This window comes from Aeromonas sp. R4-1 (assembly GCF_040908325.1).
In the GTDB taxonomy this organism is placed as follows: domain Bacteria; phylum Pseudomonadota; class Gammaproteobacteria; order Enterobacterales; family Aeromonadaceae; genus Aeromonas; species Aeromonas veronii.
Genome location: NZ_JBFODM010000039.1, coordinates 1 through 56,828 on the forward strand (window position 1 = coordinate 1; position 56,828 = coordinate 56,828).

A 56,828-nucleotide genomic window follows, 5' to 3' on the forward strand; every position below is an offset into this window, starting at 1 on the left:
TCTCGACTTGCCGCTGCGAGAGGACTTGCCGGGTCGCTTTTTTACGATGGAGACGCCGTAGTCATTCTTCAGTACATCGACGATGGCCTCAAAGAACTGGGCCTTCTGACTCATTAGCGCCAGCTGTTGCTCGAGTTCCTTGATGCGCTGTTCTGGCGTCTGGTTGTCGGGGTCAGGCATGGTGATGCTCCTGCCGGCACGTACAGAAGCCCCCTGGCTCCAATCTTGCCGACCATGTTTACGTAACCATACCAGAATGGTCGAATTGCCCTGAATGCCATATCGGGCTTGTGCTTGCTGGCAACTGAGCTCGCCTTTTTCAATCTGCTCGACCAGTGCCAGTTTAAAAGTCAGTGAGTAATCGCGCTGTGTCCGTTTCACACCTTGTCCCATCGGGTTCTCCATTTATTGGGGGGGAAAGGTGTAAACCATATTCAGGACGGGACAGAGTCGATAAAAAAGCCCGCCGGTGCGAACCGGCGGGCTTTTTGTTTTCTGGTGTTCGGGAAGATCAGACCCCGACGTGGAACGCCTGTTTGAGGTTGCGGATAAACTCCGCATCCCGGCAGAGGGTCTTGCCCGGGCTGTCGGAGATCTTGGCGACCGGGCCGCCATTGCACTCGATCAGCTTGAAGACGATGTTCATCGGGCTGACGCCGGGCAGATCGCAGGTGAGCTTGGTGCCGATGCCGAAGCTGGTATTGATGCGGCCACGGAAGTGGCGGAACAGCTGCACCGCCTTGTCGAGGTTGAGCCCGTCGGAGAAGACCAGGGTCTTTTCGGTGGGGTCGATGCCGAGGCGCTGATAGTGGCTGATCGCTTTCTCGCCCCACACCACGGGATCGCCGGAGTCGTGACGCAAGCCCTGATAGCTGCTGGCCAGCTCGAAGTCGAAGTCGCGCAGGAAGGCATCCATGGTGATGCAGTCGGTCAGGGCGATGCCGAGATGGTCGGTGAACTCGTCCAGCCAGCTGGTGAGGGCGGCGCGCTGGCTGTGCTCCAGCGGGAAGCCGAGCTGTTGGTGCGCCTGGAACCACTCATGGGCCTGGGTGCCGACCGCGGGCAGCTTGTACTTCTGGGCCAGCATGTAGTTGCTGGTGCCGCGAAATGCTGGCAGCCGCTCCTTGAGGCGACCCACTACCGCATCTTGTACCGCATGGGAGAAGCGGCGGCGGGTGCCGAAGTCGATGAGGTTGAACTCACTCATCTCGTCGCTGCTCAGCTCCTTCTCCAGCTTGTCGATCTTCTGATCGAGCCGCTCCAGCGCGTGGCTGACGCCGAACTGGGGGTAGCGGAAGCGGTTGCGCATCTCGCTGATGATGGCGAGCACCGGGATTTCCCACAGGATCACATCCTGCCAGGGGCCCTCGACCCGCACATTGATGCGGCCATCCTGCTCGAACACCTTGAGTAGCGAGGCGTCGAGCGGCTTGCGGCGCAGGTGGTCGAGGTAGTCAGGAGTGAAGAAGGGACGCTCGGCCAGAAAATCGAGCTCTGGCTTGGTCAGTCGCAGGGAACCGGCGAGGCGCAGTTGCTCCTCGATCTGCCCCATCATGGGCAGCAGATCCTCTTCATTGCGGCTGTGAAACTCGGCCACCACCTCGGCATCCGGATAGCGATGGAACACCGCCTGCTGCATATGCAGCTTGTAGGCGTCGGTGTCGAGCAGGCTGGTAAGAATCGGTGGCATATCAGGCTCCCCGCAGGCGAGCGAACGCCAGTTGCATAGTTAAATTGCAGGCGCCGCTATCGGACAGGCTGGTGAGGATTGCGGGCATATCAGGCGTCCAGCAGGCGTTGTACATCGATAAGGGTCTGGGCCAGTTCGGCGCCAGCCTCGATCATCTGGGTGTGGGCGCTGGCAACCGTCGCGGGGGCGATGCCACGGCAGGCATCGAGATGGACGATCACCCGGAAACCGGCGCGACGCAGTTGCAGCACGCTGGTTTTGACACAGTAGTCGGTGGCGAGGCCGCCGACCAGTACGGTATCGACCTTGCGGGCTTGCAGGAATTCGATGAGTCCGGTGCTGCGCCGTTCTGCCAGGTCGTGGAAGCAGGTGCCGTAGGGATGGAGATCCGGTTCGACCCCCTTCCAGACGAAGAAGTCATAGTCGATGGGGGCGGGCAGGCCGTCGAGCAGCTCAAAGCCCTTGCTGCCCGGTACGCAGTGCACCGGCCAGGTGAGGTCGGCGTTGGGTAGATCCAGCGGCAGCAGCATGCCGGCGGGGTCAGAGACGGCCCAGTCGGCATTGGCAGGGTGAGAGTCTTTGCTGCCGATCCGCAGCGTGGCGAGGGTGGCCTGAGCGTTGAGCGCAGCCACAATATCATCACCGCCCGCGACGGGCAGTTCGTTCGGGCAGAGGGGGGTAAAGCCCTTCTGCGCATCAATATCCAGGCTGGCGACGGTTCCCATGATTGGCTCCTGCACATACTATTCGTGTGATATTATCTACCAAACATTAATGGAAGGCGAGCAGGGCGATCGGCATGCTGAGAATGAGTCTGGATATGGTGGTGCTGCGGTTGCATGAGGAGCGGCTCGAGCTGCTGCTCGAGACCCGCGATCGCCCCCCCTTTGCCCACTGCTGGCAACTGCCTGCGCTGCGCATCGACGAGACCCGGGATCGGGATCTCGATGCCGCCCAGCGCCGTCTGCTGGCAGAGTGGGGGCTCGGTCACTGCTACAGCGAGCAGGTCTGCACCCTCGGCAATCTGGAGCGGGATCCCCGCGGCTGGTCCACGACCCTGGTCTATCTCTGTCTAGTGGAGCCGGAAGTGGAGGCGATCCACGGCTGCTGGCATCCGCTCGCCAACCTGCCGGGGCTGAGCCTCGCCTTCGACCATGTCCAGCTTATCGCCAAGGGGTTGGAGCGGTTGCGGATCAAGAGCCGCTACAGCACCCTGCCGCTGCAACTGCTGGGGCCCGAGTTCACCCTATCCGAGGTGCAGCGTGCCTTCGAAATCATCCTGCAAACACCCATGAATACGGCCGCCTTTCGCAAGCGGATCCATCGCGCCGACATTCTGGTGGATACCGGCCGCAAGCGCACCGGCAAACAGCGCCCCGCCATTCTCTATCGGCTGGAGAGCCCCTGCTGCGTGATGTTCGATCAGGTGATGCATGGAGCGGAAGCATGAGTGAGACCGGCGTGCACAAGGTGCTGGTGAGTGCCTGCTTGCTTGGTCAGCCGGTGCGTTACGACGGTCAGAGCAAGGGGATTGTCAGCGACTGGCTGAGTGCGCTGGGTGCCGAGGGGCGGGTGCTGGCCTTCTGCCCCGAAGTGGCGGGCGGTTTGCCAACTCCGCGCCCTCCTGCCGAGCGACAGGGCGAGCGCGTAGTGACGGCGAGCGGGATGGATGTGACTGCCGAGTTTGATCGCGGCGCCGAGCTGGCGTTGGAAATCTGTCAGACGCAGGGCATTCGCTTCGCCCTGCTGAAAGAGGGGAGCCCCTCATGTGGCAGCGGCCGTATCTATAACGGCCGCTTTGAAGGTGTTTCTGTGGCGGGCGAGGGCAAGACCACCGACCTGCTGCGCCGCCACGGGATTGCTGTCTTTTCCGAAGATCAGTTGGCCGAGTTGGCTTCTGCGCTCTCTTTGGATTCCTCCTCGGATTTGGCGGCAACCGGCAGCGGCGCCTGACCGCTCTGCCACCCCTCCAGCACCTCGTCCTTCTCCTGCCAGCGCTGGTTTAGCCACTCCTGAAAACCGCGCTTGAACTGCTTGTCGTTGAAGTAATCTCCTATCAGCTGTTCATTCACCGGTAGCTCCTCAATCCGCACCTGAATGCGTTTCACCCGTCCCATCAGGAAGTCCTTGAACGGGGTCTCGGCATTGTCCGGATAGCGGATGGTGACGTTGATCAGGCTGTCGAACTGCTCCCCCATGGCTGCCAGCGTAAAGGCCAGCCCCGCCGCCTTGGGCGGCATCAGATGGCGGTAGCGGGAGCGGGAAGCATCCCGTTTTTGCTCGGTGAAGCGGGTCCCTTCCACGAAGTTGATGACGGTAGTGGGGATGTGGCGAAACTTCTCGCAGGCGTTGCGGGTGGTCTCGATATCCTTGCCGCGCAGATGGGGATTTCGTAACAGAAATTCTCGCGAATAGCGGCGCATGAAGGGCATATCGAGCCCCCAGCAGGCGAGCCCCAACAGCGGTATGTAGATCAGCTCGTGTTTCATAAAGAACTTGGGCACCGGCAGCCGGTCGCGGAACAGGTGGCCGAGCACCACGATATCGGTCCAGCTCATGTGATTGCTGATGATGAGATACCAGGCATCCTTGCGCAGCTTGGTATTGTCCTCCACCTGCCAGTCAATACGGGTGGTGAGGCGGATCACCAGCGCATTGCAGGCCAGCCACAGTCTCATGAAGCGGTTGTTGAGCCGGCTGCAGGCGCGACCAAAGGCCGGGATCGGCAGCAGCAGTTTGGCCAGCGACACCAGCAGGATCAAGCTGGCGCACAAGGCGGTGAAAAGGATGGTCAGGCCCGCGCTGATGATCAGCACCAGCGGGCCGGGAAGCAGGGATAGCATGAATGTTTACTGCGCCTTGGTTGCCAGCAGTTGGCTCAGGGTCTGGTCCTTTTCGTGCCAGATCCCGTTCAGCCACTGTTGAAACTCTTGTTGGAACTCGGGGTCATTGAAGTAATCCCCCACCAATTTGCGGTCGATCGGCAAATAGCGGACCTGAACCTTGATTTGCCCGACCCGGCCGCACATGAAGTCCCAGTAGCTGGGGATGCCGTCCGGATAGGCGATGGTGACATCCACCAGTTGATGCAACTGATCACCCATGGCGGCCAGAGTAAAGGCGATGCCCCCCGCTTTCGGGAGCAGCAGATGACGATAGGGCGAGCCCTGCTTCTGATGCTTGCTGCCGGTGAAGCGGGTGCCTTCGACGAAGTTCATCACACTCACCGGAATGTGGCGGAACCTGGCGCAGGCCTTACGGGTCGTTTCAATGTCTTTTCCCTTCAGATGGGGATATTTTTCCAGAAATTTCCTGGAATATCGCCGCATGAAGGGGAAGTCGAGCGCCCACCATGCCAGACCGAGAAAAGGTACCCAAATCAGCTCTTTCTTGAGGAAAAACTTCAGGAAGGGGATTTTTTGGTTAAAAACCCGCTGCAGTACCAGTATGTCGACCCAGGATTGATGGTTGGCAATCACCATATACCACTCATTCCGGTGCCCTTTGTCCACTCCGACCACCTCGAAAGGGGTTTTGATGATGGTTTTCTGGATCAGATTGTTGAAACCGATCCAGCAGCTGGCACAGCCATCGAGCAGCCAGTTGCAGAGGGTGCGCCACCCCTTGAGGGGGAGCAGGAGCTTGAGCAGACCCAGCGAGAAGATGGGGACAAACCAGAAGAGGGTGTTGGAAAAATAGAGCAGGGTGGAGAGGCTGCCGCGCAGTCGCTCTGTCAGCTTGTTGGGCATGAGTCGGGTCCGTCTTGCTGTCGATAAAGGGCCATCAAGTGGTCAGATCTGTGGCCATAATATCAGCCGATTGCCCGTGAGACCATTCAGAGCCGTTACGGAGTCGGACTCACCCTTTCCCTTCTGTCAGCTGCTGCGCAATCGCGACAACAGCCGGTCCATGGCCCGGTAGCCGAGTGCCTCGATAAGATGCTCCTTGCCGATGGCGGGTTGCCCGGCCAGATCGGCGATGGTGCGTGACACCCGCAGGATGCGATGCCAGGCCCGGATGCTGAGCCCCAGCTTCTGGATGGCGTTCTCCAAAAAGTCGGCATCTTGCGGTGATAAGCGGCAAATATCCTCTATCTCACGGCTATCCAGCAGGTTGTTGAGCTTGCCGTTACGACTCAGCATGCGCTCTCGCGCCGCCAGCACCCGATCGCGGATCTGCTGGCTCGACTCCCCCCGCTCCGCCTTGCCGGTAAGGCTCCCCTTGGGCAGCAGCGGCACCTCAACTGTCAGGTCGAAGCGGTCGAGAAAGGGGCCGGAGAGCTTGCCGAGGTAGCGCAAGATCTGATCCGGGCTGGAGCGGGTCTGGCCGTCGCCATAGTGGCCGCAGGGGCTGGGATTCATGGCGCCCACCAGCTGGAAGCGAGCGGGAAAATCCACCTGGCGGGCGGCCCGGCTGATGGTGATGTGGCCCGTCTCCAGCGGCTCGCGCAGGGAGTCGAGCACCTTGCGCTCGAACTCGGGCAATTCATCCAGAAACAGAACCCCGTTGTGGGCCAACGATATTTCGCCGGGCCTTGGGTGGCTGCCGCCGCCCACCAGCGCTACTGCGGAGGCACTGTGGTGGGGCGTGCGATAGGGTCTGTGGTGCCAGTGACCGGCGCGCGGAGTGAGGCCGCCGATGGAGTGGATGGCGGCGGTCTGCTGCGCCTCCTGCTCGCTGAGCGGCGGCAGAATGCCGGGCAATCGGCTCGCCAGCATGCTCTTGCCGGTGCCGGGCGGGCCGATGAACAGCAGGTTGTGGCTGCCGGCGGCGGCGATCTCCAGCGCTCGCTTGGCCTGTGACTGGCCGATCACATCCTGCAGGTCCGGCACATTGGGCAGGCTCTCCGCGCTTTGGGGATCCGGCAGCGGCAGTTCGTACTGGCCTGCCAGCCAGGCGGTGACGGCCAGCAACTGGTGGGCGGTGCGCACTTCGGCATCCTGAATGAGGGAGGCTTCCGGGCCGTTCTCTCGCGGTACCAGCAGGGTGCGCCCCGCATCCCGGCAGGCGAGTACGGCAGGCAGCACCCCGAGCACGGGACGAATTTCGCCGGTCAGGGCCAACTCACCTAAAAATTCATGATCGAGCAGGTATTTTGCTGGTATCTGCTTGGAAGCGGCGAGAATGCCGATAGCGATAGCCAGATCGAAGCGGCCTCCCTCCTTGGGCAGATCGGCGGGGGCCAGATTGACCGTGATGTGTTTACTCGGGAACTCGAAATTGCCGTTGAGCAGGGCGCTGCGCACCCGATCTCGCGACTCTTTCACCGAGGTTTCCGGCAGGCCGACCATGTTGAAGGCGGGCAGGCCGTTGGAGAGGTGAACTTCCACCGTAACTTGCGGGGCCGCGATCCCGAGGCTGGCACGGCTATAAACCACAGCTAATGACATAAATCCCGTCCTTGAGTTGATATATGTTCTGACTAACTGCTTGTTGTTGGTTTTTTATTCCATAGTTCCGGCTGGGGAATAGCCAAAATCAGTGGGTTGTCACAGAAAAAAGGCTTGCCCAATAAAAATCACCGTGCTAGTTCTAATAGCCATTCGCGGTAGAAACCGCCCCAATTTCACAGGATTTCCGGTTGTAACTATGAACATGGCCTCCCGTTTCGTCAGCATTATTGTGATCCTAGTGGTGATTATTATCTCACCGCTCGGGGCTCGTTTAGCTGCACGGAACAAGGGATAGACCCACCACCGGACAGAACGAAACAAGCGACCCCCGAGCCTCACAGCTCGGGGGTTTTTTTTCGACCAAAGGACAGGATTTTCCACATGAACGGCGCGCAGTTTTTGGTACAGGCTCTCAAGAAACAGGGTGTGACCCAGGTGTTTGGTTACCCGGGCGGGGCCATCATGCCGGTCTACGATGCCCTGTATGACGGTGGTCTGGCCCATCAGCTCTGCCGCCATGAGCAGGGCGCAGCCATGGCGGCGGTCGGTTATGCCCGCGCCTCCGGTCAGGTGGGGGTCTGCATCGCTACTTCCGGCCCCGGCGCTACCAATCTGGTAACCGGTCTGGCGGAGGCGCTGCTCGATTCGGTGCCGCTGGTGGCCATCAGCGGTCAGGTGCCCTGTTCCGCCATCGGTACCGATGCATTTCAGGAGGTCGACGTGCTCGGCATGTCCCTTTCCTGTACCAAGCACTCCTTCATGGTGACCGATGCCGCCGATCTGGGGCGGGTGTTGGCAGAGGCTTTCGCTATCGCCACCGAAGGTCGACCCGGCCCTGTGCTGATCGATCTCCCCAAGGATGTGCAACTGGCCGCGGTGCCTGCCCAGAGCCCGCTGTTTGCGGTGGAAGAGCCAGAGGCGCTCAATCCCTCGGAGTTGGCCGCAGCCCGCACTCTGATCGCCGCAGCCGAGCGTCCGGTGCTTTACGTCGGTGGCGGAGTGGGCATGGCCAATGCCGAGCAGCAGTTGCGCGACTTTGCCGCCGCCACCGGCATACCTGCGGTCACCACCCTCAAGGGGATTGGCGTGCTCGACCCCGATAGCCCCGTCTACCTCGGCATGCTTGGCATGCACGGCACCAAGGCCGCCAACTACGCGGTGCAGCAGTGCGATCTGCTGCTGGTGGTGGGTGCCCGTTTCGATGATCGGGTGACAGGCAAGCTGGAGGAGTTTGCCCCCGAAGCCAAGGTGATCCATCTCGATGTGGACGCCGCAGAGTTTGGCAAGCGCCGCGCCGCCGAGGTGGGGATCACCACGGATCTCAAACAGGTGCTGCCGCGCCTCGCCATGACTCTCGACATCGCCCCCTGGCGTGAACACTGCGCCGCCATGGCTCGCGCATATGTGTTTCGCTACGACCACCCGGGTCAGGCCATCTACGCTCCAGCCCTGCTCAAGCAGCTCTCCGCCAGGTTGCCGGAGAGCAGCGTGGTCGCCTGCGACGTGGGTCAGCATCAGATGTGGGTGGCCCAGCACATGCGCTTCACCAGCCCGCGTAACCACCTCTCAAGCGCCGGTCTTGGCACCATGGGGTTCGGTCTGCCGGCCGCCATCGGCGCCAAGATGTCGCGCCCGGGGGATGAAGTGGTGCTGGTAAGCGGTGATGGCTCTTTCATGATGAACGTGCAGGAGCTCGGTACCATCCGCCGCGCTCAGCTCAAGGTGAAGATGGTGCTGCTGGATAACCAGCGCCTCGGCATGGTGCGCCAGTGGCAGGAGCTGTTCTTCGACGGCCGCTACAGCGAGACCATTCTCTCCGACAACCCCGATTTCGTCGCTCTGGCTGCCGCCTTCGGCATTCCGGGCGAGACCATCACATGCAAGGAGCAGATAGCCGGCGCCCTCGATCGCCTGCTGGCAAGCGAGAGTGCCTACCTGCTGCATGTGGCTATTTCAGAGGAAGAAAACGTCTGGCCCCTGGTTCCACCGGGAGTCGCCAACCACCAGATGATGGAGCAACGCCCATGAACCCGCACACCCTTGCCCAACCAGCATTTGCACAACACACCCTGCATATCCACGCCCAGCCCAGACCGGAAGTGATGGAGCGGGTGCTGCGGGTGGTGCGTCACCGCGGCTTCAATCTCTGTGCCTTGAATATGGAGCAGGATTGCCAACAGCTGCGGATCACGGTTACTGTCGAGTCGGTGCGTCCCATCCAGCAGTTGTGGAGCCAGCTGGTGAAGTTGGTGGACGTTTCCCGGGTCGATGCACTGGAACAGCAACCCCGGATCAGAGCTTAAGGAGCCAAGCCAATGTCACAGCCTTCCCAATCCGCCACTCACCCCCAATACATCTGGTTCAACGGCAAACTGGTGCCCTGGCAGGATGCCCAGGTACACGTGATGAGCCACGCCCTGCACTACGGCTCCTCGGTGTTCGAGGGGGTACGCGCCTACGATACCCCCAAAGGCACCTGCATCTTCCGTCTGCAGGAGCACACCCGCCGCCTGTTCGACTCCGCCAAGATCTACTGGATGGAGGTCCCCTACAGCGAGGCCGAAGTGAATGAAGCCTGCCGCACCGTGGTGCGCGAGAACGGCCTGAAGAGCGGCTACCTGCGCCCGCTGGCCTTTGTCGGCAACGTGGGGCTGGGGCTGCATCCGCCGCTGGATGCCAAGGCTGACCTGATGGTGGCGGCCCTGCCATGGGGCGCCTATCTGGGGGAAGAGGGGCTGAAAAACGGGGTGGATGTGTGCGTCACCTCCTGGAACCGGCTCGCTCCCAACACCATTCCCACCGGCGCCAAGGCGGGCGGCAACTATTTGTCATCCCAGCTGATCAGCCGTGAGGCCAAGCGCAACGGCTTCGCCGAGGGGCTGGCGCTGGATGTGAACGGCTACCTGAGCGAAGGGGCGGGGGAGAACCTGTTTCTGGTGAAGAACGGCGTGCTGTTTACCCCGCCCGCTACCGCCGCCATCCTGCCCGGCATCACCCGCGACACTATCATGACGCTGGCCCGTGATCTGGGTTACGAGGTGCGTGAGCAGGCGCTGCCCCGTGAGGCGCTCTATGTGGCAGACGAAATCTTCATGACCGGCACCGCCGCCGAAGTGACGCCGGTGCGCTCCGTCGATCGGATGAAGGTGGGTGCTGGCAGCCGTGGCCCGGTGACCGAGCAGCTGCAGAACGCCTTCTTCGGCCTGTTCAATGGCAAGACCGAGGACAAGTGGGGCTGGCTGACGCCCGTCAACGACTGATAAGAGAGGGGAGGCGCTGTGCCTCCCCGAGTCGCTTCCGGTGAGCGCTTCCCAGAGGAGTCTTCACCAGGATCGATTCCGATCCACTCGTATCATCACCGCATAACGCATCGAGCCCATATGGGCATTCAGGGAGTAGAGACATGCCGAAGTTGAGATCCGCCACCACCACCCACGGACGTAACATGGCCGGGGCCCGCGCCCTGTGGCGTGCCACCGGAATGACCGATCAGGATTTCGGCAAACCCATCATCGCCGTGGTCAACTCCTTCACCCAGTTCGTACCGGGCCACGTTCACCTCAAGGATCTGGGTCAGCTGGTGGCCCGCGAGATCGAAGCCGCCGGCGGCGTCGCCAAGGAGTTCAACACCATCGCCGTGGATGACGGCATCGCCATGGGCCACGGCGGCATGCTCTACTCCCTGCCGTCGCGGGAGCTGATCGCCGACTCGGTGGAGTACATGGTCAATGCCCACTGCGCCGACGCCATGGTCTGTATCTCCAACTGCGACAAGATCACCCCGGGGATGCTGATGGCCGCCCTGCGCATCAACATTCCGGTGATCTTCGTCTCCGGCGGCCCGATGGAAGCGGGCAAGACCAAGCTCTCCGACCAGATCATCAAGCTGGACCTGGTGGACGCCATGATCCAGGGGGCCGATCCCAAGGTATCGGACGCCCAGAGCGAGCAGGTGGAGCGCAGCGCCTGCCCCACCTGCGGCTCCTGTTCCGGCATGTTTACTGCCAACTCCATGAACTGTCTGACCGAGGCGCTGGGTCTCTCCCAGCCGGGCAATGGCTCCATGCTGGCAACCCACAGCGACCGCGAGCAGCTGTTCAAGCTGGCGGGTCAGCGCATCGTGACTTTGGCCAAGCGCTGGTATGAACAGGATGACGAGACCGCCCTGCCGCGCAATATCGCCACCAAGGCGGCGTTCGAGAACGCCATGGCGCTCGATATCGCCATGGGCGGCTCTACCAATACCGTGCTGCACCTGCTGGCGGCGGCGCAGGAGGCGGGTGTCGACTTCACCATGGCCGATATCGACCGCATGTCGCGCAAGGTGCCGCAACTGTGCAAGGTGGCACCCTCCACCCAGAAGTACCATATGGAAGATGTGCACCGCGCCGGCGGCGTGGTCGCCATTCTGGGCCAGCTGGAAAAAGCGGGTCTGGTGCATGGGGATACCCGTACCGTGCTGGGTTGCTCTCTCGTCGAGCAGCTCGATGAATATGACGTCAGCCGCCAGCCCAGTCAGGAGGTGGTGGACTTCTACCGAGCTGGTCCGGCCGGCATCCGCACCACCAAGGCGTTCAGTCAGGATTGTCGCTGGCCAGAGCTGGATCTGGACCGCGCCGAAGGCTGCATCCGCTCGCTGGACAACGCTTACAGCCAGGAGGGCGGCCTGGCGGTGCTCTCTGGCAACCTCGCGGTCAACGGTGCCATCGTCAAGACTGCCGGGGTAGATGAGGAGAACCTCACCTTCCGTGGTCCGGCCCGGGTGTTCGAGAGTCAGGAGAGCGCGGTGAACGGCATCCTCGATGGTACCGTGAAAGCAGGCGAGGTAGTGGTGATCCGCTACGAAGGGCCGAAAGGGGGGCCGGGCATGCAGGAGATGCTCTACCCCACCACCTATCTGAAATCCATGGGCCTCGGCAAGGCGTGCGCCCTGATCACCGATGGTCGCTTCTCCGGCGGAACTTCGGGTCTCTCCATCGGCCACGTCTCGCCGGAGGCCGCTTCCGGCGGCACCATAGGTCTGGTGGAGGATGGCGACATCATCAGCATCAATATCCCGGCCCGCAGCATGGTGCTGGAGGTGGCCGACAGCGTGCTGGCCGCCCGCCGTGTCGCCGTGGAAGCCCGTGGCTGGAAGCCGCTCGATCGTCAGCGCCAGGTCTCCTTTGCCCTGCGAGCCTACGCCATGTTCGCCACCAGCGCCGATAAAGGCGCGGTTCGCGATCGCTCGATGCTGGGGGAATAAATCATGGTCTCTGCGGCGGATTATCTACGCAAGGTGTTGCTCTCTCCCGTCTACGAGGCGGCGCGAGTGACCCCGTTGCAAACGTTGAAAAAACTTTCCGAGCGGCTCGGCAACCATGTCAGTTTGAAGCGGGAGGATCTGCAACCGGTCCACTCCTTCAAGCTGCGCGGTGCCTACCACAAGATCGCCACCCTGACCGAGGAGCAGAAGTCGCGCGGCGTTATCGCCGCCTCTGCTGGCAACCACGCGCAGGGGGTCGCCCTGTCGGCCGCCAAGCTCGGCATCAAGGCGATCATCGTGATGCCCAAGACCACGCCGGATATCAAGATCGATGCGGTACGCCGTCAGGGCGGCAACGTCATGCTGTTTGGCAATAGCTTCGACGAGGCCTATGGCGAGAGTCGCCGCCTCGCCACGCTTGAGGGCTACACCCTGATCCCGCCGTTTGACGACGTTGAGGTGATCGCCGGGCAGGGCACCATCGGCAAGGAGCTGCTGGAGCAGGATACCCACCTCACTCACGTCTTTGTGCCGGTGGGCGGTGGCGGGTTGGCCGCCGGGGTGGCGGTCTATATCAAGCAACTGCTGCCGGATGTGAAGGTGATCGGGGTGGAGGCGGAGGGGTCCGCCTGTCTCAAGGCTGCCATGGCTGCTGGCGAGCCGGTCAATCTGGAGCGGGTCTCGCTGTTTGCGGACGGGGTGGCGGTCAAGCGCATCGGCGAGGAGACCTTCCGCCTGTGCAACCAGTATCTTGATGAAGTGGTAACCGTCTCCAACGATCAGATCTGCGCCGCACTGAAAGACATCTTCGACGACTGCCGCGCCATTGCCGAGCCGTCGGGCGCCCTGTCGTTGGCAGGCCTCAAGGCCTACAGCGAGCGGGAGCAGGTCAGGGGTGGCCGGATGGCGGCCATTCTGTCCGGCGCCAACGTCAACTTCCACAGCCTGCGCTACGTGTCGGAGCGCTGCGAGATTGGCGAGAAGCGCGAGGGCATGCTGGCGGTGACCATCCCCGAGCGCAAGGGGGCCTTCCTCGACTTCTGCCGTCAGCTCGGGCCGCGTATGGTGACCGAGTTCAACTATCGCTATGCGGACGCGGAGCAAGCGTCGCTGTTTGTCTCGGTGCGCCTCACCGGCGGTGACGAGGAGCTGGGCCAGATCATCGATCAGCTCGGCGGCAACGGCTATCCGGTGGTCAACATGACCGAGAGCGAGCTGGCCAAGAATCATGTGCGCTACATGATTGGCGGCCGCCCGGCCCGGCCCCTCGGTGAACGGCTCTACAGCTTCAAGTTCCCGGAGCAGCCGGGTGCCCTGATGCGCTTCCTCGAGACCTTGGGCTGTCGCTGGAACATCAGCCTGTTCCACTACCGCAACCACGGTGCCGACTACGGCCGGGTGCTCTGCGCCTTCGAGCTGCCGGACGAGGACGTGGCCGCCTTCCACGACTACCTGCGCGAGATTGGCTACGGCTGGAAAGAGGTGAGCGACGACCCCGCCTACCGGCTGTTCCTAGCCAGTTGAGCAAGGGGGCTGCAACAACTCATCGGGAGGGAGGCGTTATGCCTCCCTTTTCTATTGCTGCGTGCGGATAGGTCCACTCCGTACGACGCAACGTCATGGTTTAACTGGCAAAACAGTATGAATAGGTACACAGGTGATTTTTACGCCGGATATTGCTGGCAAGCTCACACTCCTGATGGCTTGGTCATTTGAGGCTGCGTTCGGATGGGATACCCTGAATAGCGGAGAGGCCGCCTGACGGCTTCACACAGGGAAGAGTGCGCACTCAGGCGCCCATAACGACTTATTGCAGAGGCGAAAATATGAATAAATCCATGCTTGCCGTATTGGTCAGTGGTTTGCTGGCGGCCGGAGCCGTGCAGGCTGCCGCTCAGGACAATACCTGGTATGTCGGTGGCAAGGCCGGTTGGTCCAATTACTATGGCGTTGACCACAACCAGTATGCCGAGTCGATTGCCCAGACGTTGGGTAATACCAGCGAGAACACGGATGATCTGGGTCTGGGCCTGTTCGCCGGTTACCAGCTCAACCCCAACCTGGGTTTCGAGCTGGGTTATGACTGGCTTGGCAAATACGACACCACTTCGGGCACTGGCGCCAATACCCTCAAGACCGAAGCCAAGAGCCAGATGATTCAGGCCACCATGAAGATCAGCTTCCCGGCAACAAATGTGCTCGATCTTTATGGTCGACTGGGCGGCGCCTATGCCTGGACGGATAGCGAGATCAGCTTCGCCAATACCAGCGAGACCGGTAAAAAGCATGGCGCTGCCTTCGTTGGTGCGCTGGGTGCCGAATACGCCATCGATCGTGACTGGGCTGCCCGTCTGGAGTACCAGTACACCACGCCGCTGGGAGATGCCTCTCTCGATCGCTCCGGTATCGAGATGGATAACGGCCTGATCTCGTTCGGGATGCTCTATCGCTTCGGTCAGCAAGGTGGCGAGGTCGCTGCTCCGGCGCCCGCTCCGGCCGCCGAACCGGCACCTGTAGCCGTGGTGGAGCCCAAAACCTTCAGCCTGAGTTCCGATGTGCTGTTCGAGTTCAACAAGGCGACCCTGAAACCGGCTGCCAATCAGGCGCTCGATGCCCTGTTCAGCCAGATTGTGGCGGCCAATCCGAAAGATGGTGTCGCAACTGTCATCGGTTATACCGACCGCATCGGTTCCGACAACTACAACCTGGCGCTATCCGAGAAGCGGGCCCAGAGCGTGGCCAGCTATCTGGTATCCAAAGGCTTGTATGCCGACAAGGTACGAGTCGAGGGACGTGGCAAGGCCAATCCGGTCACTGGCAGCAGCTGTGCCAGCCGCTCCAAGCAGGAGCTGATCGCCTGTCTGGCACCGGATCGCCGGGTAGAAATCCATCTGGAAGGGGTCTCCCAGCCTGTCCAATAAGCAGAGCAACGGGATCGATAAATGTAAAAACGGGAGGCTTGGCCTCCCGTTTCTTATGGGGTGTTTACGATGTCGTGCCTCAGAGCCCGAACAGCGGGCGCAGGCGGATGCCGATCAGGCTGCCAGCGAGGGCCATCAGCATCCAGACCCAGCCGTGCAGGCTGCCAGATGCCGTGCCATCGAAGAAGCCGCCGAGGTTGCAGGCGGCGTACATAGCCCCCATCCCCATCAACAGGCCGCCGATGATGGAGGCCAGACTGTTGCCGATCCGCATCGGGGCGAAGTTGCCGCCACCGCTCAAACAGCGCGCCATCATGGCCCCCAGAATCCCGAGCCAGAACATGCCGACCATGGGGTTGATAAAGAGTGGCTGGGCCAGCTTGGGGTTGCCCTCGAACAGGCCAAACAGGGAGGCTCCGCGCAGCGCCATGTCATAGACGGCGCCGGTGATGGTCCAGGCCGAGCCGTGCAGAGCGACCACGGACGAGTTGAGCAGGGCGATGATGATGCCGCCGGTCAGCACGGTGAAGCGGCCATCGCGCCAGAACAGATTGCCGCCGCTGAAGAGGGGCTTGAGCTCGCCGGTGCGCTTGAGTTCGCTCTTGCGAAACAGCAGGAACATCGCAGCGACCAGCGCCAGGTTGAGCAGCATGCCGCTCCAGATATTGCCGGTCAGATCCCGGGCCAATACCACATGGCTGGAGAAGGTGGCCTCCAGTTCGGGGCGGAACTGGTTGCTGATAAGGGTGCCGATGCCGTAGCAGATCAGCACCAGCCAGAAGCGGGGTTGTCCCTCGCCGCAGCAGTAAAGAGTGCCGGTGGCGCAGACGCCTGCCAGCTGCATGCCGATGCCGAACAGGAAGGCACCGACGATGAAGGGAATGCCGATAGCCATCACGTTACCCACCATGGCATCGCCAAACAGGGCGTGGCTAAAGGAGAGGAAGGTGGTGAACAGCAGAATTTCGATGGCGATGGTGAGCAGGTGAACCCGCACGTAGTAGCTGTTGCGTTTGGTCAGCATTTCGCGCCAACCGAATACGATGCCGAAGCGACTGAAGGAGAGGGTGAAGCCGAAGCCGAATCCGATCAGGGCCATCAGAGCCCATTTCATACCAAAGGTGTTGCCAAGCCAGAGTAACGCTCCCCCCGCGATTACCACGATGGGGAGCGACCATTTTCGAGTCATGCCAGTTGATCCTTGCAGTTGGTTTTTAGAGGGGCGGATCCTATTCCCTCATGGAGTCTAATGCTACCCATTTAACCAGTGCAGAGAAAAAGGGGAGCGCTGACTCCCGTCAGCGCCGGGGATCAATGGCGGGTGGTGTCGAGATGGAAGTGGTGAGTCTGCCTGGTCAGGATGCGGGCGTGCTGGGCGACCATGGTCGCCTCTTCGGCGGCCTGACTGGCGCTCTGGTTGGCCTCGGCCGCCAACCGCGACATCTCGCCGACCTGATGGTGGATCCCCTGCACCAGCCGGGTCTCATCGCTCATCAACTGATCGACCTCAGCGATGCGCTGGTTGATCTCCTCGCAGCTCTGCGCGATCCGGGCGACGCTTTGGCGCGCTGTCATCGTGTGAGTGACCGCCTGTTCGACCCGGGACAGTTCGGTATCCATCTCGCTGGCGGCGCGCAGGCTGACATCCTGGATCTTGCCGATGATGGTGTTGATCTCGGTGGTGGCGCTGCCGGTGCGGGTCGCCAGCGAGCGCACTTCATCCGCCACCACGGCAAAACCGCGTCCCTGTTCACCTGCCCGCGCCGCTTCAATGGCGGCGTTCAGCGCCAGCAGATTGGTCTGCTCCGCAATATCGTGAATGGCGCCCGCCAGCCCGGCAATCTGCTGCGAGAGGCCGGCCAGATCCGAAATGGTATGGGAGACCTGCTTCACTCCCGTGACTTGCTCCCCGATCACCTGTTCCACGGTGTGGATGGCGAGTGTCGCCTCTTGTGCCCGCTCTGCTGACTGCAGGGTTTGCTCCCCCACCTGATGCAGCTGGCTACCCGCCTGTTCAATGGAGTGGGTGAGCTGTTCGATGGCCTGTTCGATATGGTGGGCCGCCCCGACCTGTGCCTGACTGTCATCGGTGTGCCGTTGTGCCATGGCGGTCAGGCTGGTGGCGCGATCATCCAGCGTACTGGCGCTGCGCTGCAGCGACTCCACCAGGGTTGCCAGCTGGTCACGCATGGCCCCGATCTGGCGGATCAGCTCGCCGATGGCGTCGAGGCCCGGCTCCGGCATGGGGCGGTTCAACTCCCCTTCGGCGATGGCGGCGGTGGCCTTGCCTGCGGCCAGCAGTCGCTGTTGGGTGGGGCGTCCCAGCCAGAAGATGAGCCCGGCCCCCAGCAGTGCAGCGCACAACAGCAGGCCGTAGCAGAGTCGGGTGGTGTTGGCGAGATGGGCCATTTGCTCGGCGGCATACTGGTTACCGCGGATGACGGTGGCGTCCACCCCTAGCCGGTGGGCGTTATAGAGGGTGTGCAGGCGCGCCGCGATCGCTCCCGCCTGCGCCAGGTCCCCCACCTTGATGGCGGGGACAAACTTGTCGTTGAGCAACTGCCAGAACAGCTCCCCCTGCACTTTTTGCTCCCCCAGCAGCAGCTCCCTGAGGGGCTCGTTCAGGCTGCTCTCTTGCCAGAAGCGGTTACGGCTCTCGAACTCTTGCTGCAGTCGGGCGAGGGTTTGCAGCAGGGCCTCCCGCTCCTCCGGTTTGGCATGGAGCAGTGTGTAGACCTGCAACTGGGATTCGATAAGGTAGAGAGGCGGCGGCAGAATATCGGCTACCACATCCTTCCCCTGTCCCATCTGATCGGCTGCGCTCCGGACCGAGTAAAGCCCAAAAAAGCTGATGGAGATCAGTGTGATAATGACCATGATCTCCAGAACCTGACCAAAAAGCAGGGATCTGTCGTGAATGTGCTTGAGCATGTTGCCTCCATTCGGCTCCGTTCATGGATAGCATAGCTCTCTGGCGGGATAGTGAGACTCGGGTGTGGTCTGTTGATGGCGAGTCGGCCTGGAGAAGGGGAAGTCGCAGTCTGAAAACCGCTGGTGCCATGAAAAAGAACCCCGGCGGATGAGCCGGGGTCGATGGTGGTGAGGCGGTGTCAGGTTCGGCTTGGCGCGGCTTTGCCGCTGCGCAGCCCATCCAGACTGAACAGTACCAGCGCACTCCAGATGCAGGCAAAGGTGAGCAGTTTGTCCATCGCCAGCGCTTCCCCATAGAGGGTGACCGCGAGGATGAACATCAGGCTGGGGCCTATGTACTGGAAGAAGCCTAGGGTGGAGAGCTTGAGCCTGGTCGCGGCGGCAGTGAAGCAGAGCAGGGGGGCCGTGGTGACGGCGCCTGCGGCGATCAGCAGCAGGTTGAGGTGCCAATCGTTCTGGGTGAGATGGCTGGTGGGGCTGTCGGCAAAGCCCCACAGATAGATGGCCGCTGGCGGCAGCATGATCATGGTTTCGATCAGCAGACCGGTGAGGGCATCGAGGGCCAGTTTTTTGCGCACCAGCCCATAGATAGCGAAACTCGACGCCAGCACCAGCGCAATCCAGGGCAAGGAGCCAAAGGCGATAAGCTGGATCGCCACCCCGGCAAAGGCCAGCGCCACCGCCCACCACTGCAGGCGGCGCAGCTTCTCGCTCAGAAACACCATTCCCAACAGTACGTTGAACAGCGGGTTGATGTAGTAGCCGAGGCTGGCATCCAGCATGTGACCGTTGTTGATGGCCCAGATGAACAGCAGCCAGTTGCCGCCGACGGTAACCGAGGTAAACGCTAGGGTGAGCAACACTTTTGGCTGGCGCAGCACCGCCTGCACCTTGTGCCACTGACGGCCTGCCAGGGTCAGTACCATCAGCAGCACGCAGGACCAGATCATCCGGTGGGTCAGGATCTCGGCGGCCGGAACGGCAGAGATGGTCTTGAAATAGATGGGGGCTATGCCCCAAAGGGTATAGGCGCACAGGGCGTAGATGACGCCCTGACGCTGGATCTGTTGCGGCATGCGGATGACCTTTACTGAAGCGTTGGATGCGGGAAAACATCGCAAAAAATCAGTGTAGCGATCCTTTTGCGGGGAAAGAAGCGAATAAACGAAGTTTGAGGGATAGGAGGAGTGTGGCTGGCCGGTCAGCCTTTACCGCGGCGGATCTTGTCGACGTCCATCAACAGCCACAACATCAGGGCGATGGCGGAGATCCAGGGGCCCCAGGTCACGTAGGCCTCGCCGTGCCCCAGCACGAAGAACAGCAGGGGCAAACCGATCACCAGAAAAAGTACGCTTCCCAGAAAAAATAGCATTTTTGTCTTTATATTTAACATGTTGGCTTTTTTATCATTATAAGGATTGAGCCCGGTGATGGAAGGCCAAAAATGCAAAAGGGGGATTTCTCCCCCTTTTTGATCCGATAGTGCTGCTTTGTCGTGTTAATCCAGCTGAATCCAGGTGCTTTTCAGCTCGGTGTACTTCTCCAGCGCATGAAGTGACTTGTCGCGACCGTTACCGGACTGTTTGAAGCCGCCAAATGGCATGGTCATGTCACCACCGTCCCAGTTGTTGACGAACACGGTACCGGCGCGCAGGGCGCGCGAGCCTTTCACCGCCTTGTTGAGATCCGCCGTCCAGATCGCCGCCGCCAGCCCATAGTCGGTGTCGTTGCCCAGCGCAATGGCCTCTTCCAGCGTATCGAAGCCGGTCACCGCCAGCACAGGGCCGAAGATCTCCTCGCGGAAGATGCGCATCTGCGGGGTCACGTCGTCGAAGATGGTGGGTTCGATATAGAAGCCGCCACTCTCCATATTGGTGCGGTTGCCGCCCAGCAGCAGCTTGGCCCCCTCCTGCTTGCCAATCTCGATATAGCGCAGCACCTGCTCCATCTGGATGTGATCCACCATGGCGCCGATGCGGGTCGCAGGGTCGAGCGGGTTGGCCGAGATCCACTCGCGGGCATGGGCCAGCAGTCGCTCCATAAATTGCGGCTTGATGCTGTTTTGCACCAGCAGGCGGGAGGCGGCGGTACACACCTCACCCTGGTTGTAGAAGATGGCGCCAGCGGCGCTCTTGGCCGCGGCGTCCAGATCCGGCGCATCCGCCAGTATTATGTTGGGGCTCTTGCCGCCGCACTCCATAAAGGCGCGCTTGAGGTTGGACTTGCCGGAGCACTCCACCAGATGTTTGCCGATCTTGGTGGAGCCGGTGAAGGTGATGCAGTCCACATCCATATGCATGGCCAGCGCCTCGCCCACGGTATGACCAAAGCCCGGCAGCACGTTGAACACGCCGTCCGGAATACCCGCCTCCTTGGCCAGACCGGCGATACGCAGGGCGGTCAGGGGCGATTTTTCGGAAGGCTTGAGAATGACCGAGTTGCCGGTAGCGAGCGCCGGGCCCAGCTTCCAGCAGGCCATCACCAGCGGGAAGTTCCATGGCACGATGGCGGCAACCACCCCGAGCGCTTCGCGGGTCACCAGCGCCAGTGCTGACTCCTCCACCGGGGCGACCTGATCGTAGATCTTGTCGATCGCTTCGGCGTTCCAGGCGATGCAGTTGGCGGCGGCGGGGGCGTCATAGCCCATAGCGTCGCCGATGGGTTTGCCCATATCCAGCGACTCCAGCAGCGCCAGCTCCACCTTGTTGAGGCGCATCAGCTCGGCGAAGCGCTGCATGATCTGTTTGCGCTGTTTCGGCGGCAGGCCGCTCCAACGCTTGTCGTTGAAGGCATCACGAGCGGCCTGTACCGCCAACTCGGCATCGGCGGCATCGCAGGCTGCCACCTTGGTCAGCAGCTTGCCGTTGGCCGGGTTGATGCAATCGAAGGTGGCGCCATTGACGGCATCCCGATAGCTGCCGTTGATAAAGGCTTGCGAGGGCAGGGTCAGATGGGAGGCCTTGTGTTGCCACTGGGCCAGGGTCAGGTCACTCATGTTCACTCCTTGAACCGGCAAAAGTCAGTTTCCGCGTATCAATATGCTAAACATCCTGCCGCTTGTAAATCCACCTTGTAACAATTCATTAAACATTGCCCCCCTGCCGATGCGCGTCTGAATGTCAGAAACTGGCGGGGGTGTTGGCCGAGATCAGCACGCACTCCTGTTCGCCACTATTGCGAAAACGGTGGGGGGTGCGGCTGTCGAAGTAGTAGCCATCCCCGGCGCCCAGCAGGTAGATCTGCTCGCCCACGGTCACTTCAACCTCGCCCTTGATGACGATGCCGCACTCTTCACCCTCGTGGCTCAGCATGTCGTCGCCGGTGTCGGCGCCAGGTGGCAGCACCTCCTGCAACATGCCGATGGCGCGGTTGGCGCGGCTGTGCCCGACCAGCCGGTAGCTGATGGGATGCGTGCCGAGATCCGGCATATCGGCGGCGCGGAAGATCACTTCGGTGCCCATTTCAGTCTCTTCGGTGAAGAAGCTGGCTAGCGACATGGGGATCCCTTCCAGCACCTTGCGCAGGGAGGCGACAGAGGGGCTCACCTGATTTTTCTCGATCTGGGAGATAAATCCGTTGGTCACACCGGAACGCTTGGCCAGCTCGCGCTGGGAGAGGGCTGCCTTGGTGCGAACCGCCTTGAGGCGGTGACCGATATCCATCTATAGACACTCCTTGACTGTTTACTATTATTAAAATTGTGTTAAATATCTTATACCACCCTGCTGATGCGTCTAGCTAGGGGTGGCACCAGACAGGGCGATAACGGGCCCTTTTTTATGGATTCAGGTGTTTAATTTAATAGGCATTGGCCGACAGTTGCTAAACACCTTAAGGATGAGGTGACCATGAAACCGATCAGCGACATCAATACGCCCTCCGACATGTCCGCCTTCTGGATGCCGTTCACCGCCAACCAGCAGTTCAAGGCGGCGCCGCGCATCCTGAAGTCGGCAGAGGGGATGTATTATCACTCAGAGGATGGCCGCAAGATACTGGATGGCACAGCCGGACTCTGGTGTTGCAACGCGGGCCATGGTCGGCGCGAGATTGCCGAGGCGGTCTCCCAGCAGATTTCCCACCTCGATTTTGCCCCCACTTTCCAGATGGGCCACCCCCTGCCGTTTGAGCTGGCCAACCGGCTGGTGGAGATCGCCCCCAAGGGCTTTGGTCACGTCTTCTACACCAACTCGGGTTCCGAGTCGGTCGATACCGCGCTGAAAATCGCGCTGGCCTGGCAGCGAGCTCGCGGTCAGGGCACCCGCACCCGGCTGATTGGCCGCGAGCGTGGCTATCACGGGGTCGGCTTTGGCGGCATCTCGGTGGGGGGGATCCCCGGTAACCGCAAGTGGTTCGGCTCCTTACTGACCGGGGTGGATCATCTGCCCCATACCCTCAACATCGCCAAGAATGCCTTCACCAAAGGGCTGCCCGAGGAGGATGTAGCGCTGGCCGACGAGCTGGAGAAGATCGTCTTCCTGCACGATGCCAGCAATATCGCGGCGGTGATCGTCGAGCCCATCGCTGGCAGTACCGGTGTGCTGATGCCCCCCAAAGGCTACCTCAAGCGGCTGCGGGAGATCTGCACCAAACACGGCATCCTGCTGATTTTTGACGAGGTGATCACCGGTTTCGGCCGCCTCGGTTCCCCCTTCGCCGCGCAGGAGTTCGATGTCATCCCCGACATGATCACCTGCGCCAAGGGGCTGACCAACGGCGCCATCCCCATGGGCGCGGTACTGGTGCAGAAGCACATTTATGACGACATGATAGCGGCAGGAAAGGGGGCTATCGAGCTGTTCCACGGCTACACCTACTCCGGTCATCCTGTGGCTGCGGCTGCGGGGCTCGCGACCCTCGAAATCTATCGCAACGAGAACCTGCTCAGCCGCGCTGCCGATTTGGCGGGCTACTGGGAGGAGGCGGCCCATTCGCTGAAGGGCTGCAAGCATGTGAAGGATGTGCGCAACTACGGGCTGGTGGCGGGTATCGAGCTGGAGTCCATGCCGGATGCACCGGGCAAGCGCGCCTATGAGGTGTTTGTGCGCTGCTTCGAGAAGGGGGCTCTGATCCGGGTGACCGGCGACATCATCGCCCTGTCGCCGCCCCTCATCATCGAGCGCAGCCAGATCGACGATCTCTTCACCCTGCTGCAGGATGCCCTGCAGGCACAACCCTAACCCATTTGATGGCCCCGCACTGGCGGGGCCTTGCGTTGATTTGCTCAGCGCATTTACTGCATCAGTTATCACGGAGGATACATGACATACAGGGTCAGCAACTTCATCAACGGCCAGCTGCAGGAGAGTCGCAGTGAGCGCCAGGGGGCCATCTTCAATCCCGCTTGTGGCAAGCAGCAGGGGAGTGTGGGGCTGTCCAGCGCCGCCGAGTGTCAGGAGGCGATCGCCATCGCCGAGCGCGCCTTTGCCGACTGGTCACAAACCCCGCCGCTGGTGCGGGCCCGGGTCTTTTTCCGCTTCAAGGAGTTGATGGAGCAGCACAGGGACGAGCTTGCCCAGCTCATCAGTCGCGAGCATGGCAAGGTCTTCTCCGATGCGCAGGGTGAGCTGACCCGCGGGCTGGAGGTGGTGGAGTTTGCCTGCGGCATTCCCCATCTGCTCAAGGGGGAGCACTCCCTCAACGTCGGGCGCGGGGTAGACAGCTACTCCATGATGCAGCCGGTGGGGGTCTGCGCCGGTATCACCCCGTTCAACTTCCCGGCCATGGTGCCGCTCTGGATGTTCCCGGTCGCCATCGCCTGCGGCAACACCTTCATTCTCAAGCCCTCCGAGAAGGATCCCTCCCTCTCGTTGCGGATGGCCGAGCTGCTCAAGGAGGCCGGTCTGCCGGATGGCGTGCTCAACGTGGTGAACGGTGACAAGGAGGTGGTGGACGTGTTGCTGACTGATCCACGGGTCGGAGCCGTGTCGTTTGTCGGTTCCACCCCCATCGCCCAGTACATCTATGCCACCGCCTCGGCCCACGGCAAACGGGTGCAGGCGCTGGGCGGTGCCAAGAACCACATGGTGGTGATGCCGGATGCGGATCTCGATCAGGCGGTCTCCGCCCTGATGGGGGCTGCTTATGGGGCGGCGGGCGAGCGCTGCATGGCGATCTCGGTAGCCGTGGTGGTGGGTGACGAGACCGCCGATGCCTTGGTGGCCAAGCTGACGCCACTGGTGGAAAAACTGCGGGTGGGCCCGGGGCTGGGCCAGAGCCCGGAGAACGAAATGGGGCCGCTCATCAGCAAGGAGCATCTGGCCAAGGTGCGTGGCTACGTGGATCAGGGGGTGACCGAGGGGGCTGTGCTGCGGGTCGATGGCCGAACGCTGACCCACGACGAGGGTTACTTTATTGGGGGCTGCCTGTTTGACGAGGTGACCCCCGAGATGCGCATCTACCGCGAGGAGATCTTCGGCCCTGTGCTCTCCATCGTACGGGTGCCGGACTACGAGACGGCGCTGCGGCTCATCAACGAGCACGAGTACGGTAACGGTACCGCCATCTTTACCTGCGACGGCGACACCGCGCGGGACTTCACGGCGCGGGTGCAGGTCGGTATGGTAGGGGTGAACGTTCCCATTCCGGTGCCGATGGCGTTTCACAGCTTTGGCGGCTGGAAGCGCTCCATTTTCGGGCCGCTCAACATGCACGGGCCGGACGGGGTTCGCTTTTATACCCGGATGAAGACGGTGACGGCGCGCTGGCCCCAGAGCCTACGCAGTGGTGCCGAGTTCTCCATGCCGACCATGAAGTGACGCGCTGGCGCGTGTTCATGGCCTAACCTCTTGCCCCCGCCGGTCAATGATTGGCGGGGGCGAACTCTGTAAAGGAACAACAGATGCGATTGGGAATTCTCGATTGTGACCGGCTCGATCCCGATCTGGCGGATCGTTTTGGCCCCGTTTACTCCGAGATGTTTATCAGGGGCTTTGCGGCCCTGGCCCCCGAACTGGAATTTCGGGTCTGGTCGGCTCTTGATGGGGAATTGCCGGAGGATCTGCACGAGTGCGATGCCTGGCTCATCACAGGCTCGCGCCACGACGCCTATAGCGATATCCCCTGGATTCAGGCACTGCGGGCGTGGATCCGTCAGGCGCACGATGCCGACGTCAAGCTGGCCGGTGTCTGCTTCGGTCATCAGGTGATCGCCCAGGCGCTGGGCGGCGAGGTGGTGAAGTCTACCAAGGGGTGGGGACTGGGAGTGTCGGTACATCCCATGTTGGCAGATGAGCCCTGGATGGCACCGGCGCGGGATCAGATCCGCATTCTGGCCAGCCATCAGGATCAGGTGGCCCTGCTGCCGCCGGGGGCAACCCGACTGGCGGGCAACGATTTTTGTCCCAACTTCATGTTTTTGCAGGGGGATCACATCGTCGCCATTCAGGGGCACCCGGAGTTCTCGGTGGAGTACAACCGGGCGCTGATCGAACGGCGCCGTGGCCTGCTGCCCGACGAGCGTTACCAGAGCAGCCTCTCCTCGCTGGAGGGGGAGGTGGATTCGACCACCATGATGCAGTGGTTGCTGCAGTTTTTGGGGATCCTGCCGCTGCGGGCTGGCGCGGCCTGAGCCCGGTTTGTCAGCGACCCCCTTCGGGTGCTAGATTTTGTAGCAAAATGAAGGATCAAGCGCTGCGATGTCGGGATCGGGTGATACACTGGCCGCCCTTTGTGGCGGCCTGTTTGTCTGGCGTGATCGCCGCACCAGCTTGAGAGGGTGAAGCCTTGAAACTACAGCAATTGAAGTACTTGATCGCGATCCGGGACCACAACCTCAACGTCTCGGTGGCATCCGATGCGCTCTATACCAGCCAGCCTGGGGTCAGCAAGCAGATCGGCCTGCTGGAGAGCGAGCTGGGAGTGCGGATCTTCGAGCGCCGTGGCAAGCATCTGCACCGCATCACCCCGGTGGGTGAGGAGATCATCAAGTGTGCCGAGGCGATGCTCAATATCGAGAGCAAGATCAAGGCGATCTCCCGCGAGTATCTGGATCCGACCGTGGGCACTCTCAATATTCACACGACCCACACCATCGCCCGCTATCTGCTGCCCAAGTCGGTCACCTACTTCACCAAGAAGTATCCCAAGATCTCGTTCCACCTCCATCCGGTGATGTCGGCGAGCAAGGAGCAGATCAGCAAGGGTTACTCCGATTTTTCCATCGTTGCCCACGAGATTGGCTTCGACAAGGAGCTGATCGCGCTGCCCGCCTACCTCTGGACTCTCTCGCTGGTGGTACCGCAGGATCACCCGCTGGCCAAGGTGAAGAAGCCGACGCTGGAGCAGCTCTGCCACTACCCCATCCTCAGCTACGAGAGTGGCGCCACTGGTCGTCAGGTGCAGGACGAGGTATTCCATGCCGCCGGTCTCACCCCGAGCTACTACATGACGGTGATGGACGCCGGGGTGATCAAGCGCTACGTGGAGCTGGGGTTTGGCATCGGCATCATCTCCTCGCTGGTGGCCAACGACACCGACAGCCCCGGGCTGGTCTCCATCAATCTGGAGCATCTGTTCAAGCCCTGCCCGGCGCAGATCTGTTTCAGCAAGAGCATCCTGCTGCAGAACTATATGTATGACTTTATCAGCTCCTTCTCGCCCCATCTCACCAAGGAGGTGATCCAGAGTGTGATGCAGCAGCCGAGTCAGGCGCGCATCGACGAGCTGCTGGCCGGGGTGGAACTGCCCATCTATTGATCCCGGTCGGATTCCCGATCCCTGCCGGTTGTCTCTTCTGTCAGGCTGGGCTCTACTCGGGGTTCAGCCTGTCTCTTTTGGGCTATCTCCATCGTCCGAGGTCTCTATGTCCCGCATTCTGCTGCTTGCCAATCTCAACTGTGATCATGTGCTCTCCCTCTCCGAACCTCTGGTGGCGGGGGCCCGGCTGCAATATGTGGATCAGGGGCGCAGGCTGGGAGGTGGTGCCGCCAATACCGGCATAGGGCTGGTGTGGGCGGGCCACGAGGTGACCATTGCTTCCCGTATCGGGCTGGACGAGACCGGCGACTGGCTGCTGGAGCAGGCGGCCGGTTACGGGCTGGATTGCAGCCATGTGGAGCGCTTTGGCGGCGAGACCGGCGAGCTGCTGATCCTGGTGGACTCCACCGGCGAGCGCACCATACTGCGCCGCCCGCGGCGTCCCGACCTGCCCGGCGATCTGCCGCTGGAGGGGATCGACTGCCTCTATGTGAACTATCCCGGCACCGCCATCATCAGCTACATGCGCCAGATGCTCGGCAAGAGCTTCGTGGTGGCCCAGTATCCCAAGGGCGGCCAAGCGCGCCGCCCCTGTCATGTGCTGGTGGCCTCCCGCTCCGATCTCGGCGAGGTGAGCGACCCCTGGCAACATGCCCGCCAGCTGGCGGGGGAGCAGCTCGAATGGCTGGTGTTGACCGAAGGAAAGGCGGGCGCGGTGGCCATCCATGGCGACGAGCAGATCCGGGTTGCCGCCCGGCCGGTCTCGGTGGTCGATACCACGGGGGCGGGGGATGCCTTCGCCGGTGGCCTGATCCACGGTCTGGCGCGGGGCATGGCCATCAAGGATGCGTTGCAGTGCGCGGTGGACTGGGGCGCGTTTGCCGTCGCCTCCGAGAGCTCCATCCCCTCGGTTGCCCTGAAAAACTGGCTGAAACAACCCCACTGAACCACCTTGCTGGCGGTCGATTCAGGGGCGGTTCGCGGGCCATATGGCTGCTGGTCGAAGGGGCTTGGTGAAGGAGACTATTCGGGAGATTTACCCGCCATAAAGCGGGTAAACGCCGGGCTAACCCGGCAAGTTTGCGATCAATCAAAGAAAGTGTCGATTTATGTGCATCTTCATCGACACCCGGTTGTGCTGCTCTTAACCTGTCACTCCGCAACTCAGATTAAGAGACAGGCCCCCTCTGGCGAACCAATTGGCAAACAGAGGCAAACCGGTTGTCTCCTGCCTCTTAGCTCAACGTTGTCGTCCTGATTCCTGGCTTGTAGTAAGAGGCAAGTGCGACCATGCAACTGACACGATTTACCGACTACGCCCTGCGTACCCTGACCTTCCTGGCGGTTCAGCCGGGGGATCGTCTGTCGACCATTACCGAAGTGGCCGATACCTTCGGCATCTCTCGCAACCACGTGGTCAAAATTGTGCACCAGCTTGGCATCAAGGGGTACATTGAGACGGTACGCGGCAAGCACGGTGGCATCCGCCTCGGTCGCTCTGCAGTCTCCATCAACCTGCGGGATGTGGTGATGGACATGGAGCATGTGCTCTGTCCGGTCGATTGCAAGCGCGAGAACTGCCGTCTCTCCGGTGGTTGTCGCATTCAGGGCATTCTGCGCCGCGCCATGAACGCCTTTCTCGAAGTGCTGGGCGAGTACACCTTGGCTGATGCGGTGCGCGATCCCAACCGTCTCTGCCACCTGCTGGGTATCGAGCAAGAGACTATTGTGACCATGGCCTGACGGGGCGCGGGATAACGAACAAGATGTGAAAGGGGCCTGATGGCCCCTTTTGCTTTTGTACGCAAGTGGTTTTTAACGACTGCCTGGCTGGCGGATCAGGGTAATGGCGCCGTGCAGGCAGGCGAGGCCACAGGCACCGCAGCCATTGCAGGCATCCATATTGACGTTGATGCCATCGGCCGTGGCCTTGATCGCCTGTTGCGGGCAGGCATCTTCACAGAGCAGGCAGTAGAAGCCCTGCCGTGCCTGACAACTCTCTTCAATCTGCACCCGGGTCTGCACCTGACGGCCCAGTTGCAGGTCGAGGGCGCCGGTGGGACAGGCTCTGGCGCAGCTGCCGCAGTAGCTGCACTGGCCGCAGGCGAGATCGAGCACCGGGGTGCCGGCAATCGGGCTCCCCTCATACTCCTCTTGGGTGGCCGGTTTGAGCAGACCGCGCGGGCAGGCTTTGAAACACTCGCCACAGCGGGTGCAGAGGGAGAGGTACTGGGACTCCTCGATGGCCCATGGCGGGCGCGCTTCATGGCAAACCACGGCGGGCTTGCGGGAAGCTTGCCAACCTTGTGTCAGCCAACGGAGGAAATAGTGAGTCATGCTCGCCCCTGATACCTATTAGGGGTTAATTTTATCGAAGTTTCGGGAAGCAGGCCAGAGAATAGCGGCCGTCAGGATCGCAAGCGCAGTTGCCCTTGTGTAAGCTAGGCGGGTCTTTTTACGTGGTTGAATGAAACATATGTGGCTATTTCTCTGGCGTGCGTCCCTGCTCTATGTCTTTCCCCTGCTGATGTGGGCCTACTGCCGCATCAAGGATATCGAGTTCGCCGAGCTCGATACCGGCGTCAACACCCACAAGTGGGTGGTGCTGGCCGCCTACCTCATCTACGTGGTGATCTGGATCCTGGTTAACCGCTATCTCGAACTCTTCCTGCGCCAGCGGAGCCGCAAATGATTGACCCCGGACTCTGGGGGATCTTGTTGCCTGCCGCCGTGCTGGCCCTCGGGCTTGGCTGGCTGATCGGGCGACGGGCCGCCACGGCGCAGGCTCAGGAGCTGCTGCTGGCGCAGGAGCGGCATCAAGCGTTGCAGGATCGCTTCGACGAGTTGCAGGATGAGCGCATGCAGGGCCAGCAGAAGCTGGATCAGCAGCAGACCCTGCTCATCAAACTCACCGCCCGACTCAAGGATGCGGAAGCGACCCTGCGCAGCGAGCGGCTGGCTGCCGCCGAGAAGCTGCAACTGCAACAGGAGACGGAGCAGCGCCTAATCCAGCAGTTCGAGAATCTCGCCAACCGGATCTTCGAGCAAAACTCCGGCAACTTCCGCGAATTGAACCAGAATAGCCTCGATCTGCTGCTCACACCGCTCAAAGAGCAGCTCGAGGGCTTTCGCCGTCAGGTAGGTGAGACCCACGCTCAGGAGACGGCCCAGCGCCATAGCCTCAAGTTCGAGCTGGAGCGTCTCGCCGAGCTCAACGCCCGCATGACCGAAGAGGCGGCGGCGCTGACCCGCGCCCTCAAGGGCGACAGCAAGCAACAGGGCAATTGGGGGGAAGTGGTGTTGGCGCGGATCCTCAGCGAATGCGGCCTGCGCGAGGGCCACGAGTACCACACCCAGGTCAATATCGAGGTGGAGAAGGGCAAGCGCTACCAGCCCGACGTGATTGTCCACCTGCCGCAGGAGAAGGACATCATCATCGACGCCAAGGTGTCGCTGACCGCCTACGAGCGCTGGTACAACGCCGATGACGAGCTGGAGAAGGCGGTGGCGCTGAAAGAGCACGTCGCCTCGGTGCGCAACCATATCCGCGAGCTGGGCCGCAAGGATTACCAGCAGCTGCCCGGAGTGCGCACCCTCGACTATGTGCTGATGTTCGTGGCGGTGGAGCCCGCCTTCCTCACCGCGATGGAGGCCGATCCCTCGCTGGTGCGTTACGGTCTCGACAACAACATCCTGTTGGTGAGCCCCACCAACCTGATGGTAGCGCTGCGTACCATCGAGAACCTGTGGCGTTACGAGCGGCAAAACCAGAATGCCCGCCAGATTGCCGAGCGGGCCGGTCGCCTCTACGAAAAGCTGCGGCTGTTTGTCGAGGAGATGCAGCAGATGGGCGGCAGCCTGCACAAGGCGCAGGAGAGCTACGACAAGGCAATGGGACGGCTGGTTAACGGCCGTGGCAACCTGATTGCGCAGGTCGAGCGTTTCCGCGAGCTGGGGGTGGAGGTGACCAAGAGCCTGCCCGAGCCGCTGGTGGAGCGGGCACTGGAGCGTGACAAGGAGCAGGAGTAGTTTTTACCTGCACCGTCATCAGCCAAGGTCCAAACCCGGTTTGGGCCTTTTGCTATCTGCCTGCTTGCCCAGTGCTTACCTATCATCTGAAATCCGCAAAGCAAACGGCCCACCGAAGTGGGCCGTTTTTATTTGCAGTGCAGGTGTGGATCAGCGGCTGGCTGCGCGGGTGCTCAGTTCGGCTTTCTCGCTATCGCTCAGGAAGGCCAGGGTCAGGCCGTTCTGCTGGGCAGTGCGGATTTCGCTGGCGGTCATACCCGCGGCCGGGGCAGCCACCTCATATTCGTGCGGCAGGTCGATCCCTTCCACCGCCGGGTCATCGGTGTTGAGGCAGGCCAGCACGCCGGCGGCCAGGAACTGGCGGATCGGGTGCTCGGTCAGGCTCGCTACCGTGGTGGTCTGGACGTTGGAGGTGAGGCAGGATTCGATGCCGATGCGGTGTTCGGCCAAATAGGCCATCAGGGCTTGATCCTGAATCGCTTTGACGCCGTGGCCGATACGCTCGGCGCCCAGCTCGCGAATGGCCTGCCACATGCTCTCGGGGCCAGCGGCTTCACCGGCGTGTACGGTGACGCGCATGCCTGCATCGCGCACCTTGCGGAAGTGGTCGACAAAGAGTTCGCCCGGGAAGCCCAGCTCGTCACCGGCCAGATCGATGGCGACCAGCTTGTCGCGGTGAGCCAAGCAGGCGGCCAGCTCCTGATTGCACTGCTCGGTGCCGAAGGTGCGGCTCATGATGCCGATCAGGTTGGTCTTGATACCGAAGTCGCGGCTGCCTGCGGCCACGCCGTCGATGATGGCTTCAACCACGCCTTGCGGGTGCAGCTTATGGGCCATCGCCATATAGGCCGGACTGAAACGCAGTTCGGCATAGTCGATACAGGCGTGCAGCAGATCTTCCACGTTCTCGTAGGCGACCCGGCGGCAGGCATCATAGTCAGCCAGCACGGCAACACCCCAGTCCAGCTTCTTCAGGAAGGCAACCAGACTCGGCTCGTTTTCGACGATCTGTACGTGGGGGCGCAGCGCTTCCAGTTCGAAGGCGGGCAGCTGGATATTGTGTTGGCGACCCAGCTCGAGGATGGTTTGCGGGCGGATGTTGCCGTCCAGATGGCGGTGCAGGTCGGTCAGGGGGAGAGATCTGTCAATCATGGGGGCGCCCTCGTCGAGTCAGGTTTGAAAGCCTGCCATTCTAGGCGGGGCTTTCAAAAAAGATACCCCGTTTATGGTTAAACGGGGTTCTGGCGGGCGGTGATTTGTCAGGGCGTGATGGGAATCGTTTTTCCCCGGGACTCAGGAGAGATCGAGTTCCTTCAGCTTGCGGGTCAGGGTGTTGCGGCCCCAACCGAGCAGGCGGGCTGCCTCCTGCTTGTGGCCGTGGGTGTGTTCCAGCGCCGTCTCCAGCATGATCCGCTCGAACTGGGGCATGGCATCGGCCAGGATGTCTGTCTCTCCCAGCGCCAGCTTGCTGGCCACCCACTCCTGCAACTGTTGCTGCCAGCAACCGGGCAACGCCGGTTGACCCGGTTCGGCGTTGTGGGTGATGGGGGTGAGCAGCTCGGCAGGCAGATCGCCCACCAGAACCTCCTGCCCCGAGGCCATCACGGTAAGCCAGCGGCAGACGTTCTCAAGCTGGCGCACGTTGCCCGGCCAGGGCAGGCGGCTGATATAGGCCTGGGTATCCGGGTGCAGGCTCTTGGCCTCGACGTTCAGCTCTTTGGCTGCGCGCAGCAGGAAGTGACGAGCCAGCTGGGGGATATCCTCACGACGTTCCTTGAGGGCGGGGATGTGGATTCGGATGACGTTGAGGCGGTGGAACAGATCCTCGCGAAACTCGCCATCGGCGACCCGTTTCTCCAGATTCTGGTGGGTGGCGGCGATGATCCGTACATCCACCTGCACCGGCTGGTGGCCGCCGACTCGATAGAACTGGCCATCGGCCAAGACCCGCAGCAGCCGGGTCTGCACATCCAGCGGCATGTCGCCGATCTCGTCGAGAAACAGGGTGCCGCCGTCGGCCTGCTCGAAGCGGCCATGGCGGATGTTGTTGGCGCCGGTGAAGGCCCCCTTCTCGTGACCGAACAGCTCCGATTCGATGAGATCTTTCGGGATAGCCGCCATGTTGAGGGCGATGAAGTTCTTGTGGGCGCGCGGGCTGTGCTTGTGCAGGGCGTGGGCGACCAGCTCCTTGCCGGTGCCGCTCTGGCCGTTGATCAATACCGAGATGCTGGAGCGTGACAGGCGACCGATGGCGCGAAACACCTCCTGCATCGCCGGTGCCTCACCGATGATTTCGGGAGTGGCGGTGGCTTCTTGCTGGCGAGACTTGCGCTTGGTGCGCTGTTCCTTGAGATGATTCTCGGCGCGGCGCACCAGGGTCACGGCTTCGTCGATGTCGAACGGTTTGGGCAGGTACTCGAAGGCGCCGCGCTGGTAGGCGTTGACCGCGCTGTCGAGATCCGAGTGGGCGGTCATGATGATGATGGGCAGATCGGCCTGACGGCGGTGGATCTGCTCCAGCAGGCTCAAACCATCGATGCCGGGCATCCGGATATCGGAGAGGATCACATCGGGCGAGCGCAGCTCAAGGGCGTGCAGCAGGGCTTCGCCATCGGCAAAGCTCTCGCAGTTGAAGCCTTCGCTGCCGAGAGTGCGCTCCAGCACCCAGCGGATAGAACTGTCGTCATCGACGATCCACACTTTGGCGGTCATGGGGTTCCCTTACTTGCGAAGCGGTAGAAAAATGGTGAATTCGGTGTGACCCGGCCAGCTGATGCAGTCAATTCGCCCCTTGTGCTGATCGATCAGGTTCTGGGCGATGGAGAGGCCGAGCCCGGTTCCCCCCTCCTTGCCGGTGATCATCGGGTAGAACAGGGTGTCGCGAATGGCATCGGGAATACCGGGGCCGTTGTCGATGATCTTGATCTCCGCCGCCAGCCGGTAGCGCTGGCCGTGGATGGTGATCTGGAATGCAGTGCGGGTTTTGATACGAATAAGCCCGGTCTGATCGCCCAGTGCTTCGGCCGCGTTGCGCACTATGTTGAGAAACGCCTGCTGCAGCTGATCCGGCTCCATCTCGAATTCGGGGATGCTGGGGTCGTAATCCCGCTCGATGCGAACAGAGGGGGGGAGTTCGAGCTCCACCAGTCGGCGTACCTGCTCCAGCACCGAATGGACATTGTGCATCTGGTGACGGCCGGGGCGCTGGGGGCCGAGTAGCCGATCGACCAGTACCCGCAGCCGATCGGCCTGTTCGATGATGATGCCGGTATATTCGCGCAGGGCCGGATCCGGCAGCTCTTTTTGCAGCAACTGGGCCGCGCCGCGCAGGCCGCCGAGGGGATTCTTGATTTCGTGGGCAAGCCCGCGCACCAGCTCCTTGGCCGCCAGCTGTTGGGCATGTTGCTGCTGCTCCTGACTGATCTTCTTCTGCTGGTCGATCTTGCGCAGCTCCACCACCAGCAGACGCTGTTCGTGGTCGGCCATCGGGGTTGCGCTCAGCTCCACCAGTCGCGGTTCTCCCTCTACCACCAGAGTCACTTCGCTATCGGTAAAGCCTTGCCCTGACACGAGGCACTGCTTGAGCCGCTGCAAATCGAGGGAGATATGTTCCAGCAGATGGGGCAGTTCGATGCCGATCAGCCGGCGTTCACTGAGGGAGAGCAGCTGTTCAGCCGCCGGGTTGACGAACTGGATGCAGAGCCGCTCATCCATCAGGATCACTGCGGTCAGCAAATTATCCAAGAGTGTTTTGGCGTTGTCCGAGCGGGTTGGCACAGGTTTCTCCCTAAAACGGTGCTACACACCTGTTATGCACCGATATGGTGCATAGAGTTTACCCGCATCGGTGCGCTATATCACCCCTAGTCGGCTTTGGGGGTGGGTTTGGGAGCCGGCGTCACGCTCGCTCTATGCAGGTAAAAGGTGACTGCACTGGATTTAGCAAGGATCGTACCGTCTTTGGCGAGCAGCTCGAGCTGAGCCTCGTGGGCGCCGCGATCGACGTTTTCGACGCGGACAGAGAGGCTGTTGCTGACGATGGGGGCGGCTTTGCCATCCAGGGTCAGGCGCACATCATACTGGGTCGGAGGTTTGGGGCTGATGGTGCCCTGAAAGACGATGTTGCCTGTGTTGTCGCGCAGGGTGCTGCCCTGTTCCGGGGAGAGCAGTTCGATGGTCAGCTTGGCCGCCTCTTTCTCTTTCTTGGCATCGGCGCCAGTCAGGCTGTTGAAGTTATCCACCTGCACCGATCTGGGCGCGCTGCTGCCCAGCAGCGGGGCGACCCGCAGATCGACCTCTTTGGCGTTTTTGCCGGGTGGTGGCGCATCCGAGTAGTGGGTGATGCCATTGCCATCGACCCAGGAGTAGACCTTGGCCGCGTCCGCAGCGAACGAGGTCAGCAACAGGAGGCTGAGCACCCCTATGCCATGCTTGTTGTTCATCCATCTCTCCTTGACGGTATTTTGCTTAATCCTATCAGAGAAAAAACCCGCCAGATGGCGGGTTTTGTCACGATTAAGCAAGCTGACCTGATTTAATCGGCCAGTCTGCTGAGACTTAGACGGAGTAGTACAGTTCGAACTCCAGCGGGTGCGGGGTCATGCGCACACGGTCAACATCCTGCTGTTTCAGTTCCAGATAGGAGTTGATGAAGTCATCGCTGAACACGCCGCCACGGGTCAGGAACTCGCGGTCAGCATCCAGAGCGGCCAGGGCTTCGTCCAGAGAACCGGCAACGGTCGGCACTTCTGCGGCTTCTTCTGGCGGCAGGTCGTACAAGTTCTTGTCCATGGCATCGCCCGGATGGATCTTGTTGATGATACCGTCCAGACCGGCCATCAGCTGGGCTGCGAAGGCCAGGTACGGGTTGGCAGCCGGATCCGGGAAGCGCACTTCGATACGACGGGCTTTCGGGCTCGGTACCACCGGGATACGGATGGAGGCAGAGCGGTTGCGGGCAGAGTAGGCCAGCATGACCGGTGCTTCATAACCCGGAACCAGACGCTTGTAAGAGTTGGTGGTCGGGTTGGCGAAGGCGTTGATGGCCTTGGCGTGCTTGATGATACCGCCGATGTAGTGCAGAGCCATCTCGGACAGACCGCCGTACAGGTCACCAGCGAACAGGTTGACGCCGTTCTTGGCCAGAGACTGGTGGCAGTGCATGCCGGAGCCGTTGTCACCGAACATGGGTTTCGGCATGAAGGTCACGGTCTTGTTGTAGGCGTGGGCCACGTTGTGGATCACGTACTTCAGTACCTGCACTTCGTCAGCTTTCAGCGTAAGAGTGTTGAAGCGGGTAGCGATTTCGTTCTGACCGGCAGTAGCCACTTCGTGGTGGTGAGCTTCAACGACCTGGCCCATCTCTTCCAGCACCAGACACATGGCGGCACGGATATCCTGGGAGGAGTCGACCGGTGCAACCGGGAAGTAACCGCCTTTCACGAACGGACGGTGACCCTTGTTGCCATGTTCATAGGCAGTGCCGGAGTTCCATGCGGCTTCTTCAGATTCGATTTTCACGAAGCTGTGGCCCATGGTGTTGGAGAAAGTAATGTTGTCGAACATGAAGAATTCCGGCTCCGGCCCGAACAGCACGGTGTCAGCGATGCCGCTGGACTTCAGGAAATCTTCTGCACGTTTGGCGATGGAGCGCGGATCGCGGTCGTAGCCCTGCATGGTGGCAGGCTCCAGCACGTCACAAACGATGTTCAGGGTGGTCTCTTCGGTGAACGGGTCCAGCTTGGCGGAGGCTGCGTCCGGCATCAGTACCATGTCGGATTCGTTGATGCCCTTCCAGCCGCCGATGGAGGAACCATCGAACATCTTGCCGTCTTCGAAGAAATCTTCATCAACCTGGTGAGCAGGGATGGATACATGCTGCTCTTTACCCTTGGTGTCGGTAAAGCGCAGATCAACAAACTTGACTTCGTGTTCCTGGATCAGGGCCAAAACGTTCTGGGCTGACATGCTAAGTAACCTCCGGTGTTAAAACTCTCTGGGTGAATGCGTCGTCGTATTCACATAAGCCAGTATCGTGCCAAGTTTGTGACAGCTTGATTTCAGGGCAATCTCGCTGAAGAGGCTCCCCAAAATCAGGCGGTCTCGACTCGCGTTGCATCAATTTAGTGCGATGGTGGATCGTTTTGGTGCACTGTAATGGTGCGCGAAATACGGTCACCGCCCATCTAAGCAGGGTTTGTCAGAGAGGTCTATGATCCAGATCTGTTGTTATGCGCGAATGTACTGCAATTCTGCTAGGCAGATCACAAAGGCAAGAGTACAATTAGCGCCCAATTTTACCCGGTGATTGAGGCGAGAATGTTAGAGAATTTACGCAATATTGCGATTATTGCGCACGTTGACCACGGCAAAACGACTCTGGTTGATAAGCTGCTGCAGCAGTCCGGCACCCTGGACCGCTCCACGGAAGGCCAGGAACGGATCATGGACTCCAATGATCTGGAACGGGAACGTGGCATCACCATTCTCGCCAAGAACACTGCGATCCGCTGGAATGACTACCGCATCAACATCGTTGATACCCCGGGTCACGCCGACTTCGGTGGTGAAGTAGAGCGCGTACTGTCCATGGTTGACTCCGTGCTGCTGCTGGTTGACGCCGTAGACGGCCCGATGCCGCAAACCCGTTTCGTGACCCAGAAAGCGTTCGCTCAGGGTCTGAAGCCGATCGTGGTCATCAACAAGGTTGACCGTCCGGGTGCTCGTCCTGACTGGGTAATGGATCAGGTATTCGACCTGTTCGACAACCTGGGCGCGACTGACGAACAGCTGGATTTCAAAGTTGTTTACGCCTCTGCACTGAACGGTTGGGCCACCATGGATCAGGACGTCGAGTCCGAAAACATGGAGCCGCTGTTCCAGGCTATCGTTGACAACGTTGAAGCGCCGAAGGCTGATGCCGAAGGTGGTTTCCAGATGCAGATCTCCCAGCTGGACTACAACTCCTACGTGGGCGTTATCGGTATCGGCCGTATCACCCGTGGTCGCGTCAAGACCAACCAGCAAGTCACCATCGTTGGTGCTGACGGCAAGACCCGTAACGGTAAAGTCGGTCAGGTGCTGGGTTACCTGGGTCTGTCCCGTACTGAAGTTACCGACGCGCAAGCGGGTGACATCATCGCTATCACCGGTCTGGGCGAGCTGAAAATCTCCGACACCATCTGTGACAACGGTGCCGTTGAAGCCCTGCCGCCGCTCTCCGTTGACGAGCCGACCGTGAACATGACCTTCCAGGTCAACACCTCACCGTTCGCCGGTAAAGAGGGCAAGTTCGTGACCTCCCGTAACATTCTGGAGCGTCTGAACCAGGAGCTGGTCCACAACGTGGCCCTGCGCGTGGAAGAGACCGATGATCCGGACAAGTTCCGTGTATCCGGTCGTGGTGAGCTGCACCTCTCCATCCTGATCGAGAACATGCGTCGCGAAGGTTACGAACTGGCAGTGTCCCGTCCGGAAGTAATCCTGCGTACCGTTGATGGCGTTCTGCAAGAACCGTTCGAAACCGTAACTGTGGACGTTGAAGAAGCGCACCAGGGTTCCGTGATGGAGCAACTGGGTCTGCGTAAGGGCGAAATGACCAACATGACTCCGGATGGCAAGGGTCGTGTCCGTCTGGACTTCATGATCCCGAGCCGTGGCCTGATCGGTTTCCAGACCGAGTTCATGACCATGACCTCAGGTACCGGTCTGCTGTACCACACCTTCGACCACTACGGTCCGCATAAGGGTGGCAGCATTGGTGAGCGTCAGAACGGCGTGCTGATCTCCAACGCTACCGGTAAGGCTCTGACCTACGCCCTGTTCGGTCTGCAAGACCGTGGTCGTCTGTTCATCGGTCACGCGACCGAAGTGTACGAAGGCCAGGTGATCGGTATCCACTCCCGTTCCAACGACCTGACTGTTAACTGCCTGAAAGGCAAGCAGCTGACCAACATGCGTGCCTCCGGTACCGACGAAGCTCAAGTGCTGACTCCGCCGATCCGCATGACTCTGGAACAGGCTCTCGAGTTCATCGATAACGACGAACTGGTAGAAGTGACTCCTAAGAACATCCGTATCCGCAAGAAATTGCTGACTGAGCTGGATCGTAAGCGCTCTGGCCGTGGTTAATGCCATGTGCTGAGCCTCGGCAGCCTTCGTGGCCGCTGACGGTTCACTGATAAACGGACCCAAACCTCTGGTTTGGGTCCGTTTTTTTATGCTTGTGATCCGCTCTGGCCATCCTGATGAGTTCGTTCAGGCCATCAGCAATGGATGATGAGTGGGCTGATAAGCGGCGAACGAAAGTCGTGGGGATGGTGAGATAAAAAAACCGCAGCGGGTGAACGCTGCGGCTTTTTGCTGGCAGTGAGGAATTACTGGCGCCAGAAGGAGGGGAAGAAGAGCACGGCGACCGTCAGGATCTCCAGTCGTCCCAGCAGCATGCCGAATGACAGCAGCCATTTGGCCGATTCCGGCAGGCTGGCAAAGTTGGTGCTGGGGCCGACCACCGGGCCCATGCCCGGGCCGACGTTGGCAACGGCGGTGATGGAGCTGGAGATGGCCGTCAGGGGGTCAAGCCCGATGGCACCCAGCAGCGCGGCTATCACCAGAATGATGGCGAAGTAGGCCAGCACGAAGGAGATCATCGAGCGGATGATGGCGTCATTGACCGTCCGGCCGTTGTACTTCTGGGGGAAGACGGCAGAGGGGTGCATCAGCTGGCGCATCTGCTTTCTGAACAGGGCAAATGCCACCTGTACCCGGAAGATCTTGAGACCACCCGCAGTGGAGCCGGAGCAGGCCCCCAGCGCCAGCAGCACGATGAAGACGATGCTGGCGAGCGGTCCCCAGGTGCCGAAGTCACCAAGACCGTAGCCGGTGGTGGTGAGCACCGAGACGATGTTGAAGCAGCTGATGCGCAGGGCATCCCAGAAGCCGAACAGGTCTCTCTCCCACAGATAGAAGGTCATGATGACGGTGACCCACACGACCAGCCAGAAGAAGCCACGCACCTGGGCATCCTTGAACAGGCTGTTGTCCCTGTGGTTGAGGCTCTGCACATAGAGCAGGAAGGGCAGGCCGCCGAGGAACATGAACAGGGTGCCAATCCAGTGGGCCGAGTTGGAGAAGTGGGACATGGATTGATCGGAGGTGGAGTAGCCGCCGGTACTGAGGGTGGTCATGGCGTGGTTGATCGCCTCGAACATGTTCATGCCGCTGGCCCAGTAGGCCATGAAGCAGAGCATGGAGAGCACCAGATAGACCACGACGATGTTGTTGGCGACCGTCTTGGCACGCGGGGCGCTTTTATCCGACCAGTCCGAGCTCTCGGTCTGGAACAGCTTCATGCCGCCGACGTTGAGGTAGGGCAGCACGGCAACTGCCATCACGATAAAGCCAACCCCGCCCAGCCACTGCAGGATGGAACGCCACAACAGGATGCTGTGGGCCATGTTGTCGAGGCCGGAGAGCACGGTAGAGCCCGTGGTGGTTACCCCCGACATGGTCTCGAAGTAGGCGTCGGTGAAGTTGATGTGGGTGATGAAAACAAAAGGCAGGGCGCCGAAGGCGCAGGCCACCACCCAAACCGAGGTGGTGAGCAGGAACATCTCCCGCACCCCCAGATGAAACTCCGCTTTGCGGCCGTAGTGGAGGCAGAGCAGGGCGGCGCCGTGGGTGATCAGCACGGACTTGAGAAACTCGACAAATCCCTCTGACCCGGTGAGCAGTGCCAGCAAGGTGGGCAGCCACATGAAGAGCGCCAGCTTGGAGAGCACCAGCCCGAGGGTGAAGATAATGGGACGCAGCTTGATCATGTTCGATAACCTGGTCGTTGATTAACAAAAGACCCGGACCATCCCCTTGGGGGAGCTGAGCCGGGTCTGGTTTGACAGCCTGTGCGCATGAAGACGTTACAGGAAGAAGGGGCTTGGCTGGAATAGCCGCTCCACTTCCGGGATGTACTTCTTGTCCACCAGGAACATGACCACGTGGTCATCCTGCTGGATCTTGGTGCGATCGTGGGCGATCAGCACCTCATCTCCGCGCACTACTGCACCGATAGTGGTGCCCGGCGGCAGCTTGAGCTCGCCTACCGTCTTGCCGACCACCTTGGAGGTGTTCTCGTCGCCGTGGGCAATGGCCTCGATCGCCTCGGCCGCGCCGCGGCGCAGGCTGTAGACGTTGGCGATATCGGCCCGGCGCACGTGGGTCAACAGCGCCGAAATGGTGGCCTGCTGCGGCGAGATGGCGATATCGATGGAGCCACCCTGCACCAGATCGACGTAGGCGCCGCGCTGGATCAGCACCATGGTCTTCTTGGCGCCCATCTTCTTGGCGAGCAGCGCCGACATGATGTTGGCCTCATCCTCGTTGGTCACGGCGATGAAGACGTCGATCTGGTCGATGTGCTCCTCGGCCAGCAGCTCCTGATCCGCCGCATCACCGCAGAAGACGATGGTGTTCTCCAGCAGTTCTGAGAGCTGCTCCGCCCGCTTCTGGTTGCGCTCGATAAGCTTCACGCTGTAGCGCTTCTCCAGCTGGCGGGCGAGACCGGCGCCGATGTTGCCGCCACCGACGATCATAATGCGGCGGTAGGGGCTCTCTAGGCGCTGCAGCTCCGACATCACGGCACGGATATGGCCTGCGGCGGCGACGAAGAAGACCTCGTCATCCGCTTCGATGATGGTGGTACCTTGCGGACGGATCGGGCGGCCCTGACGGAAGATGGCCGCTACCCGGGTCTCGATGTTGGGCATGTGCTCGCGCAGGGTGGAGAGGGCGTTGCCTACCAGCGGGCCACCGTAGTAGGCCTTGACCGCTACCAGACCGACGCGGCCACCTGCAAAATCAACCACTTGCAGGGCGCCCGGATATTCGATCAGGCGACGCACATAGTCGGTCACCAGCTGCTCCGGCGCGATCAGGTGGTCCACCGGTACCGATTCCGGCAGAAACAGGCGATCCCGCTCGGTCAGATAGGCGGGCGAACGGATCCGCGCCACCTTGTTCGGGGTGTTGAACAGGGAGTAGGCCACCTGACAGGCGATCATGTTCGTCTCGTCACTGTTGGTGACGGCGACCAGCATGTCGGCATCCTGAGCCCCCGCTTCGCGCAGCACCTTGGGGTGAGCGCCATGGCCGTTGACCACCCGCAGGTCAAACTTGTCCTGCAGTTCGCGCAGGCGCTCACTGTCGGTATCGACGATGGTGATGTCGTTGTTCTCTCCGGCCAGGTTCTCGGCCAGAGTGCCGCCGACCTGGCCGGCTCCCAAAATGATGATTTTCATAGGGAACGTCTACTCACGTTGAGGCAGTAAAGGGGCATTTCGCCTGCATGGCGATTGCCCCGGAAGAAGCATGTCAGCGTCACAGCTTGACCAGCTTGGCGTAGTAGAAGCCATCCATCTCGGCTTCACCCGGCAGGAACTGGCGACCCGGGTAGTCCGGGGTGTCCTGTTCGTGCAACGGTACCAATTTGGCATCTTTGGTCGCGGCAAGGAAGGCGCGGATCTGGTCGCGGTTCTCTTCCGGCAGGACGGAGCAGGTGGCGTAGAGCAGGGTGCCGCCGCTCTTCAGCTTGCCCCAGAGGGCGTTCAGAATACGGCGCTGCAGCTCGGCCAGCTCGCGGATGTCCTGATCACGGCGCAGCCACTTGATGTCGGGGTGGCGCCGGATCACGCCGGTGGCGGAGCAGGGGGCATCCAGCAGGATGCGGTCGAACTGGCCCTCCGGCCACCACTGTTCCGGCGCTGCGGCATCGCCATGGATCACCTTGGCGCTCAGGCCGATGCGGTCCAGGTTCTCCTGCACCCGCTTGAGGCGGTTTTCATCGGCATCGACGGCAACCACGCCAGCCAGCTTGGGCTGACGCTCAAGCAGGTGGGCAGTCTTGCCGCCGGGGGCCGCGCAGGCATCCAGCACCCACTCGCCCGGTTGCGGGTCGAGCAGTGCCGCGGCCTGCTGTGCTGCACCATCCTGTACCGAGCAGTCACCGACCTCGAAGCCGGGCAGCTTGGTCACATCGCAGGGACGCTCCAGCAGGATGCAATCCTCGCCCTCTTCACCGGCCACGGCATTGATGCCGGCTTCGGCCATGCGAGCCAGCATGGCATCGCGGCTCTGGCGCTGGCTGTTGTTGCGGATCCACATGGGGGGGCGCTGGTTGTTCGCCTCCATGATGAATTCCCACTCATCGTGATAGGCCTGACGCAGGCGCTTGGTGAGCCACTCCGGATGACCAAGGCGAATGCTGGGAACACGGTCAATACGCAGCTGAATGACTTCGGCGCTGCGCTGGAAGTTGCGCAGCACGCCGTTGATGAGGCCACGCAGGGAGGTGCCCTTGAGCAGTTTGACGGCGTTGACGGTCTCGGCCACCGCAGCGTGAGCCGGAATGCGGGTGTAGATGAGCTGATAGAGACCGACCAGGATGAGGTAGTGGAAAATGCGGCTCTTGTTTTTGAGCGGCTTGTCCATCATCTCGTTGACTGCCGCATCGAGGCGGGGCAGCCAGCGCAGGGTGCCGTAGCAGAGTTCTTGCAGGAGAGCGCGGTCGCGAGGTGCAACCTTCTCCTGGGCAGCAGGCAGAACAGCGGAGAGGGATTGACCCTGATCCAGCACCTGTTGAATAACGAGAGCGGCCTGTGCACGTGTTTTCATAGAGTTACCTTAGATGCGCAAGTCGGGGCCTGGGCCCCGCTTGTGTCAATTCAATCCAGTTCAATTCAATTGCGTGCCGGGTTCAAACCAGTCGCGGCGAGAGTTGAGCAGATCCGAAACGGGCATCGCCTTCTTGCCGGGCGGTTGCAGGGTCAGCAGGCGCAGTACCCCTTTGCCGGTCGCGATATCGATCCCCTGTTTGTCGGCCTTGAGCAGGGTGCCGGCGGGTTGGTCGTGGTCGCTATCCACCACTGCGGCTTGCCATACCTTGACGGTCTGGTCAGCCACTTCAAACCAGCTGATGGGCCAGGGGTTGAACGAGCGGATGCAGCGTTCGATGGCAACAGCCTCCATCGACCAGTCGATGCGGGCCTCTTCCTTGGAGAGCTTTTCGGCGTAGTTGGCCAGCGTATCATCTTGCGCCTCGGCAGCGGTTTCACCGGCGGCCATGGCATTGATGGTGTCTACCAGCGCCTGCGGACCCAGCTCGGCCAGCTTGTCATAGAGGCTGGCGGAGGTCTCATCGGCGGCGATTGGGCAGCTTACCTTGCGGATCGTGGCGCCGGTATCCAGTCCCACATCCATCTGCATGATGGTGACGCCGGTTTCGGCATCGCCCGCCCAGATAGAGCGCTGGATCGGTGCGGCACCGCGCCAGCGGGGTAGCAGGGAGCCATGGACGTTGATGCAGCCCAGCCGCGGGGTATCGAGCACCACCTTGGGCAGGATCAGGCCATAGGCCACCACCACCATCAGGTCGGCGCCAAGGGCGGCCAGTTCGGCTTGCGCCTCTTCCTTGCGCAGAGAGGCAGGTTGGTAAACCGGCAGGTTGTGGGCCAGTGCCAGCTCTTTGACCGGGCTGGCGGTGAGCTTCTGGCCACGGCCAGCGGGCTTGTCAGGCTGGGTATAAACGGCAACGACCTCGTGGTCGGAAGACAACAACGCCGCCAGGTGACGGGCGGCGAAGTCGGGAGTACCGGCAAAAATCAGTTTCAGCTTATTCAATGGGGCAGATCCTCAGAGGACTTTGCGATCTTCACGGGCCATCTTTTCCAGCTTCTGGCGAATGCGCTGGCGCTTGAGCGGGGACAAGTAATCCACAAACAGCTTGCCGACCAGATGATCCATCTCATGCTGGATGCAGATGGCGAGCAGATCATCGGCTTCCAGCTCGAACGGCTTGCCGTTGCGATCCAGGGCGCGGATTTTGATCTGTTCGGCGCGAGGCACCAGAGCACGGCTGCCGGGCACGGAGAGGCAACCCTCTTCAATGCCGGTGCTGCCGCACTGTTCGATGACCTCCGGATTGATCAATACCAGAGGATCTTCACGGTTTTCAGAGACATCGATCACTATGATGCGCTGGTGAATGTCGACCTGAGTCGCGGCCAGGCCAATGCCTTCCTCCGCGTACATGGTTTCGAACATATCATCTACAATCTGTTGTAACTCGGGTGTAAAGGTCTCGACAGGGGCTGCAACGGTGCGCAGGCGCTCATCGGGAAAACGCAATACATCTAGAATGGCCATAGTTTTTTCTTTAGTTTCGTATAAATGCAGTCAATATTGGCGTAATTCTAGTCATTTACGCCGACAAAAAACAGCAACACTTTGCGTACAGAAGTAACAGGGAGTGTTATGTATCTGAAGCAAACCATCCTCGCCTGCCTGCTGGTGACCGTGAGTCAGGCAGCATTGGCCGATCAGCTCAGACTGAAAGCGGGTTACCCCGAAAGTTATGTAGTGCAAAAAGGCGACACCCTGTGGGATATCTCCGGCAAGTATCTTTCCGAACCCTGGCTCTGGCCCCGCCTTTGGAACATCAATCCGCAGATTGCCAATCCTCACTGGATCTACCCCGGTGATGTACTGCATCTGAGCTGGGTCAATGGTGAACCCCGGCTCGGCAAGGCGATGCAGGGGGGCAAGCAAGTTATCCGTCTCGGCCCGAAAACCCGTTACGAGAACAAAGCCAACCCCATTCCGACCCTGCCTATCAGCGAGATAGGCCCCTTCCTGCAAACTGACCATATTCTGGCTGACAGCCAGCAGCAGAAAACCTTGCCCTATCTGCTGGGGTCGGATCAGAAGCATATCGGCATGCTGGAGGGGGACACCCTCTATGTGCAGGGCTCCCTGACGCCGGGGCAGGTTTATGGCATTTATCACCCCGGAGTGGTCTACAAGGATCGCGAAACCGGTGAACTGCTGGGCCAGGAGGCGATCTTTGCCGGTGTGGTGCGGGCCGTGGCGCGTCTTGATGGCGATCGGACTGAGGTGACTCTGACTCATAACCAGCGCGAAGTGCTGCAGGGCGACAAGGTGATGCCGCTGCCGGCTCAGGAAAACATGCCCGCCGTCTTCACACCGAAAGCGGCCCCTGCCATCACGCCGGGCTATATCATCGATTTGCCGAACAAGACCCGGGGCGGTGGCAAGTTTGATGTGGTGCTGATCAATCGGGGTGGCCGTGATCAACTGGTCGCCGGGGATGTACTGGATGTCAGACGGCCCGGTGCTGCTCTGGTCACCAAGAATGGTGATGTACAGTACAAGGAACTCTCGTCGGTTTTTAACCGGGTGTTTTACAGCAGTAACAAGAAGGCACCACTGCCCTCTGAAGCGATTGCCCGTGTCATGTTGTTCAAGGTGTATGACAAGCTGAGTTACGGTCTCATCATGCAGAGTAACGACATGGTGAGTGCGGGCTATCAGGTCACTCACTTCTGACGTGAACTACCCCGACGCGCGTCTGGCGCTCTGGCTAACTCTCGATGCGGTCACCGGTATCGGTCCGGTGACCGCTGCACGTCTGTTGGAGCGGGCCGGGGGAAGTATTGAGACCCTGTTCCAGAGCGATGAAGCGCAACTGCATGGTATGGGGTTGTCGTCAGAGCAGATCAAACAACTGCGCTGGCCCTCGCCGGTGGTTGAGCAGAGCCTGGCTTGGGCCGCTTTGCCTGACAATCTCCTTATTCCGCAAGATCACCCGGTTTATCCACCCTTGTTACGGGAAATTCCCGCGGCCCCCCTGTTGCTCTACTGTCGTGGAGATCTTGCTGCGCTGTCGCTACCCCAGCTGGCAATGGTGGGGACACGCCATCCTACCTATGCAGGCAAAGATAATGCCTCCCGCCTTTGTAGCGAGCTGGTTGGATACGGGTTAGCCATCACCTCGGGCCTTGCGCTCGGTATCGATGGTGTTTGCCATCAGCAAGCGCTGGCTTGTGGCGGTATCACCCTTGCCGTGTTGGGTTCCGGGCTGGATTGCCTCTACCCCAAACGCCACCAGGGGCTGGCAGGCCAGATTCTGGAGAGTGGTGGCTTGCTTATCTCCGAGCTGGCGCCGGATAAAGGACCGCTGGCTGAACATTTTCCTCGTCGCAACCGTATTATCAGTGGTCTGTCGCTGGGAACTCTGGTGGTGGAGGCGACCGAGCAGAGTGGTTCGCTGATCACCGCTCGCTATGCGCTTGAACAGGGGCGCGAAGTGTTTGCGGTACCCGGCGCCCCGCAAAATGCCCAGGCGATAGGGTGCAACAGATTAATTCAGCAGGGGGCCAAACTTGTGCTGAGTGCGGCCGATATAGTGGAAGAGCTGCCAGAGTGGGTCGCACGGCCATATCCGCCGGTCATACAACCTGAGCAACCGCATAATAGCGAATTGCCTTATGCCGATTTGTTGGATAACGTAGATTATGAGACCACGAGCGTGGATACCGTTGCCGAGCGGGCCCAGCTTCCTGTCGAAGTGGTATTGGGCAGGTTGGTAGAGCTGGAGCTGGCCGGTGCAGTGATGGCGGTAGCCGGTGGATACGTCAGAGCGAGGAGGGCGAATCATGTTTGATGTATTGATGTACCTTTTCGAGACCTACATCCACAGCGATGCAGATGTGATGGTCGAGCAGGATGAGCTCACCGACGAGTTGAGCCGGGCCGGTTTCGATAAAGAAGAGATCGACAAGGCGCTCGACTGGCTGGAGCGGCTGGCCAATCTGCACGATAGCGAGCGGGAGGTCTATGTCACCGCCAGCGCGCAAGGCTCGATGCGTATCTACGCTCCGCAAGAGCTGGCACGCCTCAGCACCGAGTGCCGCGGCTTCCTGCTCTTTCTGGAACAGGCCCAGGTGCTGAATGCCGAAACCCGCGAGATCTGTATCGAGCGCCTGCTCGAGCTGGACAAGCCGGATATCGAGCTGGATGACCTGAAGTGGGTCGTCATGATGGTGCTGTTCAACGTACCGGGCAGTGAAAATGCCTACCAGCAGATGGAAGAGCTGGTGTTTGATGAGTCAGACGGCGTCATTCACTGACAGTCCGGTGCCGCGCTGGTAGAATTCAGGCCATCTGGATTTCAAGGCGCGGCCCATGTCAAAAATCGATCATCACCTCTTTTCAGCCCACGAACATGCCTTCGAGCGCGAGCCGTGCCCGCAGTGCGGGGCCGAGCTGGTGATCCGCCAGGGCAAACATGGCCCCTTTCTCGGCTGTTCTGCCTATCCTGCCTGTGATTACATTCGCTCCCTGACGCCATCCGGCCGTGACATCGAAAAGGTGCTCGAAGGCTCTGCCTGTCCCGATTGCGGAGAGCCGCTGGCGATCAAGAAGGGGCGTTACGGTCTGTTTGTCGGTTGTACCCAGTATCCGGCCTGTCAGCACATCGAATCCCTGCAGGAGAGCGATGATACCCAGATCCTCTGCCCCGAGTGCGGCAAGGGTCATCTGGTGAGCCGTACCTCCCGCTACGGCAAGCAGTTTTACTCCTGTGATGGCTATCCCCATTGCAAATATGTGGTGAACGACAAACCGATCCCCATGCCTTGCCCCGCGTGTGGCTGGGGCATCATGGTGGAAAAAAAAGTGAGGGGAACTCTGCGTTGGGTCTGTCCGCAAAAGAAATGCGGCCACCAAAGTGAGCAGGTATAATCCGGCCGCCGCAACCGGATTGAAACGTTTTCGGTGAACTTCAACCCCCCACTTGGAGTAAGGAAATTCCCACCATGAATAAACCCTTTGTTGCCGTATTGATGGGCTCTGATTCTGATTTCCCCGTGATGCAGACCACCCTCGAGGTGCTCAAGTCATTTGATATCGCAGTGGAAGTCAAAGTCACCTCCGCGCACCGCACGCCGGCTGCGACCCATCAGTATGTGACCGATGCCGAGGCCCGTGGCTGCAAGGTCTTTATCTGTGCTGCCGGTCTGGCTGCGCATCTGGCGGGTGCCGTAGCCGGCATCACGACTCGTCCTGTGATCGGGGTGCCCATCGATGGTGGCCCGCTCAAGGGGCTGGATGCGTTGCTCTCCACCGTGCAGATGCCGGGTGGTGTACCGGTAGCGACCGTGGCGATCGGCAAAGCCGGTGCCAAGAACGCAGGTTATCTGGCAGCCCAGATGCTGGCAGTAGCCGATGATGAACTGGCGGCCAAGGTTCGGGCCGAACGCCAGAAGAATGCCGAAGAGGTGATGGCCAAGGATGCCGCCCTGCAGGCTCAACTCAAGTAAGTGAATAGGTGGTGATCCGGATGTGTCGTATTTTCCTGTGCAACAGCAAAACGTCACTTTGCCATGGTCGCCGCCATACGGATTCAACTTGCTACTAAGTGACGAGGCGGCAGCCAGGCTGCCGCATTTTTCCTATGCCAAATGAATTTGAACAGGCGGTTGCCGCCCTCCAGCAGGAAGGGGTGATTGCTTATGCGACCGAGGCCGTGTTTGGTCTGGGTTGTGATCCCGACTCCGAAGTTGCGGTGCAGCGACTGCTGGCCATCAAACAGCGTCCGGTGGAGAAGGGGTTGATCCTGATTGCTGCCGACGTAGAGCAATTGCAGGATTACATCGATCTGAGCCAGCTTAGCGGTGAGCAACTGGCTCGGGTTGAAGCCAGCTGGCCCGGTCCTTTTACCTGGATCATGCCTGCCCGTACAACGACGCCGGCCTGGCTGACCGGGCAGTTCGAGACCATCGCGGTACGCGTGACGGCTCATCCTCAGGTGCAGGCGTTGAGTCGCGCCTTTGGCAAGCCGCTGGTCTCTACCAGCGCCAACCTGACCGGTGAGGAGCCTGCCCGTCGGGTGGCCGATATTGGTGAGCGGCTGGCAAGCAAGTTGGCCTATATCCTGCCCGGTGAAGTGGGTGGTCAAGCTAACCCCTCCGAGATCAAGGACGCCCGAACCGGCGCCATTATCCGCCCCTCCTGAGCTGGCGGATACGTCATGATTTGCTATCAATCTGCTGAGTGGTGAGCTCACCGGATTGATTTAACTATAAAAATGGACAGGGCGTTCACGATCCTGCCTGACTGGAGACAAGATGAGCAAACCAGATGTGGCCCAGGTCAAGGCCTTCCTGTTGCAGTTGCAGGACGAGATCTGCCGTGGTCTGGAGCAGGCCGACGGCAGTGGACTCTTTGTGGAAGATGCCTGGAGCCGTGAAGGCGGTGGCGGTGGTCGCACCCGTGTGCTGCGCCACGGTGCGGTGATCGAGCAGGGGGGCGTCAACTTCTCCCATGTGTATGGCGATGCCATGCCTGCCTCTGCTACAGCACATCGACCAGAGTTGGCCGGTCGCAAGTTCGAGGCGATGGGCGTGTCGCTGGTGATCCATCCGCACAACCCCTATGTGCCGACCAGCCACGCCAACGTCCGTTTCTTCATCGCCGAGAAAGAGGGTGAAGAGCCCATTTGGTGGTTTGGCGGTGGTTTCGATTTGACGCCCTTCTACCCGTTTGCCGAGGATGTGCAGCATTGGCATCAGGTCTCCCGTGATCTCTGCCAGCCCTTTGGTGATGAGATCTACCCCGAGTTCAAATCCTGGTGCGATCGCTACTTCTTCCTCAAGCACCGCAACGAGACGCGGGGGGTGGGCGGTCTCTTCTTCGACGATCTGAATCGCTGGCCTTTTGCCGACTGCTTTGCCTTTATGCAAGCGGTAGGTCGGGGTTATCTGGATGCTTACCTGCCGATCATCGAACGACGCAAGGCGCTGCCCTATGGCGAGCGGGAGCGGGAGTTCCAGCTCTATCGTCGCGGCCGTTATGTGGAGTTCAATCTGGTGTATGACCGTGGCACCCTGTTCGGGCTGCAGACCGGCGGACGTACCGAGTCGATCCTGATGTCGATGCCACCGCTGGCCCGTTGGGAGTATGACTGGCAGCCGGAAGCGGGCACTCCTGAAGCCTTGCTCTACACCGACTATCTCACGCCGCGAAAATGGCTGTGATCCGAGGGGCCATGATGGCCCCTTTTTACTGGCCGATATTCGGCTTGTTCCCGAGTGCGAAAACCCGTTAAATCGGAATATTGCCCTCTGATGGAACTCTTTGATGGATCGTTATCTGGTTTTTGGCCACCCGGTGCGCCACAGCAAGTCCCCCTTCATTCACACCCTGTTTGCCAGACAAACCCAGCAAGAGCTGGAGTATGGGCTGGCTGAACCCGCCGTCGACGAGTTTGCCCAAGCCCTGCGCACCTTCTTTGACCAAGGGGGCAAGGGATGCAATGTCACCGTTCCCTTCAAGGAGCAGGCATTCACTCTGGTCGATCGCTTGAGCCCGAGGGCCAAGCGGGCGGGCGCGGTCAATACCATCAAGCTGACCGATGATGGCGTGTTGCTGGGGGATAATACCGATGGCGCCGGTCTGGTCGCCGATCTCAAGTCCCATGGTGTGACGCTGGCGGATAGCCGGATCCTGCTGCTGGGTGCCGGTGGCGCTGCTCGCGGTGCATTGGCGCCGCTGCTGGCAGAGCTACCGAGCGAGCTGGTGATCGCCAACCGCACCCACGCAAAAGCGCAACAGTTGGCTGCCGAATTCCACGATCTGGGGCCTGTGACTGCCCAGACCTATGAGCAGTTGGCTGGTCCGTTCGATCTCGTTATCAATTCGACTTCTGCCAGCCTGCAAGGGGAGCTGCCGCCGTTGACTCCCGCCCTGATCCACACTGATATTGCCATCTACGACATGATGTATGGCGCCTCGGATACGGCCTTTATCAGTTGGGCCAAACAGCATGGGGCCCGTCAAACCATGGATGGACTCGGCATGCTGGTGGAACAGGCCGCCGAAGCGTTTACCGTGTGGCGCGGAATTCGTCCCGGGACGAAACAGGTATTGAGAGAGTTGAAGCGTAACTTGGGGGTGATATGAACCAGGGTATTCTGTTTCCTGATCTGATGGAGTGGCAGGCTGACGAACAGCGGGTGCGTTTTCCTGCCCAGCAGATGGGGGCGCTGATAGATTGTTACATTAGCCAGCGGCGACTGGAGAGAATGACAGGTCTGGCGCTGACGAGAGAGGATGACATCGTCAGAGCCTTCGAAAGTGTGCGTTTTGACATTGAAGATCTGGCTGAAAAACTCATTGAAGAACAAGAGTTTGCTGAAGATGGTGCTATCTACCTCTGATTTTTCAAAGTTTTTTTGTTTTGTAGCGGAACTACTTTGAAATGGCGCTGACTAACTAGATAGTTGAGGAAGTGCTAGCTAGTCACCTTTATAACTCCCCGGTATTCGTACTGGGGATTTTTTTATCTGCATGAAAGTAAAGGGTTTTTTATTAACCTGTAAGTTGTGAAACTAAATTACATAAATTACTTTCACTTTCTGCTGCTTTGCTGTACAGTTGTCTGCGTAGGGTACAGAGGTAAGATGTTCTATCTTTCAGACCTTTTATTTCACGTAATTGAATGTGGCTGAATAGCTGCCCCGATGAGGTTCTCGTCGGGGTGTTTTTTTATGCGTGTAATTTAGAGTAAATGCTTTAAGTTGGCGATGCATTTGATAGAATGAGGCTGCTTCTTGAGGAATACCTGTCGTCTGGTACTCAAGATTCAGCTTCTTCCCAATTTTTTGAACTTATTATTTCAGGCTGGATGGCATCACTGTCGTCCGGCCTCATTTTTATCCCTTTCGGTTAGATCTTGTAATTAAATTTCATTTTTGTCTCTTTTTGTGATTCTTATTCGTTTTGAAAGAACGAATTTGAAAACGCTATCAGCGCCTGCTTAAGTTAATTATTTGTGTGAATTAACCGCCTATCTATATGAACTTTAAGCAGTATTGGATATAGCAGGGGAGGCGAATGCGGGGTATTTGTCGTGAGGCAGGTGAAAGCAGTAATCTGAAACCCTTTCAATCAGCGGAGGAGTGCTCCGCCAATTGCAAGGAGAGCGAGGAGTAGATTACTCCTCGGCAGGTTGCTGTTCGTCAGCGTTCAGCAGGTCGGTATCGTCACCACTGACGTACCATTCGGTCAGGGTCTGCGCCAGCTTCTCCACACCGATATTGGTGAGGGAGGAGAACGCTTCGACCTGGATCTGGGAGCCGAGGTTGGCAACGGCCTGGCGCACCTTGATCACCTGGTTGTTGCGCGGGCCTGGGCTCAATTTGTCAGCCTTGGTCAGCAGCAGCATGACGGGCAACTGACGGTGCGAGCTCCACTCCAGCATGTTCAGGTCGGTATCTTTGAGCGGGTGGCGGATGTCCATCAGGATCACCAGACCTTTCAATGACTCACGGCGCTGCAGATACTCTGCCAGTGACTTTTGCCACTTGAGCTTCATTTCCAGCGGAACTTGCGCATAACCATAACCCGGCAAGTCGACCAGACGCTTGCCCGGTTCCAGCTCAAACAGGTTGATCAGCTGGGTACGACCGGGTGTCTTACTGGTGCGCGCCAGGTTCTTGTGTTTGGTTAAGGTGTTCAATGCAGATGACTTACCGGCGTTGGAACGGCCGGCAAACGCGATCTCGACACCCCCATCATTTGGCAGGTGACGGATGTCGGGTGCGCTGGTCACAAAATGCACCTTATTGAAATTCAGAGTTTGTGTATCCAACGTAAATTCCCCATGGAGATAGAGGGTTATAGAGTTACTTTTTTGTAAAATGGTGTAAAATAGCGTCGCTTAAACGCGTTTATTTTAACATGCCTTCAGCGGCATGGGATCTGGAAGCCTAATAACGAAAAGTTGGAACGCCATGAAGAACCTAGTCATTACTCTTGCTCTGATGGTTGGCGTAACGGGGATGGCACAAGCCAAGGGCGATGCCGCTGCGGGACAGACCAAGGCTGCCGTTTGTGCGGCTTGTCATGGACCGGACGGAAACAGCCTGGTTGATATGTACCCCAAAATTGCTGGTCAGCACGCATCATATATCAAAAAGCAGTTAGTTGAACTGAAGGCTGCCGCTTCTGGTCAAATTGGCCGGGTTGCGCCAGTGATGGGGCCGATGGCGTTACCTTTGTCGGAACAGGACATGGATGACCTGGCGGCTTATTTCTCCAGCCTGAAGGTTACCCCTATCTCTGTCCCTGACGACGTGGTCGAAGCGGGCAAGGCACTCTATATGGGTGGTGACATGAGCCGCGGTCTGGCAGCTTGTACGGCTTGCCATGGTCCCCGTGGCTCGGGTGTCGAACAGGCGAAGTATCCCAACCTGTCCGGCCAGCATCCTGCCTATATCAAGGCTCAGCTCACCGCATTCCGTGCCGGCACGCGTGACAACGATCCGAATGGCATGATGCGGGATGTTGCCAAGAAACTGACTGATCAGGATATCGAAGCCCTCTCCAAATATGTGGCGGGTCTGCACTGATATAGTCGATACGGTCGATTTGAGTTGAAACGGGGAGCCTGGGCTCCCCGTTGTTTTTATGGCTTTCAGATAATTCTCGGTTTAATCCCCCCGTTCTGTAAGAGATCTCCCATTCTCAAGGCAGGCCAAGGCTCATAAAATTGCATAAAATATTAAATAATCATTATTTATCAATGAATTATATGAATATTGACATTTTTCGACATGTTGAGAATATTTTGAGTGGATTGAGCCGCTTTATAGAGTTGGTACAGTAGACTCAATGGATTCACCCACGGATTGGGTGGCGGTTTCACGACAGGGGGTTGTGAGCAGAGGATGGCTGGCGTGGCGGGATGCCATGGGCTCGGATGAGCTGGCAAAGGATTGAAGGATCAGGATGGTGACCATCTCCGGAGCGGGATGGGGTTGCGGGATGCAGACTCCCCGGCACGATGGCAGGATGCGGTCGAGACGGGTCAAACAGGCACACGCACATTCAGGAACGACCAATATAAGGTCAGGATGACCACACAACGATATGATGCGGCGACAAGTTGTCATGGAGAGGACGAAACAGACTGTTTTGCCATTCAGGATGGCGCACGCATGAACATATCAAGGCAGCTTCGGCTGCCTTTTTTCTTTTGGGTCATTAACCCGATTAGCCATTCTGTGTCAAAATACCAGCAACATGCCCAGAGGATACCGATCCTGCGGTGTTCAGTGGCCTGATTGGTGCGGGATCCTGCTCTTGTTCCTGCCTTACTGTTCCTCGCATCGTATCCCACCGGGTGAGATCATCCCGGGTACGGGTCAAACCAGTTATTTTCGGAGTTAGCCATTCATGTCTGCCAAACAACCCACTCGCAAGCCTACTGGCAAGCGCAAAGAATCTGATGTCAGTGCTCAGGAAGGCCGTGAGCGTAAACGGGCTGCCAAGCGCAAGGGCCTGAAGGCTGGTTCTCGTCAGCAAGTTGAACAGCCGAAGAACAAGTCTGGCAACAGCCAGTCCAAAGATCCGCGTATTGGTTCCCGCAAGCCGGTAGTTCTGGTGGTGGATGACAAACAGAAGAAGCCGGCAGCACCCAAGGCGGTGAAAGAGAAGAAGCTGGTGATGACCCCCGAGCAGGAGCTGGCGTCCATCGAAAACGATGACCGCTTGAATGAGCTGCTGGATCGTCTTGATGCCGGTGAAACCCTGGAAGCGGCCGAGCAGGCCTGGGTTGATCAGCGCGTCGACCGTTATCAGGAGCTGATGGATGAGCTGGGCATCATCGACAACGACGATGATGAAGATGACGAGCTGCCGTTTGATGATGGCGATGACGCCGAGTTCGACGAGCAGAAACCAGCCTCCGAAGAGGAGTTGTGGGACCGTTTCAACCAGGTCGATTTCAAGCCGGAACCCAAGCCTGAGCCGAAGAAAAAGTGATGAGTGGATGGATGCTGGCCGCCCTGTTGGGCGGCCTGATTTTGTCAGGATTGGCCATCTATGCAGGCATGCTGCTGGCCAGGCTGAGACGACAGCAAGCGATGCAGTGGCAGGCGATCACCGCTCGCAATGAACGAATTCTGGAGAGCGTGCGGGTCATTGCTCATGCGGTGCAGGAGGGGCAGTGCGATTACTCCGAAGGCGCTATTCGGCTGACCAATCTGCTGGATGCGTTGCAGATCAAGGGGGGGCGAGCATTCGTTGCCGAGTTCCCGGGTCTGTACGGGCTGTATGAGAAGGTGAAAGATATGCCGACTCATGAGGCCAGACGTGCCCTCAAGCGCAATGAAGTGATGAAGATGGATCTCGAACGCAGCGGCTACGAGGCCGAGCTGGAGGCTCAGATCCTCAAGGATGTGGCCCAGCTGAAGGATTTTCAGTTAGGTCGGTGAGCCAACAATAACAACAAGAGAGGAAGCGAGCGTGCAAGCAGAACAGATTGTGTGGGATCAGGCCCTGATCGAAAAATATAACTACAGTGGCCCGCGATACACCTCTTATCCCACTGCGCTGGAGTTCAACGAGAGCTTCGGCTATCCGGATTTTGTCCGCGCTGCCGGCCAGTATCCCGAGCGCAATCTGTCGCTCTACGTGCACATCCCTTTCTGTCACAAGCTCTGCTACTACTGCGGCTGCAACAAGGTCATTACCCGCCATCAGCACAAGGCTGACGAGTATCTCGACTACCTGGAGCGGGAGATCAAGGCGCAAGCCCCGCTCTTCAAGCACCGTCTGGTCACCCAGCTGCACTGGGGTGGCGGTACACCCACCTATCTGGATGAAGCGCAAACGCGCCGTCTGATGGCCATGCTGCGTGAGCACTTCCATTTTGCCGAAGAGGGGGAGTTCAGCATCGAGGTCGATCCGCGCGAGATTGCCATTACCATGCTGGATGTGCTGCGAGACGTCGGCTTCAACCGCATCAGCCTCGGGGTGCAGGACTTCAACAAGGATGTGCAGGTTGCGGTCAACCGCGAGCAGGACAACGACTTTATTAAAGCCATGTTGGAACGGGCCCGTGAACTAGGCTTCCGCTCGACCAACCTCGACCTTATCTATGGCCTGCCGTATCAGGATCGTGCCAGCTTCCACCATACGCTGGAAGAGGTGCTCAAGACGGATCCGGCGCGCCTCTCCATCTTCAACTACGCCCATCTGCCGAGCCGCTTTGCCGCCCAGCGCAAGTTGAA

Annotated in this window: 53 protein-coding genes and 1 pseudogene (1 of these 54 running past the window's edge); 30 read left to right on the forward strand and 24 right to left on the reverse strand. The window is 59.9% G+C overall.

The window, feature by feature from the left end:
• The 3 genes and pseudogenes from AB5Y90_RS06240 to AB5Y90_RS06250 all read right to left on the reverse strand — a co-directional run.
• Positions 1-393, reverse strand: a pseudogene (locus AB5Y90_RS06240) (IS3 family transposase); the annotation flags it as partial.
• A 118-nt stretch (positions 394-511) separates the two neighbouring features.
• Positions 512-1,690 carry a nicotinate phosphoribosyltransferase gene (gene pncB, locus AB5Y90_RS06245; RefSeq protein WP_236397747.1) on the reverse strand — a complete coding sequence of 393 codons (1,179 nt, stop codon included), beginning with the start codon at positions 1,688-1,690 and terminating at the stop codon, positions 512-514.
• Positions 1,691-1,779: 89 nt separating this feature from the next.
• On the reverse strand, positions 1,780-2,415 hold the full coding sequence (locus AB5Y90_RS06250; protein WP_005357452.1) for a nicotinamidase: 636 nt from the start codon (positions 2,413-2,415) through the stop codon (positions 1,780-1,782).
• A 74-nt stretch (positions 2,416-2,489) separates the two neighbouring features.
• Here AB5Y90_RS06250 and AB5Y90_RS06255 point away from each other — a divergent pair, with 74 nt between their 5' ends.
• Both AB5Y90_RS06255 and AB5Y90_RS06260 read left to right on the forward strand, forming a co-directional pair.
• A complete protein-coding gene (locus tag AB5Y90_RS06255) occupies positions 2,490-3,140 on the forward strand; it encodes a DNA mismatch repair protein MutT (RefSeq protein ID WP_368166695.1) in 651 nt (216 codons plus the stop codon).
• Positions 3,137-3,643, forward strand: a complete 507-nt coding sequence (locus AB5Y90_RS06260) for a DUF523 domain-containing protein (RefSeq protein WP_368166696.1) — start codon at positions 3,137-3,139, stop codon at positions 3,641-3,643. The genes AB5Y90_RS06255 and AB5Y90_RS06260 overlap by 4 nt, the downstream gene beginning before the upstream one ends.
• Here AB5Y90_RS06260 and AB5Y90_RS06265 read toward each other — a convergent pair.
• From AB5Y90_RS06265 to AB5Y90_RS06275, 3 genes are all read right to left on the reverse strand, one after another.
• Positions 3,568-4,533: an acyltransferase gene (locus tag AB5Y90_RS06265; protein ID WP_368166697.1), complete on the reverse strand. Its 966-nt coding sequence runs from the start codon at positions 4,531-4,533 to the stop codon at positions 3,568-3,570. The genes AB5Y90_RS06260 and AB5Y90_RS06265 overlap by 76 nt on opposite strands.
• Before the next feature lie 6 nt (positions 4,534-4,539).
• Positions 4,540-5,439, reverse strand: a complete 900-nt coding sequence (locus tag AB5Y90_RS06270; protein ID WP_368166698.1) for an acyltransferase — start codon at positions 5,437-5,439, stop codon at positions 4,540-4,542.
• 126 nt (positions 5,440-5,565) lie between these two features.
• The gene (locus AB5Y90_RS06275) at positions 5,566-7,080 is read right to left on the reverse strand and encodes a YifB family Mg chelatase-like AAA ATPase (protein ID WP_368166699.1); all 1,515 of its coding nucleotides are present in this window, start codon (positions 7,078-7,080) and stop codon (positions 5,566-5,568) included.
• 384 nt (positions 7,081-7,464) lie between these two features.
• Between AB5Y90_RS06275 and ilvG the strand changes: the two genes are divergently transcribed.
• The 6 genes from ilvG to ompA all read left to right on the forward strand — a co-directional run bounded on the left by ilvG (position 7,465) and on the right by ompA (position 15,249).
• Entirely contained in the window at positions 7,465-9,111 is a 1,647-nt protein-coding gene (ilvG, locus tag AB5Y90_RS06280; RefSeq protein ID WP_368166700.1) for an acetolactate synthase 2 catalytic subunit, read from the forward strand.
• Positions 9,108-9,386: an acetolactate synthase 2 small subunit gene (ilvM, locus tag AB5Y90_RS06285; protein WP_005342011.1), complete on the forward strand. Its 279-nt coding sequence runs from the start codon at positions 9,108-9,110 to the stop codon at positions 9,384-9,386. Before ilvG ends, ilvM begins: the two co-directional genes overlap by 4 nt.
• A 12-nt stretch (positions 9,387-9,398) precedes the next feature.
• A complete protein-coding gene (locus tag AB5Y90_RS06290) occupies positions 9,399-10,343 on the forward strand; it encodes a branched-chain amino acid transaminase (RefSeq protein WP_368166701.1) in 945 nt (314 codons plus the stop codon).
• Between the two features lie 143 nt (positions 10,344-10,486).
• Positions 10,487-12,328, forward strand: a complete 1,842-nt coding sequence (gene ilvD / locus AB5Y90_RS06295) for a dihydroxy-acid dehydratase (protein ID WP_368166702.1) — start codon at positions 10,487-10,489, stop codon at positions 12,326-12,328.
• 3 nt (positions 12,329-12,331) lie between these two features.
• Positions 12,332-13,852 carry a threonine ammonia-lyase, biosynthetic gene (gene ilvA, locus AB5Y90_RS06300; RefSeq protein ID WP_064338979.1) on the forward strand — a complete coding sequence of 507 codons (1,521 nt, stop codon included), beginning with the start codon at positions 12,332-12,334 and terminating at the stop codon, positions 13,850-13,852.
• 302 nt (positions 13,853-14,154) lie between these two features.
• On the forward strand, positions 14,155-15,249 hold the full coding sequence (ompA, locus tag AB5Y90_RS06305) for a porin OmpA (RefSeq protein ID WP_111900973.1): 1,095 nt from the start codon (positions 14,155-14,157) through the stop codon (positions 15,247-15,249).
• 79 nt (positions 15,250-15,328) lie between these two features.
• Here ompA and AB5Y90_RS06310 read toward each other — a convergent pair whose 3' ends face one another.
• The 6 genes from AB5Y90_RS06310 to AB5Y90_RS06335 all read right to left on the reverse strand — a co-directional run bounded on the left by AB5Y90_RS06310 (position 15,329) and on the right by AB5Y90_RS06335 (position 21,842).
• Positions 15,329-16,438 carry a YeeE/YedE thiosulfate transporter family protein gene (locus AB5Y90_RS06310; protein WP_368166703.1) on the reverse strand — a complete coding sequence of 370 codons (1,110 nt, stop codon included), beginning with the start codon at positions 16,436-16,438 and terminating at the stop codon, positions 15,329-15,331.
• 122 nt (positions 16,439-16,560) lie between these two features.
• Positions 16,561-18,180, reverse strand: coding sequence for a methyl-accepting chemotaxis protein (locus AB5Y90_RS06315; RefSeq protein ID WP_368166704.1), 1,620 nt, complete (start codon positions 18,178-18,180; stop codon positions 16,561-16,563).
• 179 nt (positions 18,181-18,359) lie between these two features.
• The gene (gene rarD, locus AB5Y90_RS06320; protein ID WP_005356175.1) at positions 18,360-19,256 is read right to left on the reverse strand and encodes an EamA family transporter RarD; all 897 of its coding nucleotides are present in this window, start codon (positions 19,254-19,256) and stop codon (positions 18,360-18,362) included.
• Between the two features lie 125 nt (positions 19,257-19,381).
• On the reverse strand, positions 19,382-19,552 hold the full coding sequence (locus tag AB5Y90_RS06325; protein WP_005341999.1) for a hypothetical protein: 171 nt from the start codon (positions 19,550-19,552) through the stop codon (positions 19,382-19,384).
• Positions 19,553-19,678: 126 nt separating this feature from the next.
• On the reverse strand, positions 19,679-21,175 hold the full coding sequence (locus AB5Y90_RS06330) for an aldehyde dehydrogenase (RefSeq protein WP_368166705.1): 1,497 nt from the start codon (positions 21,173-21,175) through the stop codon (positions 19,679-19,681).
• 124 nt (positions 21,176-21,299) lie between these two features.
• Positions 21,300-21,842, reverse strand: a complete 543-nt coding sequence (locus AB5Y90_RS06335) for a cupin domain-containing protein (protein ID WP_005339643.1) — start codon at positions 21,840-21,842, stop codon at positions 21,300-21,302.
• Positions 21,843-22,028: 186 nt separating this feature from the next.
• On the opposite strand from AB5Y90_RS06335, the gene AB5Y90_RS06340 reads away from it, so the two are divergent.
• The 6 genes from AB5Y90_RS06340 (at position 22,029) to AB5Y90_RS06365 (ending at position 28,620) form a co-directional block, all read left to right on the forward strand.
• Positions 22,029-23,360, forward strand: a complete 1,332-nt coding sequence (locus tag AB5Y90_RS06340; protein ID WP_100647093.1) for an aspartate aminotransferase family protein — start codon at positions 22,029-22,031, stop codon at positions 23,358-23,360.
• A gap of 81 nt (positions 23,361-23,441) precedes the next feature.
• Complete coding sequence (locus AB5Y90_RS06345) at positions 23,442-24,938, forward strand: CoA-acylating methylmalonate-semialdehyde dehydrogenase (protein WP_368166706.1); 1,497 nt, start codon at positions 23,442-23,444, stop codon at positions 24,936-24,938.
• Between the two features lie 83 nt (positions 24,939-25,021).
• Positions 25,022-25,750: a glutamine amidotransferase gene (locus tag AB5Y90_RS06350; RefSeq protein ID WP_216979890.1), complete on the forward strand. Its 729-nt coding sequence runs from the start codon at positions 25,022-25,024 to the stop codon at positions 25,748-25,750.
• 155 nt (positions 25,751-25,905) lie between these two features.
• Complete coding sequence (locus AB5Y90_RS06355) at positions 25,906-26,877, forward strand: LysR substrate-binding domain-containing protein (RefSeq protein ID WP_042012323.1); 972 nt, start codon at positions 25,906-25,908, stop codon at positions 26,875-26,877.
• Between the two features lie 106 nt (positions 26,878-26,983).
• A complete protein-coding gene (locus tag AB5Y90_RS06360; RefSeq protein WP_042079777.1) occupies positions 26,984-27,823 on the forward strand; it encodes a PfkB family carbohydrate kinase in 840 nt (279 codons plus the stop codon).
• A gap of 344 nt (positions 27,824-28,167) precedes the next feature.
• Positions 28,168-28,620 (forward strand): Rrf2 family transcriptional regulator, encoded by a 453-nt coding sequence (locus AB5Y90_RS06365; RefSeq protein ID WP_005339654.1) that lies wholly within the window; start codon positions 28,168-28,170, stop codon positions 28,618-28,620.
• A gap of 72 nt (positions 28,621-28,692) precedes the next feature.
• Here the strand turns inward: AB5Y90_RS06365 and AB5Y90_RS06370 are convergent, their stop codons facing one another.
• Positions 28,693-29,214, reverse strand: a complete 522-nt coding sequence (locus AB5Y90_RS06370; RefSeq protein ID WP_005339657.1) for a ferredoxin-type protein NapF — start codon at positions 29,212-29,214, stop codon at positions 28,693-28,695.
• Between the two features lie 139 nt (positions 29,215-29,353).
• Between AB5Y90_RS06370 and AB5Y90_RS06375 the strand changes: the two genes are divergently transcribed.
• Both AB5Y90_RS06375 and rmuC read left to right on the forward strand, forming a co-directional pair.
• Positions 29,354-29,569, forward strand: coding sequence for a hypothetical protein (locus AB5Y90_RS06375; protein WP_021231493.1), 216 nt, complete (start codon positions 29,354-29,356; stop codon positions 29,567-29,569).
• Complete coding sequence (rmuC, locus tag AB5Y90_RS06380) at positions 29,566-30,906, forward strand: DNA recombination protein RmuC (protein WP_368166707.1); 1,341 nt, start codon at positions 29,566-29,568, stop codon at positions 30,904-30,906. The genes AB5Y90_RS06375 and rmuC overlap by 4 nt, the downstream gene beginning before the upstream one ends.
• A gap of 150 nt (positions 30,907-31,056) precedes the next feature.
• Here the strand turns inward: rmuC and add are convergent, their stop codons facing one another.
• The 5 genes from add to glnA all read right to left on the reverse strand — a co-directional run bounded on the left by add (position 31,057) and on the right by glnA (position 36,873).
• On the reverse strand, positions 31,057-32,058 hold the full coding sequence (add, locus tag AB5Y90_RS06385) for an adenosine deaminase (RefSeq protein WP_368166708.1): 1,002 nt from the start codon (positions 32,056-32,058) through the stop codon (positions 31,057-31,059).
• A gap of 141 nt (positions 32,059-32,199) precedes the next feature.
• Complete coding sequence (glnG, locus tag AB5Y90_RS06390) at positions 32,200-33,618, reverse strand: nitrogen regulation protein NR(I) (RefSeq protein WP_005339666.1); 1,419 nt, start codon at positions 33,616-33,618, stop codon at positions 32,200-32,202.
• 9 nt (positions 33,619-33,627) lie between these two features.
• The gene (gene glnL / locus AB5Y90_RS06395; protein ID WP_005356202.1) at positions 33,628-34,683 is read right to left on the reverse strand and encodes a nitrogen regulation protein NR(II); all 1,056 of its coding nucleotides are present in this window, start codon (positions 34,681-34,683) and stop codon (positions 33,628-33,630) included.
• Between the two features lie 86 nt (positions 34,684-34,769).
• On the reverse strand, positions 34,770-35,348 hold the full coding sequence (locus tag AB5Y90_RS06400; protein WP_021231489.1) for a DUF4124 domain-containing protein: 579 nt from the start codon (positions 35,346-35,348) through the stop codon (positions 34,770-34,772).
• A 115-nt stretch (positions 35,349-35,463) separates the two neighbouring features.
• Positions 35,464-36,873 (reverse strand): glutamate--ammonia ligase, encoded by a 1,410-nt coding sequence (glnA, locus tag AB5Y90_RS06405; RefSeq protein WP_005339672.1) that lies wholly within the window; start codon positions 36,871-36,873, stop codon positions 35,464-35,466.
• A 351-nt stretch (positions 36,874-37,224) separates the two neighbouring features.
• Between glnA and typA the strand changes: the two genes are divergently transcribed.
• Positions 37,225-39,036 (forward strand): translational GTPase TypA, encoded by a 1,812-nt coding sequence (gene typA / locus AB5Y90_RS06410; protein WP_005339679.1) that lies wholly within the window; start codon positions 37,225-37,227, stop codon positions 39,034-39,036.
• Between the two features lie 245 nt (positions 39,037-39,281).
• Here typA and AB5Y90_RS06415 read toward each other — a convergent pair whose 3' ends face one another.
• The 5 genes from AB5Y90_RS06415 to def all read right to left on the reverse strand — a co-directional run bounded on the left by AB5Y90_RS06415 (position 39,282) and on the right by def (position 45,099).
• Positions 39,282-40,724, reverse strand: a complete 1,443-nt coding sequence (locus AB5Y90_RS06415; RefSeq protein WP_005341967.1) for a TrkH family potassium uptake protein — start codon at positions 40,722-40,724, stop codon at positions 39,282-39,284.
• A gap of 96 nt (positions 40,725-40,820) precedes the next feature.
• A complete protein-coding gene (gene trkA / locus AB5Y90_RS06420; RefSeq protein ID WP_005339689.1) occupies positions 40,821-42,197 on the reverse strand; it encodes a Trk system potassium transporter TrkA in 1,377 nt (458 codons plus the stop codon).
• 79 nt (positions 42,198-42,276) lie between these two features.
• Positions 42,277-43,569: a 16S rRNA (cytosine(967)-C(5))-methyltransferase RsmB gene (rsmB, locus tag AB5Y90_RS06425; protein WP_307895745.1), complete on the reverse strand. Its 1,293-nt coding sequence runs from the start codon at positions 43,567-43,569 to the stop codon at positions 42,277-42,279.
• A 60-nt stretch (positions 43,570-43,629) separates the two neighbouring features.
• Positions 43,630-44,574, reverse strand: a complete 945-nt coding sequence (gene fmt / locus AB5Y90_RS06430; protein ID WP_368166709.1) for a methionyl-tRNA formyltransferase — start codon at positions 44,572-44,574, stop codon at positions 43,630-43,632.
• 12 nt (positions 44,575-44,586) lie between these two features.
• Positions 44,587-45,099, reverse strand: a complete 513-nt coding sequence (def, locus tag AB5Y90_RS06435; RefSeq protein WP_005357510.1) for a peptide deformylase — start codon at positions 45,097-45,099, stop codon at positions 44,587-44,589.
• Between the two features lie 108 nt (positions 45,100-45,207).
• Here def and AB5Y90_RS06440 point away from each other — a divergent pair, with 108 nt between their 5' ends.
• The 9 genes from AB5Y90_RS06440 (at position 45,208) to AB5Y90_RS06480 (ending at position 51,971) form a co-directional block, all read left to right on the forward strand.
• Positions 45,208-46,299, forward strand: coding sequence for a LysM peptidoglycan-binding domain-containing protein (locus AB5Y90_RS06440; protein ID WP_005339696.1), 1,092 nt, complete (start codon positions 45,208-45,210; stop codon positions 46,297-46,299).
• 1 nt (position 46,300) lies between these two features.
• Positions 46,301-47,416, forward strand: coding sequence for a DNA-processing protein DprA (dprA, locus tag AB5Y90_RS06445; protein WP_368166710.1), 1,116 nt, complete (start codon positions 46,301-46,303; stop codon positions 47,414-47,416).
• The gene (locus AB5Y90_RS06450) at positions 47,409-47,882 is read left to right on the forward strand and encodes a DUF494 family protein (protein ID WP_005339699.1); all 474 of its coding nucleotides are present in this window, start codon (positions 47,409-47,411) and stop codon (positions 47,880-47,882) included. The genes dprA and AB5Y90_RS06450 overlap by 8 nt, the downstream gene beginning before the upstream one ends.
• Positions 47,883-47,937: 55 nt before the next feature.
• Positions 47,938-48,495 (forward strand): type I DNA topoisomerase, encoded by a 558-nt coding sequence (locus AB5Y90_RS06455; RefSeq protein WP_005339702.1) that lies wholly within the window; start codon positions 47,938-47,940, stop codon positions 48,493-48,495.
• Between the two features lie 74 nt (positions 48,496-48,569).
• A complete protein-coding gene (gene purE, locus AB5Y90_RS06460) occupies positions 48,570-49,073 on the forward strand; it encodes a 5-(carboxyamino)imidazole ribonucleotide mutase (protein ID WP_005339704.1) in 504 nt (167 codons plus the stop codon).
• Between the two features lie 134 nt (positions 49,074-49,207).
• A complete protein-coding gene (locus AB5Y90_RS06465) occupies positions 49,208-49,768 on the forward strand; it encodes an L-threonylcarbamoyladenylate synthase (protein WP_307895740.1) in 561 nt (186 codons plus the stop codon).
• A 112-nt stretch (positions 49,769-49,880) separates the two neighbouring features.
• Positions 49,881-50,789: an oxygen-dependent coproporphyrinogen oxidase gene (hemF, locus tag AB5Y90_RS06470; RefSeq protein WP_307895739.1), complete on the forward strand. Its 909-nt coding sequence runs from the start codon at positions 49,881-49,883 to the stop codon at positions 50,787-50,789.
• A gap of 103 nt (positions 50,790-50,892) precedes the next feature.
• On the forward strand, positions 50,893-51,714 hold the full coding sequence (gene aroE, locus AB5Y90_RS06475; RefSeq protein ID WP_307895738.1) for a shikimate dehydrogenase: 822 nt from the start codon (positions 50,893-50,895) through the stop codon (positions 51,712-51,714).
• Entirely contained in the window at positions 51,711-51,971 is a 261-nt protein-coding gene (locus AB5Y90_RS06480; protein WP_005339708.1) for a DUF1488 domain-containing protein, read from the forward strand. The genes aroE and AB5Y90_RS06480 overlap by 4 nt, the downstream gene beginning before the upstream one ends.
• Before the next feature lie 776 nt (positions 51,972-52,747).
• Here AB5Y90_RS06480 and yihA read toward each other — a convergent pair.
• Entirely contained in the window at positions 52,748-53,404 is a 657-nt protein-coding gene (gene yihA, locus AB5Y90_RS06485) for a ribosome biogenesis GTP-binding protein YihA/YsxC (protein WP_307895737.1), read from the reverse strand.
• Positions 53,405-53,546: 142 nt separating this feature from the next.
• Here yihA and AB5Y90_RS06490 point away from each other — a divergent pair, with 142 nt between their 5' ends.
• From AB5Y90_RS06490 to hemN, 4 genes are all read left to right on the forward strand, one after another.
• Positions 53,547-54,164: a cytochrome c gene (locus tag AB5Y90_RS06490; RefSeq protein WP_368166711.1), complete on the forward strand. Its 618-nt coding sequence runs from the start codon at positions 53,547-53,549 to the stop codon at positions 54,162-54,164.
• A gap of 826 nt (positions 54,165-54,990) precedes the next feature.
• A complete protein-coding gene (gene yihI, locus AB5Y90_RS06495; RefSeq protein ID WP_204384671.1) occupies positions 54,991-55,578 on the forward strand; it encodes a Der GTPase-activating protein YihI in 588 nt (195 codons plus the stop codon).
• An 11-nt stretch (positions 55,579-55,589) separates the two neighbouring features.
• Positions 55,590-56,030, forward strand: a complete 441-nt coding sequence (locus tag AB5Y90_RS06500) for a DUF2489 domain-containing protein (protein WP_005339712.1) — start codon at positions 55,590-55,592, stop codon at positions 56,028-56,030.
• A 31-nt stretch (positions 56,031-56,061) separates the two neighbouring features.
• A protein-coding gene (hemN, locus tag AB5Y90_RS06505; RefSeq protein ID WP_307895734.1) for an oxygen-independent coproporphyrinogen III oxidase crosses the window boundary here: on the forward strand, positions 56,062-56,828 show its 5' portion. 607 nt of this gene lie beyond the right edge of the window; only the first 767 of its 1,374 coding nucleotides appear in the window; its start codon is at positions 56,062-56,064; the stop codon falls past the right edge of the window.

Coding starts and splice junctions, on each gene's coding strand:
- pncB (WP_236397747.1), bottom strand. CDS start 1,690: ATGCCACCGATTCTTACCAGCCTGCTCGACACCGACGCCTACAAGCTG.
- AB5Y90_RS06250 (WP_005357452.1), bottom strand. CDS start 2,415: ATGGGAACCGTCGCCAGCCTGGATATTGATGCGCAGAAGGGCTTTACC.
- AB5Y90_RS06255 (WP_368166695.1), top strand. CDS start 2,490: ATGCTGAGAATGAGTCTGGATATGGTGGTGCTGCGGTTGCATGAGGAG.
- AB5Y90_RS06260 (WP_368166696.1), top strand. CDS start 3,137: ATGAGTGAGACCGGCGTGCACAAGGTGCTGGTGAGTGCCTGCTTGCTT.
- AB5Y90_RS06265 (WP_368166697.1), bottom strand. CDS start 4,533: ATGCTATCCCTGCTTCCCGGCCCGCTGGTGCTGATCATCAGCGCGGGC.
- AB5Y90_RS06270 (WP_368166698.1), bottom strand. CDS start 5,439: ATGCCCAACAAGCTGACAGAGCGACTGCGCGGCAGCCTCTCCACCCTG.
- AB5Y90_RS06275 (WP_368166699.1), bottom strand. CDS start 7,080: ATGTCATTAGCTGTGGTTTATAGCCGTGCCAGCCTCGGGATCGCGGCC.
- ilvG (WP_368166700.1), top strand. CDS start 7,465: ATGAACGGCGCGCAGTTTTTGGTACAGGCTCTCAAGAAACAGGGTGTG.
- ilvM (WP_005342011.1), top strand. CDS start 9,108: ATGAACCCGCACACCCTTGCCCAACCAGCATTTGCACAACACACCCTG.
- AB5Y90_RS06290 (WP_368166701.1), top strand. CDS start 9,399: ATGTCACAGCCTTCCCAATCCGCCACTCACCCCCAATACATCTGGTTC.
- ilvD (WP_368166702.1), top strand. CDS start 10,487: ATGCCGAAGTTGAGATCCGCCACCACCACCCACGGACGTAACATGGCC.
- ilvA (WP_064338979.1), top strand. CDS start 12,332: ATGGTCTCTGCGGCGGATTATCTACGCAAGGTGTTGCTCTCTCCCGTC.
- ompA (WP_111900973.1), top strand. CDS start 14,155: ATGAATAAATCCATGCTTGCCGTATTGGTCAGTGGTTTGCTGGCGGCC.
- AB5Y90_RS06310 (WP_368166703.1), bottom strand. CDS start 16,438: ATGACTCGAAAATGGTCGCTCCCCATCGTGGTAATCGCGGGGGGAGCG.
- AB5Y90_RS06315 (WP_368166704.1), bottom strand. CDS start 18,180: ATGCTCAAGCACATTCACGACAGATCCCTGCTTTTTGGTCAGGTTCTG.
- rarD (WP_005356175.1), bottom strand. CDS start 19,256: ATGCCGCAACAGATCCAGCGTCAGGGCGTCATCTACGCCCTGTGCGCC.
- AB5Y90_RS06325 (WP_005341999.1), bottom strand. CDS start 19,552: ATGCTATTTTTTCTGGGAAGCGTACTTTTTCTGGTGATCGGTTTGCCC.
- AB5Y90_RS06330 (WP_368166705.1), bottom strand. CDS start 21,175: ATGAGTGACCTGACCCTGGCCCAGTGGCAACACAAGGCCTCCCATCTG.
- AB5Y90_RS06335 (WP_005339643.1), bottom strand. CDS start 21,842: ATGGATATCGGTCACCGCCTCAAGGCGGTTCGCACCAAGGCAGCCCTC.
- AB5Y90_RS06340 (WP_100647093.1), top strand. CDS start 22,029: ATGAAACCGATCAGCGACATCAATACGCCCTCCGACATGTCCGCCTTC.
- AB5Y90_RS06345 (WP_368166706.1), top strand. CDS start 23,442: ATGACATACAGGGTCAGCAACTTCATCAACGGCCAGCTGCAGGAGAGT.
- AB5Y90_RS06350 (WP_216979890.1), top strand. CDS start 25,022: ATGCGATTGGGAATTCTCGATTGTGACCGGCTCGATCCCGATCTGGCG.
- AB5Y90_RS06360 (WP_042079777.1), top strand. CDS start 26,984: ATGTCCCGCATTCTGCTGCTTGCCAATCTCAACTGTGATCATGTGCTC.
- AB5Y90_RS06365 (WP_005339654.1), top strand. CDS start 28,168: ATGCAACTGACACGATTTACCGACTACGCCCTGCGTACCCTGACCTTC.
- AB5Y90_RS06370 (WP_005339657.1), bottom strand. CDS start 29,214: ATGACTCACTATTTCCTCCGTTGGCTGACACAAGGTTGGCAAGCTTCC.
- AB5Y90_RS06375 (WP_021231493.1), top strand. CDS start 29,354: ATGTGGCTATTTCTCTGGCGTGCGTCCCTGCTCTATGTCTTTCCCCTG.
- rmuC (WP_368166707.1), top strand. CDS start 29,566: ATGATTGACCCCGGACTCTGGGGGATCTTGTTGCCTGCCGCCGTGCTG.
- add (WP_368166708.1), bottom strand. CDS start 32,058: ATGATTGACAGATCTCTCCCCCTGACCGACCTGCACCGCCATCTGGAC.
- glnG (WP_005339666.1), bottom strand. CDS start 33,618: ATGACCGCCAAAGTGTGGATCGTCGATGACGACAGTTCTATCCGCTGG.
- AB5Y90_RS06400 (WP_021231489.1), bottom strand. CDS start 35,348: ATGAACAACAAGCATGGCATAGGGGTGCTCAGCCTCCTGTTGCTGACC.
- glnA (WP_005339672.1), bottom strand. CDS start 36,873: ATGTCAGCCCAGAACGTTTTGGCCCTGATCCAGGAACACGAAGTCAAG.
- typA (WP_005339679.1), top strand. CDS start 37,225: ATGTTAGAGAATTTACGCAATATTGCGATTATTGCGCACGTTGACCAC.
- AB5Y90_RS06415 (WP_005341967.1), bottom strand. CDS start 40,724: ATGATCAAGCTGCGTCCCATTATCTTCACCCTCGGGCTGGTGCTCTCC.
- trkA (WP_005339689.1), bottom strand. CDS start 42,197: ATGAAAATCATCATTTTGGGAGCCGGCCAGGTCGGCGGCACTCTGGCC.
- rsmB (WP_307895745.1), bottom strand. CDS start 43,569: ATGAAAACACGTGCACAGGCCGCTCTCGTTATTCAACAGGTGCTGGAT.
- def (WP_005357510.1), bottom strand. CDS start 45,099: ATGGCCATTCTAGATGTATTGCGTTTTCCCGATGAGCGCCTGCGCACC.
- AB5Y90_RS06440 (WP_005339696.1), top strand. CDS start 45,208: ATGTATCTGAAGCAAACCATCCTCGCCTGCCTGCTGGTGACCGTGAGT.
- AB5Y90_RS06450 (WP_005339699.1), top strand. CDS start 47,409: ATGTTTGATGTATTGATGTACCTTTTCGAGACCTACATCCACAGCGAT.
- AB5Y90_RS06455 (WP_005339702.1), top strand. CDS start 47,938: ATGTCAAAAATCGATCATCACCTCTTTTCAGCCCACGAACATGCCTTC.
- purE (WP_005339704.1), top strand. CDS start 48,570: ATGAATAAACCCTTTGTTGCCGTATTGATGGGCTCTGATTCTGATTTC.
- AB5Y90_RS06465 (WP_307895740.1), top strand. CDS start 49,208: ATGCCAAATGAATTTGAACAGGCGGTTGCCGCCCTCCAGCAGGAAGGG.
- hemF (WP_307895739.1), top strand. CDS start 49,881: ATGAGCAAACCAGATGTGGCCCAGGTCAAGGCCTTCCTGTTGCAGTTG.
- aroE (WP_307895738.1), top strand. CDS start 50,893: ATGGATCGTTATCTGGTTTTTGGCCACCCGGTGCGCCACAGCAAGTCC.
- AB5Y90_RS06480 (WP_005339708.1), top strand. CDS start 51,711: ATGAACCAGGGTATTCTGTTTCCTGATCTGATGGAGTGGCAGGCTGAC.
- AB5Y90_RS06490 (WP_368166711.1), top strand. CDS start 53,547: ATGAAGAACCTAGTCATTACTCTTGCTCTGATGGTTGGCGTAACGGGG.
- yihI (WP_204384671.1), top strand. CDS start 54,991: ATGTCTGCCAAACAACCCACTCGCAAGCCTACTGGCAAGCGCAAAGAA.
- AB5Y90_RS06500 (WP_005339712.1), top strand. CDS start 55,590: ATGCTGGCCGCCCTGTTGGGCGGCCTGATTTTGTCAGGATTGGCCATC.